This is a genomic window from Chiayiivirga flava (genome assembly GCF_014202825.1).
Taxonomy (GTDB): domain Bacteria; phylum Pseudomonadota; class Gammaproteobacteria; order Xanthomonadales; family Xanthomonadaceae; genus Chiayiivirga; species Chiayiivirga flava.
Genome location: NZ_JACHHP010000003.1, coordinates 1 through 57,671 on the forward strand (window position 1 = coordinate 1; position 57,671 = coordinate 57,671).

Annotated in this window: 45 protein-coding genes and 1 pseudogene; 24 read left to right on the forward strand and 22 right to left on the reverse strand. The window is 69.2% G+C overall.

The genetic code is table 11. The annotated features are described in order from the left end of the window. Nucleotides 1-179: 179 nt before the first annotated feature. Together HNQ52_RS08620 and typA are read right to left on the reverse strand one after the other, a co-directional pair. Nucleotides 180-2,834, reverse strand: coding sequence for a glycosyltransferase (locus tag HNQ52_RS08620; protein WP_221282014.1), 2,655 nt, complete (start codon nucleotides 2,832-2,834; stop codon nucleotides 180-182). A 54-nt stretch (nucleotides 2,835-2,888) separates the two neighbouring features. Next, nucleotides 2,889-4,718, reverse strand: coding sequence for a translational GTPase TypA (gene typA / locus HNQ52_RS08625; RefSeq protein WP_183960744.1), 1,830 nt, complete (start codon nucleotides 4,716-4,718; stop codon nucleotides 2,889-2,891). Nucleotides 4,719-5,021: 303 nt separating this feature from the next. Between typA and ahpC the strand changes: the two genes are divergently transcribed. The 3 genes from ahpC (at nucleotide 5,022) to HNQ52_RS08640 (ending at nucleotide 8,303) form a co-directional block, all read left to right on the forward strand. Next, on the forward strand, nucleotides 5,022-5,585 hold the full coding sequence (gene ahpC, locus HNQ52_RS08630) for an alkyl hydroperoxide reductase subunit C (protein WP_183960745.1): 564 nt from the start codon (nucleotides 5,022-5,024) through the stop codon (nucleotides 5,583-5,585). A gap of 432 nt (nucleotides 5,586-6,017) precedes the next feature. Continuing rightward, nucleotides 6,018-7,601 carry an alkyl hydroperoxide reductase subunit F gene (ahpF, locus tag HNQ52_RS08635; RefSeq protein WP_183960746.1) on the forward strand — a complete coding sequence of 528 codons (1,584 nt, stop codon included), beginning with the start codon at nucleotides 6,018-6,020 and terminating at the stop codon, nucleotides 7,599-7,601. A gap of 189 nt (nucleotides 7,602-7,790) precedes the next feature. Then, a complete protein-coding gene (locus tag HNQ52_RS08640) occupies nucleotides 7,791-8,303 on the forward strand; it encodes a peptidylprolyl isomerase (protein ID WP_183960747.1) in 513 nt (170 codons plus the stop codon). 287 nt (nucleotides 8,304-8,590) lie between these two features. Here HNQ52_RS08640 and HNQ52_RS08645 read toward each other — a convergent pair whose 3' ends face one another. Next, nucleotides 8,591-9,061 (reverse strand): M48 family metalloprotease, encoded by a 471-nt coding sequence (locus HNQ52_RS08645; RefSeq protein WP_183960748.1) that lies wholly within the window; start codon nucleotides 9,059-9,061, stop codon nucleotides 8,591-8,593. Nucleotides 9,062-9,269: 208 nt separating this feature from the next. On the opposite strand from HNQ52_RS08645, the gene HNQ52_RS08650 reads away from it, so the two are divergent. The 8 genes from HNQ52_RS08650 to HNQ52_RS08685 all read left to right on the forward strand — a co-directional run bounded on the left by HNQ52_RS08650 (nucleotide 9,270) and on the right by HNQ52_RS08685 (nucleotide 17,257). Then, complete coding sequence (locus HNQ52_RS08650; protein ID WP_183960749.1) at nucleotides 9,270-10,475, forward strand: pyridoxal phosphate-dependent aminotransferase; 1,206 nt, start codon at nucleotides 9,270-9,272, stop codon at nucleotides 10,473-10,475. 309 nt (nucleotides 10,476-10,784) lie between these two features. Next, nucleotides 10,785-11,771, forward strand: a complete 987-nt coding sequence (locus HNQ52_RS08655; RefSeq protein WP_183960750.1) for a malate dehydrogenase — start codon at nucleotides 10,785-10,787, stop codon at nucleotides 11,769-11,771. 541 nt (nucleotides 11,772-12,312) lie between these two features. Then, nucleotides 12,313-12,510 carry a 50S ribosomal protein L35 gene (gene rpmI, locus HNQ52_RS08660; protein WP_183960751.1) on the forward strand — a complete coding sequence of 66 codons (198 nt, stop codon included), beginning with the start codon at nucleotides 12,313-12,315 and terminating at the stop codon, nucleotides 12,508-12,510. 12 nt (nucleotides 12,511-12,522) lie between these two features. Beyond that, entirely contained in the window at nucleotides 12,523-12,882 is a 360-nt protein-coding gene (rplT, locus tag HNQ52_RS08665) for a 50S ribosomal protein L20 (RefSeq protein ID WP_183960752.1), read from the forward strand. Nucleotides 12,883-13,078: 196 nt separating this feature from the next. Next, on the forward strand, nucleotides 13,079-14,092 hold the full coding sequence (gene pheS / locus HNQ52_RS08670) for a phenylalanine--tRNA ligase subunit alpha (protein ID WP_183960753.1): 1,014 nt from the start codon (nucleotides 13,079-13,081) through the stop codon (nucleotides 14,090-14,092). A gap of 148 nt (nucleotides 14,093-14,240) precedes the next feature. After that, the gene (gene pheT, locus HNQ52_RS08675; protein WP_183960754.1) at nucleotides 14,241-16,619 is read left to right on the forward strand and encodes a phenylalanine--tRNA ligase subunit beta; all 2,379 of its coding nucleotides are present in this window, start codon (nucleotides 14,241-14,243) and stop codon (nucleotides 16,617-16,619) included. 1 nt (nucleotide 16,620) lies between these two features. Then, nucleotides 16,621-16,920 (forward strand): integration host factor subunit alpha, encoded by a 300-nt coding sequence (locus HNQ52_RS08680; RefSeq protein WP_183960755.1) that lies wholly within the window; start codon nucleotides 16,621-16,623, stop codon nucleotides 16,918-16,920. Next, the gene (locus HNQ52_RS08685; RefSeq protein ID WP_183960756.1) at nucleotides 16,901-17,257 is read left to right on the forward strand and encodes a MerR family transcriptional regulator; all 357 of its coding nucleotides are present in this window, start codon (nucleotides 16,901-16,903) and stop codon (nucleotides 17,255-17,257) included. The genes HNQ52_RS08680 and HNQ52_RS08685 overlap by 20 nt, the downstream gene beginning before the upstream one ends. A 155-nt stretch (nucleotides 17,258-17,412) precedes the next feature. On the opposite strand, the gene HNQ52_RS17645 is transcribed toward HNQ52_RS08685, so the two are convergent. Both HNQ52_RS17645 and HNQ52_RS17650 read right to left on the reverse strand, forming a co-directional pair. Then, nucleotides 17,413-19,515, reverse strand: coding sequence for a glycosyltransferase (locus HNQ52_RS17645; protein WP_425486491.1), 2,103 nt, complete (start codon nucleotides 19,513-19,515; stop codon nucleotides 17,413-17,415). Nucleotides 19,516-20,046: 531 nt separating this feature from the next. Next, a pseudogene (locus tag HNQ52_RS17650) lies at nucleotides 20,047-21,705 on the reverse strand (glycosyltransferase); the annotation flags it as partial. Between the two features lie 280 nt (nucleotides 21,706-21,985). Here HNQ52_RS17650 and mrcB point away from each other — a divergent pair. From mrcB to tsaB, 6 genes are all read left to right on the forward strand, one after another. Continuing rightward, nucleotides 21,986-24,301 carry a penicillin-binding protein 1B gene (gene mrcB, locus HNQ52_RS08695; RefSeq protein ID WP_183961194.1) on the forward strand — a complete coding sequence of 772 codons (2,316 nt, stop codon included), beginning with the start codon at nucleotides 21,986-21,988 and terminating at the stop codon, nucleotides 24,299-24,301. A 5-nt stretch (nucleotides 24,302-24,306) separates the two neighbouring features. Continuing rightward, nucleotides 24,307-24,852, forward strand: coding sequence for a tetratricopeptide repeat protein (locus tag HNQ52_RS08700; protein WP_183960758.1), 546 nt, complete (start codon nucleotides 24,307-24,309; stop codon nucleotides 24,850-24,852). 28 nt (nucleotides 24,853-24,880) lie between these two features. Then, nucleotides 24,881-26,821, forward strand: a complete 1,941-nt coding sequence (gene yoaA, locus HNQ52_RS08705; RefSeq protein WP_343059270.1) for a DNA repair helicase YoaA — start codon at nucleotides 24,881-24,883, stop codon at nucleotides 26,819-26,821. 62 nt (nucleotides 26,822-26,883) lie between these two features. After that, a complete protein-coding gene (locus HNQ52_RS08710) occupies nucleotides 26,884-27,924 on the forward strand; it encodes a GSU2403 family nucleotidyltransferase fold protein (RefSeq protein ID WP_183961169.1) in 1,041 nt (346 codons plus the stop codon). Between the two features lie 62 nt (nucleotides 27,925-27,986). Beyond that, nucleotides 27,987-28,760 (forward strand): class II aldolase/adducin family protein, encoded by a 774-nt coding sequence (locus HNQ52_RS08715; RefSeq protein WP_221282016.1) that lies wholly within the window; start codon nucleotides 27,987-27,989, stop codon nucleotides 28,758-28,760. 4 nt (nucleotides 28,761-28,764) lie between these two features. Beyond that, nucleotides 28,765-29,457 carry a tRNA (adenosine(37)-N6)-threonylcarbamoyltransferase complex dimerization subunit type 1 TsaB gene (gene tsaB / locus HNQ52_RS08720; protein WP_183960759.1) on the forward strand — a complete coding sequence of 231 codons (693 nt, stop codon included), beginning with the start codon at nucleotides 28,765-28,767 and terminating at the stop codon, nucleotides 29,455-29,457. 40 nt (nucleotides 29,458-29,497) lie between these two features. Here tsaB and HNQ52_RS08725 read toward each other — a convergent pair whose 3' ends face one another. The 10 genes from HNQ52_RS08725 to HNQ52_RS08770 all read right to left on the reverse strand — a co-directional run bounded on the left by HNQ52_RS08725 (nucleotide 29,498) and on the right by HNQ52_RS08770 (nucleotide 40,227). After that, nucleotides 29,498-31,564, reverse strand: a complete 2,067-nt coding sequence (locus tag HNQ52_RS08725; RefSeq protein ID WP_183960760.1) for a hypothetical protein — start codon at nucleotides 31,562-31,564, stop codon at nucleotides 29,498-29,500. 80 nt (nucleotides 31,565-31,644) lie between these two features. After that, on the reverse strand, nucleotides 31,645-32,532 hold the full coding sequence (locus tag HNQ52_RS08730; protein ID WP_183960761.1) for a polyprenyl synthetase family protein: 888 nt from the start codon (nucleotides 32,530-32,532) through the stop codon (nucleotides 31,645-31,647). Then, a complete protein-coding gene (locus tag HNQ52_RS08735; protein WP_183960762.1) occupies nucleotides 32,519-32,773 on the reverse strand; it encodes an exodeoxyribonuclease VII small subunit in 255 nt (84 codons plus the stop codon). The genes HNQ52_RS08730 and HNQ52_RS08735 overlap by 14 nt, the downstream gene beginning before the upstream one ends. Nucleotides 32,774-32,806: 33 nt before the next feature. Then, complete coding sequence (gene tilS / locus HNQ52_RS08740) at nucleotides 32,807-34,099, reverse strand: tRNA lysidine(34) synthetase TilS (RefSeq protein WP_183960763.1); 1,293 nt, start codon at nucleotides 34,097-34,099, stop codon at nucleotides 32,807-32,809. Next, complete coding sequence (locus HNQ52_RS08745) at nucleotides 34,096-34,812, reverse strand: arginyltransferase (RefSeq protein WP_183960764.1); 717 nt, start codon at nucleotides 34,810-34,812, stop codon at nucleotides 34,096-34,098. Before HNQ52_RS08745 ends, tilS begins: the two co-directional genes overlap by 4 nt. 217 nt (nucleotides 34,813-35,029) lie before the next feature. Beyond that, nucleotides 35,030-36,313, reverse strand: a complete 1,284-nt coding sequence (locus tag HNQ52_RS08750; RefSeq protein WP_183960765.1) for a sialidase family protein — start codon at nucleotides 36,311-36,313, stop codon at nucleotides 35,030-35,032. A gap of 98 nt (nucleotides 36,314-36,411) precedes the next feature. Continuing rightward, entirely contained in the window at nucleotides 36,412-37,098 is a 687-nt protein-coding gene (locus HNQ52_RS08755) for an extensin-like domain-containing protein (RefSeq protein ID WP_221282017.1), read from the reverse strand. A 41-nt stretch (nucleotides 37,099-37,139) separates the two neighbouring features. Then, the gene (locus HNQ52_RS08760) at nucleotides 37,140-37,430 is read right to left on the reverse strand and encodes a hypothetical protein (protein ID WP_183960766.1); all 291 of its coding nucleotides are present in this window, start codon (nucleotides 37,428-37,430) and stop codon (nucleotides 37,140-37,142) included. A gap of 39 nt (nucleotides 37,431-37,469) precedes the next feature. Further along, nucleotides 37,470-39,443, reverse strand: coding sequence for an AsmA family protein (locus HNQ52_RS08765; RefSeq protein ID WP_183960767.1), 1,974 nt, complete (start codon nucleotides 39,441-39,443; stop codon nucleotides 37,470-37,472). Between the two features lie 130 nt (nucleotides 39,444-39,573). Beyond that, nucleotides 39,574-40,227: an arylesterase gene (locus HNQ52_RS08770; protein WP_183960768.1), complete on the reverse strand. Its 654-nt coding sequence runs from the start codon at nucleotides 40,225-40,227 to the stop codon at nucleotides 39,574-39,576. A 62-nt stretch (nucleotides 40,228-40,289) separates the two neighbouring features. Between HNQ52_RS08770 and HNQ52_RS08775 the strand changes: the two genes are divergently transcribed. Beyond that, nucleotides 40,290-41,030 carry an ABC transporter ATP-binding protein gene (locus tag HNQ52_RS08775; RefSeq protein WP_183960769.1) on the forward strand — a complete coding sequence of 247 codons (741 nt, stop codon included), beginning with the start codon at nucleotides 40,290-40,292 and terminating at the stop codon, nucleotides 41,028-41,030. Beyond that, nucleotides 41,027-43,531: an ABC transporter permease gene (locus tag HNQ52_RS08780; protein WP_183960770.1), complete on the forward strand. Its 2,505-nt coding sequence runs from the start codon at nucleotides 41,027-41,029 to the stop codon at nucleotides 43,529-43,531. Before HNQ52_RS08775 ends, HNQ52_RS08780 begins: the two co-directional genes overlap by 4 nt. Before the next feature lie 9 nt (nucleotides 43,532-43,540). Here the strand turns inward: HNQ52_RS08780 and greB are convergent, their stop codons facing one another. Beyond that, the gene (gene greB / locus HNQ52_RS08785) at nucleotides 43,541-44,041 is read right to left on the reverse strand and encodes a transcription elongation factor GreB (RefSeq protein WP_183960771.1); all 501 of its coding nucleotides are present in this window, start codon (nucleotides 44,039-44,041) and stop codon (nucleotides 43,541-43,543) included. Nucleotides 44,042-44,191: 150 nt separating this feature from the next. Here greB and HNQ52_RS08790 point away from each other — a divergent pair, with 150 nt between their 5' ends. Then, entirely contained in the window at nucleotides 44,192-44,743 is a 552-nt protein-coding gene (locus HNQ52_RS08790; protein ID WP_183960772.1) for a LemA family protein, read from the forward strand. Further along, on the forward strand, nucleotides 44,740-46,473 hold the full coding sequence (locus HNQ52_RS08795; RefSeq protein WP_183960773.1) for a DUF2207 domain-containing protein: 1,734 nt from the start codon (nucleotides 44,740-44,742) through the stop codon (nucleotides 46,471-46,473). The genes HNQ52_RS08790 and HNQ52_RS08795 overlap by 4 nt, the downstream gene beginning before the upstream one ends. Nucleotides 46,474-46,620: 147 nt before the next feature. On the opposite strand, the gene HNQ52_RS08800 is transcribed toward HNQ52_RS08795, so the two are convergent. Further along, nucleotides 46,621-48,126 (reverse strand): helicase HerA-like domain-containing protein, encoded by a 1,506-nt coding sequence (locus tag HNQ52_RS08800; protein ID WP_183960774.1) that lies wholly within the window; start codon nucleotides 48,124-48,126, stop codon nucleotides 46,621-46,623. Between the two features lie 139 nt (nucleotides 48,127-48,265). On the opposite strand from HNQ52_RS08800, the gene HNQ52_RS08805 reads away from it, so the two are divergent. Further along, nucleotides 48,266-49,738 carry a transglycosylase SLT domain-containing protein gene (locus tag HNQ52_RS08805; protein ID WP_183960775.1) on the forward strand — a complete coding sequence of 491 codons (1,473 nt, stop codon included), beginning with the start codon at nucleotides 48,266-48,268 and terminating at the stop codon, nucleotides 49,736-49,738. A 27-nt stretch (nucleotides 49,739-49,765) separates the two neighbouring features. Here the strand turns inward: HNQ52_RS08805 and HNQ52_RS08810 are convergent, their stop codons facing one another. From HNQ52_RS08810 to cysS, 5 genes are all read right to left on the reverse strand, one after another. Then, nucleotides 49,766-50,239 carry a phosphatase PAP2 family protein gene (locus HNQ52_RS08810; RefSeq protein WP_246387769.1) on the reverse strand — a complete coding sequence of 158 codons (474 nt, stop codon included), beginning with the start codon at nucleotides 50,237-50,239 and terminating at the stop codon, nucleotides 49,766-49,768. Nucleotides 50,240-50,307: 68 nt separating this feature from the next. Continuing rightward, nucleotides 50,308-51,435 carry a glycosyltransferase family 4 protein gene (locus HNQ52_RS08815; RefSeq protein ID WP_183960777.1) on the reverse strand — a complete coding sequence of 376 codons (1,128 nt, stop codon included), beginning with the start codon at nucleotides 51,433-51,435 and terminating at the stop codon, nucleotides 50,308-50,310. Between the two features lie 127 nt (nucleotides 51,436-51,562). Then, nucleotides 51,563-53,326 (reverse strand): DUF885 family protein, encoded by a 1,764-nt coding sequence (locus HNQ52_RS08820; RefSeq protein ID WP_183960778.1) that lies wholly within the window; start codon nucleotides 53,324-53,326, stop codon nucleotides 51,563-51,565. 99 nt (nucleotides 53,327-53,425) lie between these two features. Continuing rightward, complete coding sequence (locus HNQ52_RS08825) at nucleotides 53,426-53,866, reverse strand: SufE family protein (protein ID WP_183960779.1); 441 nt, start codon at nucleotides 53,864-53,866, stop codon at nucleotides 53,426-53,428. Nucleotides 53,867-53,868: 2 nt separating this feature from the next. Further along, nucleotides 53,869-55,245 (reverse strand): cysteine--tRNA ligase, encoded by a 1,377-nt coding sequence (cysS, locus tag HNQ52_RS08830; RefSeq protein WP_183960780.1) that lies wholly within the window; start codon nucleotides 55,243-55,245, stop codon nucleotides 53,869-53,871. A 232-nt stretch (nucleotides 55,246-55,477) separates the two neighbouring features. Here cysS and HNQ52_RS08835 point away from each other — a divergent pair, with 232 nt between their 5' ends. After that, on the forward strand, nucleotides 55,478-56,035 hold the full coding sequence (locus HNQ52_RS08835) for a glycine zipper 2TM domain-containing protein (RefSeq protein WP_183960781.1): 558 nt from the start codon (nucleotides 55,478-55,480) through the stop codon (nucleotides 56,033-56,035). A gap of 479 nt (nucleotides 56,036-56,514) precedes the next feature. Further along, entirely contained in the window at nucleotides 56,515-57,519 is a 1,005-nt protein-coding gene (locus tag HNQ52_RS08840; RefSeq protein WP_183960782.1) for an N-acetylornithine carbamoyltransferase, read from the forward strand. Nucleotides 57,520-57,671 lie beyond the last annotated feature (152 nt).

Consider the following 57,671-nt stretch of genomic DNA (forward strand, 5'->3'; position numbering starts at 1 on the left):
ATGCTCACCGTCCTCAATGCGCGATGTCGCGATGAGATGCGGGCCACTGCAAGGGCATAGCACCAACGGGTCGGCGCAAGACAGTTGCTCATCCGGCTGCCGCCACCTTCTCCCGGTGGGAGAAGGAACACATGCTGCGACGCCCGGTCACCGTGCGGGTCACGGTCGGGCGGCCACGATCACGCGGCCGCAGGCGCATCCGCGGCATCGGGCAACGGCGCTTCGATCCCCGTCGTTTCCGCGTTTGCGGATGGCTCGCCGGGCACCTCCCGCTCGCGCGAGAACCGCGCAATCAAGGCGCAACCGAGTGCGGCCAGATAGGGCAGCGACTGCGCCACCAGGATCGCGCTCCACAACTGCCCCTCGATCTGGTCGCGCCCCGGCACCAGCATCATGCCCGCCACGCCGGCACCGAGCCCCGCGAGCAGCACGATTTCCTCGCGCACCGCCGACAGCGCATTCGGCGGCCGCTGCAGCCGCCGCTTCTTGGCCGTGCGCGCGAACGGATGCTCGCGCGCCACGAGCCCGCGCAGGATGCCGCGTGCGATCGCGTGGCTCAGCGCCATGCTCGCGAGCGATGCGCCGAACACGTCGCGCCAGCGGCATTTCACCATCGCCGCGTACAGCACCAGTCCGAACAGCACCTTCACCACGAAAAAGCCGATCACCGGGATCATGAAGAGCTGGTGCGGCAGGCTGAACCAGCCCGGCGCCGCCAGCATGCCGACCGTCCATGCGATCGCCAGCAGCGTGAAGACCAGGTGCAGCGCGTCGGCGAACCACGAGAACCAGCCGGTGAGGAAGTGGTAGCGCTGGCCCACCGTGTAGCGCGTGCCCGACAACAGGTCGCGCAGGTGGCGGCGCAGGATCTGCATCGCGCCGAAGGCCCAGCGGAAGCGCTGCGTCTTGTAGGCGGCGAAGTCGGCCGGCGTGACGCCGCGCCCGAAGGGCTCGTCCACGTACACGGTGCGGAAGCCTTCGCCCATCACGCGCAGGCCGAGTTCGGCGTCCTCGCAGATGCACCATTCGGCCCATTTCAGCCTGTCCAGCAGCGTGCGTCGGATCATCGTCATCGTGCCGTGCTGGATGATGGCGTCGCGCTCGTTGCGATGGTGCATGCCGATCTTGAAGAAGCCTTCGTATTCCCAGTTGCAGATGCTGCGGAACGCGTTCGAGGAAAAGTCCCGGTGCGCCTGCGGCGCCTGCACCACGCCGGTGTCGGCACGGTCGAAGTAGCCGACCAGGGCGCGCAGCCAGTCCGGCCGCACCACGTAGTCGCTGTCGACCACGGCCACCACGGCGGCCGCGGGGTCGGTCTGCTGCAGCGCGAAGTTCAACGCGCCGGCCTTGAAGCCGGGCCACGGATCGAGGTGGAAGAAACGGAAGCGCGCGCCGAGCCGTTCGCAGTGCGCCTGCAGCGGCTGCCACACCGCGGCGTTCTTGGTGTTGTTGTCGATCACCAGCACTTCGAAGTGCGGATAGTCGAGCGCGGCCAGGCTGTCGAGCGTCTGGATCACCATCTCCGGCGGCTCGTTGTGGCACGGTAGATGGATCGACACCATCGGCGGATCGGCGGGCAGATCCGCCAGCGGCACGAAACGCCGGCGCCAGTCGCGCTGCGCCAGCGCCTCGACGAATTCGAAACCGTTGATCCACAGGATGGCCACGATCGCCAGCTGCGCGGGCACCAGCAGCACCAGCGCAATCCAGTCGAGCGTGTCGAGATAGAACTCGAACGGCAGCGTGAAGCTCCACACCGTGATGCCGATGCCGGCCTGCATCAGGCCGGCGAACAGCAGCCGTCCCCAGAGCCGCAGCCGCCGCATGCGCCACATCACCCACAGCATCGGCAGGAAGGCGACGGCGGACGCGACGATCGCTTTCGACATCCAGCTGGGATCTTCCTCGACCGGCCCCGTCAGCGGAAACTTGGGCTGGCGCTCGGCGTCGAACATGCCCCAGTAGGCGCCGGCGCGGCCTTCGTCGGATTCCTTCCACGGCTGGTCGAAGGCTTCCATCACGTAGTAGTCGTAGCCGCGCTTTTCCGCCTCGAGCAGGAACTCGCGCATGAAACGCGCCGCACCTTCGAGCGATGCCAGCGCGTTCTGCTGTCGGTCGCCGTTGCTCGGCCAGCCGATCTCGCCGATGACGATGCGTTTTTTCGGAAACGCCTGCGCGATCATTTCGTACTTGCCGATGACGTCGTCGATCGCGAAGCGGCGCGGCACGCCTTCCCAGTACGGCAGCAGATGCACGGTGATGAAATCAACGTGGTCGGCGAGCTCCGGGTTCTTCAGCCAGACATACGGCGGCTCCGCGGTGGAGATCGGAATGTCGAGCTTCCTGCGCGCCTCGTCGAGGTACGGAATCAGTTCCTCGATCGACATGCGTCCGAGGATCAGCGTTTCGTTGCCGATGATGGCGCGGCGGATGTTGTGATACCGGGACGCGGCCGAATACAGCGCGTCCAGTTCGAGCCGGTTATTGTCGCGGCGCGCGTCCAGCCAGGCGCCGGCCGTGACTTCCAGTCCATATCGGGCGGCAGATTCCGGAATCGCATCGGAATACAGCGACGCGTAGCTGCGGACGCGGCCGGTGTAGCGGGACAACAGCGAGAGGTCGGAGTCGATCTGCTCCGCGGTCGGGTATTCCTGCCGCAGCGGGCTCTGGTCGCGCTGGTAGGCCGAAAACGCGAAGCCGCCGATTTCGCCGTCCCAGTCCGGCGGATTGGTCGGCTGGTGGATCCAGGACCAGATGCCGAAATTGATCGCCGCCACGAATGCCGCGATGAACAGTGCTCCCAGCCACCGCAGCGCGATGGCGATGCGGGGCAAGGCGTCAGGGCGCGTGCGTGAGCCGTCGGCCACCTGCGCGAGCGACTCCCGTGGTCAGGCGGCGCGCGAGGCGCGCTTGCGGTCGCTTTCGGTCAGATGCTTCTTGCGCAGGCGGATTTCCTTCGGCGTCACTTCGACCAGTTCGTCGTCGTCGATGAATTCCAGCGCCTGTTCCAGCGACATCCTGATCGGCGGCGTGAGCTGGACGTTGTCGTCCTTGCCGGCGGCGCGGATGTTGGTGAGCTGCTTGGCGCGCAGGGCGTTGACGGTGAGGTCGTTGTCCTTGCTGTGGATGCCCACGAGCTGGCCTTCGTAGATCTCGTCGCCTTCGCTCACCAGCAGGCGGCCGCGCTCCTGCAGGCTCACCAGCGAGTAGGCCGGGGCAGGGCCCATGCCGTTGGAGATCATCACGCCGTTCGGACGCTTGCCGATGGCGCCTTCGCTCTTCGGGCCGTAGTGGTCGAAGACGTGGAACAGCAGGCCGGTGCCGGCCGTGATGGTGCGGAACTCGGTCTGGAACCCGATCAGACCGCGCGCCGGGATCATGTAGTCCAGGCGCACGCGGCCCTTGCCGTCCGGCTCCATGTTGGTGAGCTGGCCGCGGCGCGTGCCCAGGCGCTCCATCACACCGCCCTGGAACTGTTCTTCCATGTCGACCACCAGCTGCTCGTACGGCTCCTGCAGCACGCCGTCGATTTCCTTGATGATCACTTCGGGGCGCGAGACGGCCAGTTCGTAGCCTTCGCGGCGCATGGTTTCGATCAGCACCGACAGGTGCAGCTCGCCGCGGCCGGACACCTTGAACTTGTCCGGGTCTTCGGTTTCCTCGACCTTGAGCGCGACGTTGTGCAGCGTCTCGCGCATCAGGCGGTCGCGGATCTGGCGCGAGGTCAGGAACTTGCCGCCGCTGCGGTCCTTGACCCCGGCGAACGGCGAGTTGTTGACCTGGAAGGTCATGCTGATGGTCGGTTCGTCGACGGTGAGCACCGGCAGCTGCTCGGGCGCGTCGACCGCGCAGACCGTGTCGGAAATGCCCAGACCTTCCACGCCCGAGATCGCGATGATGTCGCCGGCCTGCGCTTCGGGCACTTCCTTGCGCTCAAGGCCCATGAAGCCGAGCACCTGCAGCACCTTGGCGTTGCGCTTCTTGCCTTCGCGGTCGACCACCGACACCTGCTGGTTGGTCTTGACCTTGCCGCGCTGGATGCGGCCGATGCCGATCAGGCCGACGTAGTTGTTGTAGTCGAGCTGGCTGATGCGCATCTGGAACGGACCGTCCGGGTCCACCTGCGGCGGCGACACGTGCTTCATGATCGCCTCGTACAGCGGCGTCATGTCGCCCGAGCGCGCTTCCGGGTCGAGGCTGGCGTAGCCGTGCAGGGCCGAGGCGTACACGACGGGGAAATCGAGCTGCTCGTCGGTGGCGCCGAGGCGGTCGAAGAGATCGAAGGTCTGGTCCAGCACCCAGCCCGGACGCGCGCCCGGACGGTCGACCTTGTTGATCACGACGATGGGCTTGAAACCCATCTGGAACGCCTTCTGCGTGACGAAGCGCGTCTGCGGCATCGGGCCGTCCATCGCGTCGACGAGGATCAGCACGGTGTCGACCATCGACAGCACGCGTTCCACCTCGCCGCCGAAGTCGGCATGGCCCGGGGTGTCGACGATGTTGATGCGGTTGCCGTTCCAGGTGATGGCGGTGTTCTTCGACAGGATAGTGATGCCGCGTTCCTTTTCCTGGTCGTTGGAGTCCATCACGCGCTCGGCCAGCACGGTGCGCTCGCTGAAGGTGCCGGACTGCTTCAGCAGGCAGTCGACGAGCGTGGTCTTGCCGTGGTCGACGTGCGCCACGATGGCGATGTTGCGGAGGTTTTCGATGGACATGAGGGCACAGCCAAAAGGGCGGGTCCGGCATGGACGCGCCGTGGAGTCGGAAGTCTGATGAGGGTTGCGTCGGCAACAAACGCGACACGGGCGCCACGCGAAGACGCCGGCACCGGGTGTGTTGCAGCGCATTATAGCGTCACTTCACGCTAAGGTGCTGAACCGGCTGTTCAATTGTCCCGGATGGCGTCGGCACTGCGATAGATTTTGTCTATCACATCAATCGCAACAATCAACTTTTGGAATGGGCCGTCGCCCGCTAGCATGTGCCTCCATCGTCCCACCCACCCCAAGGAACCACCGATGTCCCTGATCAACACCCAGGTCAAACCCTTCAAGGCGACCGCCTTCCACAACGGCAAGTTCGTCGAGGTCTCCAACGAGACGCTGAAGGGCAAGTGGTCCGTGTTCGTGTTCTACCCGGCCGACTTCACCTTCGTCTGCCCGACCGAACTCGAGGACCTGGCCAACTCCTACGCGGAGTTCCAGAAGCTCGGCGTCGAGATCTACGGCGTGTCGACCGACACCCACTTCGCCCACAAGGCGTGGCACGACACCTCCGAAGCCATCAAGAAGGTGCAGTACCCGCTCGTCGGCGACCCGACCACCACGCTGGCGCGCAACTTCGAAGTGCTGATCGAAGAGGAAGGCCTCGCCCTGCGCGGCACCTTCGTGATTAACCCGGAAGGCCAGATCAAGCTTTACGAAATCCACGACAACGGCATCGGCCGCGATGCGTCGGAACTGCTGCGCAAGGTGAAGGCCGCGCAGTACGTGGCCTCGCATCCGGGTGAAGTGTGCCCGGCGAAGTGGAAGGAAGGCGAGAAGACGCTGAAGCCGTCGCTGGATCTGGTTGGCAAGATCTGACGATGGGCGCCGGTCGGTTCGCGCCGACCGGCCACCGTTCGCCGCACCCGCACCCCGCGAGTGCGGCGACACCCTGGAAGCCTCCGCTCCCTTCCCCCGTCGTCCCGGCGGAAGCCGGGACCCAGTGACGTTGCTCGGTTCTTCCCGGTTTCAACCACCTGCTCGTGCTCTTGCTTGAGGGTACGAGAACCGAAAAAACGATCGAAAGAAAAACCGAGCAGCGTCACTGGGTCCCGGCTTTCGCCGGGACGACGGTGATGGGGATGCGGAGGGTGTCGTGAGGCGAAACGCCTCGCACCGGTCCGCGAATCCTGTCCTGCGAGGTTTCGCAGCGCTGGAATGCAGCGCGCGCTTCGTAATCGTCGGCGCAACGGCCGATCACCAGTCACCAGGCAACCGATCCACCCCACATCCCGCCCAGGAGCCGCAGCCATGCTCGACGACAGCCTCAAATCCCAGCTCGGCGCCTACCTCGAGCGCCTGCAGCACCCCATCGAACTTATCGCCTCCCTCGACGACAGCGACGCCTCGCGCGACACGCTCGAACTGCTCAGCGACATCGTCCAGCTCTCCGACAAGGTCACGCTGATCGAACGCCGCGACGACGAGCACCGCAAGCCCTCGTTCGCCATCGCCCGCCCCGGCGGCGGCGTCGACCTGCGCTTCGCCGGCCTGCCGATGGGCCACGAATTCACCTCGCTGGTGCTGGCGTTGCTGCAGGTCGGCGGCCATCCGTCGAAGGAAGCGGCCGATCTGCTGGATCAGGTGCGCAACCTCGACGGCAAATTCCACTTCGAGACCTATTTCTCGCAGTCGTGCCAGAGCTGCCCGGACGTGGTGCAGGCGCTGAACCTCGCCGCCGTGCTCAACCCGCAGATCACGCACGTCGCCATCGACGGCGCCACGTTCCCGGACGAAGTCGAAGCGCGCAAGGTGATGTCCGTGCCGAGCGTCTTCCTCAACGGCGAACCCTTCAATCAGGGCCGCATGGACCTCGCGCAGATCGTCGCCAAGCTCGACACGGGCGCTGAAGCGCGCGCGGCCGAGAAGATCAGGACGAAAGCGCCGTTCGACGTGCTCGTCGTCGGCGGCGGCCCTGCCGGTGCATCGGCCGCGATCTACGCCGCACGCAAGGGCATCCGCACCGGTGTGGCGGCCGAACGCTTCGGCGGCCAGGTGCTGGACACGCTCGGCATCGAGAATTTCATCTCGGTGCAGCACACCGAAGGCCCGCGCCTTGTCGCGCAGCTCGAACAGCACGTGCGCGAGTACGACGTCGACATCATGAACCTGCAGCGCGCCGATGCGCTGAAGCAGGTCGGCGACCACGTCGAAGTCACGCTCGCCAGCGGCGCGACGCTCAAGTCGAAGTCCGTCATTCTCGCCACCGGCGCACGCTGGCGGCAGATGAACGTGCCCGGCGAGAACGAGTACCGCAACAAGGGCGTGGCCTACTGCCCGCACTGCGACGGCCCGCTGTTCAAGGGCAAGCGCGTGGCGGTGATCGGCGGCGGCAACTCGGGCGTCGAAGCGGCGATCGACCTCGCCGGCATCGTCTCGCACGTGACGCTGATCGAGTTCGATTCGAAGCTGCGTGCCGACGAAGTGCTGCAGCGCAAGCTGCGCAGCCTGCCGAACGTGCGCGTCATCCTGTCCGCGCTGTCGACCGAAGTGCTGGGTGACGGCGAGAAGGTGAAGGGTCTCGTCTACACCGATCGCACGAACGACACGTCGCACACGATCGAGCTTGAAGGCATCTTCGTGCAGATCGGCCTGCTGCCGAACACCGAGTGGCTGAAGGGCGCCGTGGCGCTGTCGCCGCGCGGCGAGATCGAAGTCGATGCCAAGGGCCAAACCTCGATGCCGGGCGTGTTCGCGGCCGGCGATGCGACGACCGTGCCGTACAAGCAGATCGTCATCGCGATGGGCGAGGGCTCGAAGGCGGCACTGAGCGCGTTCGACCACCTGATCCGCACCAGCGCGCCCGCGGAGCAGGGCGCCGCGCGCGCCGCCTGAGCCGCATCCAACGCTGCACCGCTCCAACTCCACTCCGACGTTCCACTCCCTCCGCGCGGCGCAAGCCGCGCGTTTTTTTTTTGACGCCCGGCGCGGCCGGTCGCGTCGCGCCGGGCGTGCCACTACACTGCGCGGCCCGCTGCATTCGATCCCCTTCGCGGCCCGTCCGCACGCTCACGAGGAACTGCCATGTCCAACCTCATCGCCACCTTCAAGACCAACCGCGGCGACATCCGCGTCAAGCTCGAAACCGAGAAGACGCCGATCACCACCGCCAACTTCGTCAACCTCGTGCAGCGCGGCTACTACAACGGCCTGACGTTCCACCGCGTGATCCCGGACTTCATGATCCAGGGCGGTTGCCCGCAGGGCACCGGCACGGGCGGCCCGGGCTACAAGTTCGAGGACGAGACCAACACCGGCATCCGCCACGAGCGCGGCGTGCTGTCGATGGCCAACGCCGGCCCGGCCACGAACGGCAGCCAGTTCTTCATCACGCACGTCGCCACGCCGTGGCTCGACGGCAAGCACACCGTGTTCGGCAAGGTGGTGGGCGAGGGTGACCAGGCGGTCGTCGATGCGATCAAGGGCAGCGACACGATCGAATCGATCACGCTCGAAGGCGATGCGCAGGCGGTGCTGGACAAGGCGTCGTCGCATGTTGCGAAGTGGAACCAGGTGCTGGATTCGCGCAAGGGCTGATGCCTGCACCTGCGGTACGTGCGAGGCTGCCAATCGCAGGTGCCAGAGCCCCCTCTCCCTCCGGGAGAGGGGTTGGGGTGAGGGTCCGGGACGCCTCGACGTGGGACGCTCCTCGAGCAATTCGAGCGTAGGAGGCGAAAATCGATGCGCGCAGCCTCATACGGGCCGCCCACTGCGGCAAGGTGCCGCCCGATCGCTCCGACCGAACCCTGATCCGGCGCTGCGCGCCACCTTCTCCCGCGGGGAGAAGGGCTAGCGGGTGGTTCGTTTCTTCACAGGTTCCGCACCTATCGACGCGACGACGAAGCAAGCGCATCGATCCGCGCATCCAGCCCCGCATCGTCATAGTCACCAACTTCGCGCAGCCGCACCAGCGTATCCCGCGCCACATCGCGAAACCCCGCAGCGACCACCACCCGCCGCGCCTCCGCATCCGCCGCGATCTCTCCGGCCACCGAATCCCACCCGAACCGCCGCCGCGCCTGCACGTGCGCCAGCGTGCGATGCGCGAGCTCGTGCCCGAGCACGAACGCCAGCGCATCCTCGCCCGCCAGCGCATCCAGCAACGGACGATGCACGCGCAGCAACCGCGCCCCGACCAGTTCGCAGCGCAACCCCGGCAGGTCCAGCACCACCACCCGCACCGCGCGACACTGCACCGCATCCAGCCGGCACAGCACCCGCTCGATGCGCCCGAGCAACGCCGCGTCGTCGACACGCGCCGGCGACGCCAGCAGCGCCCGCTCCTGCTGCAGCAACGCATCCGCCTCCCACCGCGTCAGTCCGTCCGGCCCCGGCGCGGCGCAGCCGGTGAGCCCCGTCCATGCGACCAAAGCCGCACAAAACCTCACGATTCGCCACGTCGCGGCCGGCTGCCGCCGGGTTGACCCCGTGCTAGAATTTCGGGCTCCCGCAGCGCACCACGCCGCGCTGCGCGCTCCGTCCGCCGCCGAAGGATCCGCACCGATGCCGCAACTCGCCAAGCGTATGGGCCGGGCCAAGCCCAGCGCCATCATGGCCGTCGCCGAAAAGGCGAAGAAGCTCAAAGCCGAAGGTCGCGACATCATCAGTTTCTCGATCGGCGTGCCGAATTTCCTGCCGGGCGAACATGTCTACGCCGCCGCGCGCGAGGCACTGTCGCACGACTCCGGCCAATACGGTTCCAACCGCGGTTCGGACGCGCTGCTCGATGCCTTCCTCAAGCACCTCGAAGGCAGCGGCCTGCCGGGCTACACGCGCCGCAACCTGTGCGTGGGCGTCGGCGCCAAGCACCTGCTCTACAACCTGGCCGAAGCCCTGCTCGACGCCGGCGACACCATCGCCTTCGCGACGCCGTACTGGACCACCTACGTCGACATCGCCGACATCCTCGAAGCCAAGACGCTGCTGCTGCCGTGCCCGCCGGAGCAGAACTACAAGCTCACCCCTGCACAGCTCGACGCGGCGCTGGCGCAGAAGCCGAAGGTGTTCCTGTTCAACAACCCGTCGAATCCGACCGGCATGGTCTATTCAAAGGCCGAGATCGAAGCCCTCGCCGCCGTGGTCGCGAAGCACCCGGACACGTGGGTGGTGCTCGACGACATCTACAACCGCCTCGTGTTCGGCGACATCGGCTACCACAATTTCCTGCACTCGCAGCCGCAGCTGCGCGAGCGCACCATCGTGGTGGATTCGCTGTCGAAGACCTACGGCATGCCGGGCTGGCGCGTCGGCCTGATCGCGGCGCCGGAGTCGGTGGCGCAGGCGGTGGTGACGCTGAATTCGAACCACATCACGAACATCCCGGAAGTGGTGTCCGCGGCCGCAACCGCGGCGCTGTCGGGCCCGCAGGACGTGACCACCGGCAAGGTCGCCGAGTTCGCCGCCAAGCGCGACCTCGTGCTCGATGCGCTGGCGAAGATCCCCGGCGTGGTGTGCCCGCGGCCGGAAGGTGCGTTCTACGCGTTCCCGGACATCAGCGTCGCGTTCGGCAAGACACACGCGGGCAGCGGCATCGCGATCGACAGCGATGTCGATGTGTGCAATGCGCTGCTCGAAGTGAAGGGTGTGGCCTGCGTGCCGGGCTCGGCCTTCGGCGAACCGCGCGCGCTGCGTATTTCCTACACCTGCTCGACGCCGCAGCTGACGGATGGCATGGCGCGGATCCAGCAGTTCTTTGCGGAGTTGGTGTGAGTCCGATCGCGCGTTGGCTGATCCCGCACCGAGTGTTCGTCTGCCGCTCTTGATCCATTCCGAAAACGAAGTCCGCGAACGACCTGACACCCGCCACCTCCCACCCGTCATTCCCGCGAATGCGGGAATCCAGTGCCCCTTCTCGGTTTTGCTCTTCCGACCAGCCGGTGCAAACCAAGCAAGGTCGCTGGATTCCCGCATTCGCGGGAATGACGTAGGAAAGGTTTCGGCATCCCCAAGCATCGCAATCCTGCCAGCGAAAGCGACGCTTCAACCAACCCACCTGTTCGACACATCCCGGAGATCCCCATGACCAAGCCCGTCCGCGTCGCCGTCACCGGTGCAGCCGGCCAGATCGGCTATTCCCTCCTGTTCCGCATCGCCTCGGGCGAGATGCTCGGCAAGGACACGCCGGTCATCCTGCAGCTGCTCGAACTGCCGATGGAGAAGGCCCAGGCCGCGCTGAAAGGCGTGATCATGGAACTCGAGGACTGCGCGTTCCCGCTGCTCGCCGGCGTCGTCGGCACCGACGATCCCGAAGTCGCGTTCAAGGACGCCGACATCGCGCTCCTCGTCGGCGCGCGTCCGCGCGGCCCGGGCATGGAGCGCAAGGACCTGCTGCTCGAAAACGCCAAGATCTTCACCGCCCAGGGCGCGGCGCTGAACAAGGTGGCCTCGCGTGACGTGAAGGTGCTCGTGGTCGGCAACCCGGCCAACACCAACGCCTACATCGCGATGAAGTCGGCGCCGGACCTGCCGGCGAAGAACTTCACCGCCATGCTGCGCCTCGACCACAATCGCGCGCTCTCGCAGCTCGCGGCCAAGGCCGGCGTGGCGGTGGGCGACATCGAGAAGCTGGTGGTGTGGGGCAACCACTCGCCGACGATGTACCCGGACTACCGCTTCGCAACGGTGAAGGGCGAATCGCTCAAGGACAAGATCGGCGACGACGCCTGGAACCGCGACACCTTCATCCCGAAGGTCGGCAAGCGCGGCGCGGCGATCATCGAAGCACGCGGCCTGTCCTCGGCGGCCTCGGCGGCGAACGCCGCCATCGACCACATCCGCGACTGGGTGCTCGGCACCGACGGCAAGTGGGTGACGATGGGCGTGCCGTCGGACGGCAGCTACGGCATCCCGAAGGACGTGATGTACGGCGTCGCCGTCACCTGCAAGAACGGCGAGTACACCCGCGTCGAAGGCCTCGACGTGGACGAGTACTCGCGTTCGATGATGGACAAGACGCTGGCCGAGCTCGAGGAAGAGCGCGCCGGCGTGGCGCATCTGCTGGGCTGATCCGCGCTGCGGCGGATCGCGCACTGCTCGTGCGCGCGTCCCGGCCGACTGGCACGGCCGCGACGCCACAAGGTGGCGGCGCCCGGAAGCCCCTCTCCCCGTGGGAGAGGGGTTGGGGAGAGGGTTCGGGACGCCCCGACGTCCGATCCCTCGTCGAGCTTCTCGAGCTTATTGCCTTGATAGGCCGAAGGTTTTCGTCGCAATGTGAGAACGGCAACGCGGCCTCGTATGTTCCAGGGGCCACGGAACGTTGTCTCCCCGAGGCTTCGCCGGACCCTCATCCGCCCTTCGGGCACCTTCTCCCACGGGGAGAAGGGCTAAAGCGGGGCGAGGCAGGGGCCAGGGCTGCAAACCCCCGAAAACCCCGCTATACTTCGCGGCCCGGTCGGATGGCCGGGGCGCTCCACGCTCCACCGGGTCGCGGGCCGCAAGGCCCGCAGACACCACACGCTGTTCCAAGCAGGAAGGAAAGCGCGGCTCCCGCCGCCGCTTGGACGAGTACATAAACATCGGCACAAAGCCGAACCTCAGGATCACCGTCATGCCCAAGATGAAGACCAACCGGGCGGCAGCCAAGCGCTTCCGCAAGACCGGCTCCGGCAATTTCAAGTGCGGCCACGCCTTCAAGAGCCACATCCTCACGAAGAAGGCCACCAAGCGCAAGCGCAACCTGCGCGGCCCGAATTTCGTCCGTGCGGAAGACGCAGGTCGCGTCGCCCGCATGCTGCCGTACGCCTAAGGAGACCGGGTCATGGCACGAGTCAAACGTGGTGTCACGGCGCGCCGCCGTCACAACAAGCTCATCTCCCGCGCGAAGGGTTACTACAATGCCCGCCGCAAGGTCTATCGCGTCGCCAAGCAGGCCGTCATCAAGGCCGGCCAGTACGCGTACATCGGCCGCAAGCAGCGCAAGCGCCAGTTCCGCGCGCTGTGGATCGTCCGCATCAACGCCGCGGCGCGCCAGTACGGCCTGTCGTACAGCCGCCTGATGAACGGCCTCAAGAAGGCCGGCATCACGCTCGACCGCAAGGTGCTGGCCGACATCGCCGTGCACGACATCGCGGGTTTTGGTGCCATCGCCGACAAGGCCAAGGGCGCACTCGCAGCCTGATTCACATCGGCTTGATGCACATCGTCGCGCGGTCGGCCTGAAACCGATCGCGCAGACTTAGGCTTCAATGCATGGGGAAGGGCGCCAGCTCTTCCCCATGTGCGTTTGCGGGGTCCGGTTTTTTCGAAGGCCGCATCCCGACGTGGTTCCGGGGACTGACTCCGGCCGGCGCCCGCCGGCCGTCTGGAAGGATCGAATGGACGCTTTGCACACCCTCGCCGATGCCGGCCTTGCCGACATCGCCGCCGCCGACACGCTGGACGGCCTCGACGCGATCCGCGTCCGCCTGCTCGGCAAGTCCGGCAGCATCACCGAACAGCTCAAGGCCCTGGGCAAGCTGCCGCCGGACGAGCGCAAGGCGCACGGCGAGCAGGTCAACCGCGTGCGCGACGCGTTGTCCTCCGCGATCGCGGCGCGCAAGGCCGAACTCGAACAGGCCGCGCTCGCGCAGCGCCTCGCGTCCGAGCGCATCGACATCACGCTGCCCGGCCGCAACCCGGAGCGCGGCAACCTGCATCCGGTCACGCGCACGCTCGAACGCATCACCGCGATCTTCGCGCGCCTCGGGTACCAGGTGGCCGATGGGCCGGAGATCGAGGACGACTGGCACAACTTCGAAGCGCTGAACTTCCCGCCGCACCATCCCGCGCGCGCGATGCACGACACGTTCTACACCGTGCCCGACGCGCAGGGCATCGCGCGCGTGCTGCGCACGCACACATCCCCGGTGCAGATCCGCGCGATGCAGGGCCGCACGCCGCCGATCCGCATCATCGCGCCGGGCAAGGTCTACCGCAGCGACAGCGATCAGACGCACACGCCGATGTTCCATCAGGTGGAAGGGCTGCTGGTCGACGAGACCTCGAGCTTCGCCGATCTCAAGGGCACGCTGAAGCAGTTCGTCGACGCGTTTTTCGAGCGCGATTTCGCCATGCGGTTCCGCCCGAGCTATTTCCCGTTCACCGAGCCGTCGGCGGAAGTCGACATCGCGTGGGATCGCGGCGACGGCAGCGAACCGGGCTGGCTCGAAGTGCTCGGCTGCGGCATGGTGCATCCGACCGTGCTGCGCAACTGCGGCATCGATCCGGAGCGCTACAGCGGGTTTGCGTTCGGCCTGGGCGTGGAGCGTTTCGCGATGCTGCGCTACGGCGTGTCGGACCTGCGCAGCTTTTTCGACAACGATGTGCGGTTTCTCAAGCAGTTTGCGTGACGTCGGGATTGGGGATTCGTGATTCGGGATTCGTCAGTGCCCGCAGGATGGCAGGCATGAGGAACCTCGGACGTGTCCCAAACTCGCCCGTGCGCGGCAAGCAGCTCCTACGAATCCCGAATCCCGAATCACGAATCCCGGTCTTCCCATGAAATTCCCCGAATCCTGGCTGCGCGAACACGTCACCGTCGATGCCGACCGCGCCACGCTCGCCGCCACGCTCACCGCCATCGGTCTGGAAGTGGAAGCCGTCAACACGATCGGCAGCCCGCTCGACGGCGTGATCGTCGCGCAGATCGTCGCCTGCGAAAAACACCCGGAAGCCGACCGCCTCAAACTTTGCCGCGTCGATGTCGGCAACGGCGAGACGGTGCAGATCGTCTGCGGCGCGCCCAACGCGCGCGAAGGCCTCAAGGCCCCGCTCGCTACCGTCGGCACCACGATGCCCGGCGGCCTGGAGATCAAGCCCGCGAAACTGCGCGGCGTCGAATCCTTCGGCATGTTGTGTTCGGCCAAGGAGCTGGAGATCGACCCCGACGCCAGCGGCCTGCTCGAACTGCCGGCCGACGCCCCCGTCGGCACGTCGATCGCGCAGTACCTGGGCCTGCCCGACGCCAGTTTCGAGCTCAAGCTCACGCCCAACCGCGCGGACTGCTTCAGCGTGCGCGGCGTGGCCTTCGACGTGGCGGCCGCGTTCGGCAGCACGGTCGCGCCGTTTCCCGTCGCGCCGGTGCAGGCCGCGATCGCCAGCGAGCGCGCGATCGAGCTCGATGCCGGCCGCGACGTGCCGCGCTTCTGCGGCCGCATCATCGAAGGCATCGATCCGGACGCAGCGACCCCGCTGTGGATGCGAGAACGCCTCAAGCGCGCGGGCCTGCGCCCGATTAGCGCGCTCGTTGACGTCACCAATTACGTGATGCTCGAACTCGGCCAGCCGCTGCACGCGTTCGACAACGACGCGCTGCAGGGCACGGTGCGCGTGCGCCGCGCGAAGGCCGGCGAAACCCTGAAGCTGCTCGACGAACGCGAGGTCACGCTCGATTCCGACTTCCTCGTGGTGGCCGACGACGAGGGCGCGCTCGCGCTCGGCGGCATCATGGGCGGCTGGGATTCGCGCGTGACCGGCAGGACGCGCAACGTGTTCCTCGAAGCCGCGCACTGGGCGCCGGACGTGATCGCCGGCCGCGCGCGCCGGCTCGGCATGCACACCGATGCCTCCCACCGCTTCGAGCGCGGCGTCGATCCGGAATTGCCGCGGGTGGCGGTGGAGCGCGCCAGCGCGCTGATCCTGGAGATCGCCGGCGGCCGTCCCGGGCCGCTCACCGAGGCCGCGTGGAAGGAGCATCTTCGTCCGCACGCGCCAGTGCTGCTGCGTCGCCAGCGCCTGGGCCGCATCCTCGGCATGGAGGTGCCGCCCGACGAGGTGGAGCGCATCCTGCTTGCACTCGGCATGACCGTGCTGGCGGACGTGGAAGGCTGGCGCGTCACACCGCCGTCACGCCGCTTCGACATCGCGATCGAGGAAGACCTGATCGAGGAAATCGCGCGCATCCGCGGCTACGACGCGGTGCCGCTGCATGCACCCTCCGGCCAGATCGCGCTCGCGCCGATGCCCGAGGCGCGGGTCGAGCTGGCGGACCTGCGCCGGCAGCTGTGCGCGCGCGGCTACTTCGAGGCGATCAATTACGCCTTCCTCGATGCCGGCACGCTCAGGACCTGGTCGCTCGATGCCGACGCAGTGGCGCTCGCCAACCCGCTGTCGGCGGACCTCGGCGTGATGCGCACGTCGCTGCTGCCGGGCCTGGTGTCCGCGCTGCAGCGCAACCGCGCGCGCCAGCAGGAGCGTGTACGCCTGTTCGAAACCGGGCGTGTGTTCGCGCGCACCGCCGACGGGCTGCGGGAAACCCTGCGGGTGGCCGGCGTCGCCTGCGGCACGGCCAAGGCCGAGCAGTGGAACGCCACCCGCCGCGGGCTCGATTTCCACGACGTGCAGGGCGACGTGGAATCGCTGCTCGGCCTGTCGGGCGCGAATGTGAATTTCCGTTACGTTGCCGCGAGCGAGCCTTGGCTGCACCCGGGCCGCTCGGCCGAGCTGTGGCGAGGCGACGTGCGTGTCGGCGTGCTCGGACATCTGCATCCTGCGCTCGCCCAAGCGCTTGATATCGATGGGGAAGTGCTGGCATTCGAGCTCGATGCGGAGGCGCTGGTCGAGCGCGTGCTGCCGCGCGCGGCCGATCTGTCGAAATACCCCTCCGTGCGCCGCGATCTGGCCGTGGTGGTGGCGCAGGACACGCCCTGGAGCGCGCTGGAGGCCAGTTTGCGTGCCGCGCTCGGACCCCTGCTGCGCGAGGTGCGGCTGTTCGATCAGTACCGTGGAACGGGCCTAGAACCGGGGTTCAAGAGCCTCGCTATGGGCTTGATTTTACAGGATGGTTACCGCACCCTTCACGACGCAGACACCGACGCGGCCGTGCAGGCCGCGCTGGTGGCGCTGCAGCACGATTGCAGCGCAAGAATCAGGGGATGACATGGCTTTGACCAAGGCAGACATGGCCGAGCGGCTGTTCGAGGACGTGGGCCTCAACAAGCGCGAGGCCAAGGAATTCGTCGACGCGTTCTTCGACACGCTGCGCGATGCACTGCAGCGCGGCCAGCAGGTGAAATTGTCCGGTTTCGGCAATTTCGACCTGCGCCAGAAGAATCAGCGCCCGGGAAGGAACCCGAAAACCGGCGAGGAGATCCCCATCTCCGCACGCACGGTCGTCACCTTCCGTCCCGGGCAGAAGCTGAAGGAACGCGTGGAAGCGTATGCTGGACCCGGGCAGTAACCGCGAACTCCCGCCCATCCCGGCGAAGCGCTACTTCACCATCGGTGAGGTCAGCGAGCTGTGCGACGTGAAGCCGCACGTGCTGCGTTACTGGGAGACCGAGTTTCCGAACCTGAAGCCGGTGAAGCGGCGCGGCAACCGGCGCTACTACCAGCGCCACGACGTGCTGACCATCCGCCAGATCCGTTCGCTGCTGTACGAGCAGGGCTTCACCATCACCGGTGCGCGCCAGCGGCTGGAGGGCGAGCAGGGCAAGGCCGAGGCGACCATTTCCTCGCAGATCGTCCGCCAGGTGCGGATGGAGCTCGAGGAAGTGCTGCAGCTGCTGCGGCGCTGAGGCGTGCTGCCGGCGCGGCAACGCGCCGGGCCGGTCGCGCCGACGTGCCTGCCGCCCCCCGAGCCATGCGTTCAGTGCGACGCGGGTCGTCGGCGTCCGGTGTCGTCAGGCCCGAGTGACGCGCGGGGGAGGCTGTCGCCGCTCCGGCGTTGCCGTCATGCCGTGCGAAACAGGCCCCGCACCGCGTCGCGCGCCGCCTCGAAGGAAAAGTGCCGTCGCACGTTGTCCAGTCCGTGGTCGGAGAGCGACGTCCAGAGCGCCTCGTCCTCGTACGCGCGCACGATCGCGTCGGCGAACTCGGCCGGTTCCTGCGCCACGAGCACGTCGCGCCCGGCCTCGGCATGCATGCCTTCCACCGCGATCGGCGTGGCGATCACCGGCTGGCCGTAGCTCATGCTCATGTTGACCTTGCCCTTCACGCCGGCGCCGTAGCGCAGCGGCGCGACGGCGAGCCGGATGTCGTCGAGCATCGGCTCCAGGTCCGCGACGAAGCCGTGGAACACGACGCCGTCGATGTCGCCGAGCGCGCGCACCGCGTCGGTGGCGCGGCTGCCGACGAGGTGGAAGCGCACGTCCGGCAGACGCGCCCGCACCCGCGGAAAGATCTCGTGCACGAACCAGGTCGCGGCGTCGATGTTCGGCGGATGCTGGAAGCCGCCGACGAACACCAGGTCGCGCCGCTGCGCGAAGTCGCGCCGACGGCCGAACACCTCGTGCACGTTCGACAGCACCTCCACGCGCGCGCCGGGCGCCTCGCGCGCCAGCAGCTCCCGTTCGACCGGGCTCACCACGAGGGTCGCGTCGCAGCTGCGGATCAGGGCGAGTTCCTTGTCGCGCGTCTGCGCCGCGGTGCGTGCGAGATCCTCGCGGCCGGAGAGCGCCGCCTCGCGCTGCTCGCGCAGGTAGTGCAGGTCCACGGTGTCGAACACCAGCGTCGCCTGCGGCGCGTGCAGCCGCACCAGTCCGACGTAACTCGACGCGATGTAGTGGCGGCTGATGAACACCAGGTCGAAGCGCTTGCCGTTGTCGGCAAACCAGCGCACCGGCTCGCTCAGCCACGGGTGCCACAGCACCTCGATGCCCAGCTGCTGCAGCGCCGCCGTGTACGTCTCCACCCAGGCCCGGTTGTCGGCGAAGAAGGTCACCGCGCAGCCGTCCGCGCGCAGTACCTTCATGAGGTTCACCAGGCGCAGCGAGCCCGAATCGTGGTCGGGCTGCGGCGTGGTCGCATCGATGACGAGAACGCGCCGTGTGGCGCGCTGTTCGCGCGCGATGGCGATGTCGGTGCCGGGCGGCACATGCGTCGCGAGCACCTCGCGCCAGCGTTCGACGAACTTTTGCTGGTTGATCGCCTGGAAGCGCTTGGTGCCGCTCCCGGCCACGTCGGTGCCCGAGGTGACGCCTTCGAAATGCACCACCACGCTCGCCGGCTGGTACAGCACGCGCAGGCCGGCGGCACGCACCTTCATCGCCAGATCGGTGTCTTCATAGTAGGCCGGTGCGTAGTGGCTGTCGAAGCCGCCGAAGCTGCGGAACAGCGAGGCGCGCAGCGCGATCGCGGCGCCGGAGCAGTAGTCGACGTCGCGCACGTAGTTGTAGCGTGCGTCGGCGGGGTCGTCGAAGCGGCCGTAGTTCCAGCCCGAGCCGTCCGAGAAGACGATGCCGCCGGCCTCCTGCAGCCGCCCGTCCGGGTAGACGAGTTTTGCACCGACGAGGCCGACGTTGTCGTGCCGTTCGAACGTATCGAGCAGGGCATCGAGCCAGCCCGGCTGCACCGCGGTGTCGTTGTTGAGGAACACGATGAACTCGCCGTTCGCGATCGCGGCGCCGGCGTTGCACGCGCCGATGAAACCGAGGTTCTGCGCGTTGCGGACGTAGCGCAGGCCGGGCACCTGCGGCAGGCGCTGCGCCGATTCGTCGCCGGAGCAGTCGTCGACGACGATGACCTCGAACGTGCTCGCATCGGTCATCGCGGCAAGCGCGGCGAGGCAGGTGCGCGTGTGGTGGAAGTGGTTGTACACCGGCACCACGATGCTCGCGCGCGGCGCCTCCGGCTGCGGCAGCGCGGGCAGCGGTGCGTCGTCGGGCTGCGTCTGCGGCAGCACCAGCGCAGTGGACGGTTGTGCCGGCTTGAACTCGTCGCCGATGCGCCGCAGCGTGCCACCCAGGCCGCGCAGTTTCAGACTGCGCTGGAAGCGGTGTCGCAGCGCGAGCGCGCGTTTGGCCTGGAACGCGGCGCGTGCCGGCAGCGCTTCGATGCGCCGGCGCGCCCAGCGCAGCGGTTTGGTCAGGCGCCAGGAACTGCTGCGCAGGATGTCGTCGAGCAGGTTGCGCGTGCGCGCGTGGGCGTCACGCTCGCGCGCGATCTCGGCATCCAGGCGGGTCTGCTCCGATACCACGAGTGCCTTGAGGCGCTCGGTTTCGGCCAGCAGCGTCTGGGCCCAGGCGCCGCGTGCGTCGACCTCGCCCTGCAGCCGCGCGGCGAGCGCGGTCAGCTCGTTGGTCTGCGTTTCCAGCGACTTCGCCCAGCGCGTCCGATCGCGTGCGATGCGTTCCTGCGTCGCGGCCCAGTCGGCGCGCTGTTCGAGTTCGCGCTGGCGTTGCGCCAGCAGCACGTGCGCGGCGCGCAGCTCCGCGGCACGACGGGCGAGCGCGGCCTCGGTCTGCAGCGGCGCGGCGCCGAGCATCGCGCGCAACGGCGGCGCGGCCGGCGCAGGTTGCGCGGGCAGCGCGTCCGCATAACGCGCCGCCATTGCCGGCAGCGTCGGCAGCGCGGGGCGCGCGGCTGCGCGCAGCGCCTGCAGCGGCGCGCGATCGTCGCGTAGCTGCGCGAGCAGTCGGGCGAGCGCCTGTGCCTCGGGCGCCACCAGCAGGCCGTCGCGGCCGTGCTCGATGCGTTCGGCGAAACTGCCGAGCCGCGTCGCGATCACCGGCACGCCCAGCTGCCACAGTTCGGACAGCGTGTAGCTGTAGGTTTCGGCCACCGTGGACGCGAGCAGCGCCGCATCCGGACGCAGCTGCGCAAGCAGCGCGGGCAGCGCGTCGCGCTCGTAGTTCATCGCCACGTGGACGCCGCGCCGGCCGAAGAAGCGCATCGCCGCGGCGCCACCGCCGAGCAGCACGAGTTCGACGCGCTCGGGCAGCTGCGGCAGCAGCTCGGCCAGCAGATGCTCGCCCTTGGCGCCGTTGATGCGGCCGACGACTACGATGCGCAGCGTGTCCCGATCGGCGTCGGTGTCGATCGCGGGCAGCGCCTGCGCGAACGGCGCGAAGCCGTGCTCGATGCGGTGCCAGGTGCGCTGCGCGAGTGCCGGTTCGATGCGCAGCAGATTGCGTTGCACCGTGTCCGAGGGCGCGATCAGCGCAACGTCGGCCCGTGCGAGAGCATCGAGGTAGGCCGCGCGCAGCGCGATCCAGGCCTCGGGCCGGGTCTCGGAAAACTCGAAGCCGCGCGTATCGCGCAACGCCTCGGCAATGGCCGTGGCGGAAAAATCGCGGGCAGCGTCGTCGAAATCGGCGTGCAGGCGCGGCCACAGCGGGTAGTAGTCGTGGCACACGACGGCCGTCGGCAGGCCGGTGCGCAGCGCGTCGAGGCTGTGGCCGATCAGCGAGGACACCAGCACGCCGCCGATGCCGAAGTCGCGCAGCACCGTGGCGAGGATGGCGCGATACTCCGCCGATTCGCCGGCCGTGGCGGCGATCGGCGCGGCCAGCGGCCAGCGCCGCAGCGGCGCGGCCTGCACGTCGGCATGCAGCGCGAGCGCTTCGCCGTGGCAGCGCCGCTCGGGGCTGCCCTGCGCCACGAGCACCACGTGGTGGCGCTGCGTGTCGGCGCGCGCGAGATCGGCGACGAAGCGCTGCGCACCGCCGCCCCAGCCGTGCAGCACGTGCAGCACCACGGCCCGCCCATCCAGGCCGTACAGCGGCAGCGGCTGCGCGCCGAGGGCCTGCAGGCGGGCCCGCAGCGCGTCCGCCAGTGCGCCGGCGGCGGTGCGCTGCGAGGTGCCGACGCACAGATGGTCGAGCATCGCGCCGCCGACGCCGACGGGCAATTCGCCGTCGCGACCGTCCCGCGACAGACGCGACAGCGCCGATGCACGCCACAGGCTCAATGCGCCTGACCAGCCGGCACACGGCAACACGGCGTGGTCCGACACCGCGCGGCAGCGGGCGTCGAGCGCAGCGGCATCGGCGTCGGACCCGAGATCGGCGCTGCCCAATGGCGAGAACACGCCACTGTCGCCGTCGACGTTCGCCGCGGCCAGCAGGCGCGGCCACCACGCGGCAGGCAGCTGCGTGTCGGCGTCCAGCAGCAGCGCGTCGCGGCCCGGTCGCGCCTGCGCCAGCGCATGCAGCGCCGCGCTCGCCGGGGCATCGCTTCGTTCCACGACGAGCGTGGGAAATCCCTCCGCATCGACCCGTTCGTCCGAACGCAGCACGACGACCATCTCGAAGGCATCGCGCAGCGGGCCGGTGGCTCGCGCGAGGCGCGCGGCCGTCCACGGCTCGCGCGACACCAGGCACAGCAGGGGCAGGAGCCGATCGGACGGATCAGGGACGGGATTCAATGCAATACCGGAAACAGCCAGCCCGAAGCGGGCCGCGGATTATCCCCTGTCCGATGCCGCGCCTGCCAGTTGGTGCCCGCGGGTTGCCCGCCGGGTTCAGCGCCATGCCACGCGGTGGCCTGTACACTGCCGCGCTGTTTCCCCGTACCGAACCCCTCTTTTGCCCCGTCGCAGCAAGACCCCGACCCCGCCGCCTTCGCGCTGGACGACGCGCTGGAAACCGATCTTCTGGCGCGTTCTGCCGCTGGCGCTCGCCGCCTTCGGTATCGTGCTGGGTTTCTTTGTGCCGTACCTGTGGGTGCTCGACGAGCGCGTGCAGGAGGAGTTCGGCCGCCTCACCTGGCAGGTGCCGACGCGGGTCTACGCGCGCCCCCTCGCGCTGTCGCCCGGCCTGCCGATGAGCGCCGAGGCGCTGGAGGACGAACTTGCCGCGGCGCGGTACGCCATCGACGGCGAGGCGCGCCAGGCCGGCACCTATGCGCGAGACGGCGGGCGCTTCGTCATCGCCACGCGCGGCATCATCGATCTGGACGGACGCACGCCGCCGCAGCGCATCGAGCTGACCGTCGGCGACGGCCGCGTGCGCACGCTGTCGGTGGCGGGGGCGCCTGTGAAGTCGGCACGCGTGGATCCGGCGCGCATCGCCACCCTGTACGGCGAGAAGCAGGAGGAACGCCGACTGGTGCGCCTGCAGGATGCGCCGCCGCTGCTGCTGACCACGCTGCAGGCGGTCGAAGACCGCGACTTCAAGCATCACATCGGCATCGATGTCGGCGGCATGCTGCGCGCGGCGTGGGTCAACCTGCGCGAAGCGGACGCACGCCAGGGCGCGAGCACGCTCACCCAGCAGCTGGTGCGCAACCTGTACCTCACCCGCGACAAGAGCTTTGCGCGCAAGTTTCGCGAAATCCTCTACGCGCTCGTGATCGAGGCGCGATTCGACAAGAGCACCATCCTGGAGGCCTATCTGAACCAGGCCTACATGGGCCAGCAGGGCGGGCAGGCGGTGCACGGCGTCGCGGCCGGTGCCGAGTTCTGGTTCGGACGCGACCTCGACCAGCTCGGCACCAGCGAGATCGCGCTGCTGGTCGGACTCATCAAGGGGCCGTCGGAATACGATCCGCGCAAGCATCCCGAACGCGCCACCCAGCGCCGCAACGTGGTGCTGCGCCAGATGGCGGACACCGGCCTCATCACCGACGCCGAACTCGAACTCGCGCGCGCCCGACCGCTCGGCGTGACGCCACGTGCCAGCCTTTCGCGCGATCGGTATCCGGCCTTCATGGACCTGGTGCGCGACCAGCTGCAGCGCGACTATCCCGCCGACGCACTGCGCGGTGCCGGCCTGTCCGTGCTCACGACGCTGGCGCCGTCGGTGCAGGGCCGCAGCGAGCATGCGGTGACGGCGCAGCTCAAGGCGCTGACGCAGGACAAGCGCCCGCCGCTCGAAGCCGGACTGGTGGTCACCGACACCGGCAACGGCGAGGTGCTGGCGATGGTGGGCGGACGCGACGTCGCCGCGCACGGGTTCAACCGTGCGCTGCAGGCGCAGCGGCCGGTCGGATCGCTGCTCAAGCCGTTCGTGTATCTGCTCGCCCTCGCGCAGCCGGGCCGGTATTCGCTGGCAAGTTCGGTGGACGATGCGCCGCTGACGCTGCGCGTGGCCGGCGGCAAGACCTGGAGCCCGGAAAATTCGGACAACGTCAGCCACGGTCGGGTCACCCTCGTCGATGCGCTGGCGCATTCGTACAACCAGGCCACGGTGCGGATCGGCATGGACATCGGTGTCGACCGCCTCGCGCGCCTGATCAAGGTGCTCGCGGAGATCGATGCCGCGCCGCATCCCTCGCTGTTGCTTGGCGCGGTGGACCTGAGCCCGCTGCAGATGGCGCAGGCCTTCCAGTTCCTCGCGTCCGGCGGCCAGGTGCAGCCGCTGCGCGCGGTGCGCGGTGTGCTCGACGCGCAGGGCAAGGCACTCAACCGCTACGACACCGCACTCGAACCGGCGCAGCCCGGCGATGCGATCGCCGCGCGCCTGGTGTCGCTCGCGCTGCAGGAGACAGTGCGCAGCGGCACCGCACGCGCGCTGCTGTCCGACGGCCTGGGCCACCTGGCCTCGGCCGGCAAGACCGGCACCAGCAACGACAGCCGCGACAGCTGGTACGCCGGCTACACCGGTTCGCATCTGGCCGTGGTCTGGGTGGGCAACGACGACAACCAGCCCACCGGCCTGTACGGCGCGACCGGCGCGATGAAGGTCTGGTCGGCGCTGTTCAAGGCCCTGCCGAGCGCGCCGCTGCGCGTGTCCGAGGACGGGCTGGAAGCGGCCTGGGTCGATGTCGGAAAATACGCCGTCACCGACGAGGACTGCCCGCAGGCCAGACGCTTCCTCTTCGTGCACGGCTACACTCCGGAACACTACGAACGTTGCCCGATGGCCCGCCTGCGCGGCTGGTTCGGGCGCGAAGGAGATTGACGATCATGACGATGCCCATCCCCGGCGTATCGCGCCATCTCGCCGCCGTGGCGGTTGCGCTGACGCTTGCACTGGCCGCCTGCTCTTCGCCATCGACGCCGCAGAAGGCGGCCACGAAGCCTGCGGCCCCGGCGGCACGCAACCTGCTCGCCGAAGTGCGCGCCGCCGGCGCGAACGGCGACGATTCGCTGGACGTGCAGCCGTTGCGCGATCCGGTGATCGAGGACCTGCGCGCCAGCGCCACGCGCGCCGAGGCCGCCGCCAGATTCGGCGAGGCCGACGGCTTCCTGCGCGAAGCGCTCGCGATCACGCCGGACGATCCGGAACTGCTGCAGTGGCGTGCGGAACTTGCGCTTGCGCAGGCGCAGTACGACGAGGCGGTGCAACTGGCGAGCCGCTCGTACGAGACCGGTCCGAAGCTCGGCGCGCTGTGCCGCCGCAACTGGACCGCGGTGAAGCTCGCGCGCGAGATGACCGGCCACGCCGCCGCGGCCACCGCGGCCGCGCAGCAGGCCGCGCGCTGCACCGTCGAACCGCCGGTCCGGATGTGAGGCGCAGCGTCGCGGCGACGCGTCGGCGGTGACGCTGCCGCAAACAACGTTGCCGCAGTCCACCGCCGCGGCGCTTGCCGACGACGGTCCGCTCGCGCGCAATATTGCAGGCTACGTCGCGCGCCCGGCGCAGCAGCGCATGGCGCAGGCCGTGGCCGACACCATCGAGGCCCGCGAACACCTCATCGCCGAGGCCGGCACCGGCACCGGCAAGACCTACGCCTACCTCGTGCCGGCGCTGCTCAGCGGCCAGCGTGTCATCGTCTCCACCGGCACGCGCGCGTTGCAGGACCAGCTCTACCACCGCGATCTTCCGCGCGTGCGCGAGGCGCTCGGCGTACGCATCAAGAGCGCGCTGCTGAAGGGGCGAAGCAACTACCTGTGCTGGTACCGGCTCGAACGCGCCCGGAACGAAGGCCGATTCGTGTCGCGCGAAGCGGTGGGCCACCTGCAGCGCATCCACGCCTGGGCCGGGCGCAGCAGGAGCGGGGATCTGGCCGAGATCGACTTCGTTGCCGAGGACTCGCCGTTGTGGCCGCAGGTCACCTCCAGCGTGGAGAACTGCCTCGGCGGCGAATGTCCGTTCTACGCCGAGTGCTTCGTCGTCAAGGCGCGGCAGGCGGCGCAGGAGGCCGATCTCGTCGTCGTCAACCACCACCTGCTGTTCGCCGACCAGGCGATCAAGCGCGAAGGCTTCGGCGAAATCCTGCCCGGCGCGCACGCCTTCGTGCTGGACGAAGCGCACCAGCTGCCGGAACTTGCCGCGCAGTTCTTCAGCACGTCGGTCTCGATGCGGCAGCTGCAGGAACTGGCACGCGATGCCGTTGCCGAATGCGGCGAGGTCAGCGGCGCGCTCGACGAAGTGCAGGAGCCGGCACGCGACCTCGAACAGCGGCTGCGCGAATTGCGCCTCGCGCTCGATCCTCTGCCGACGCGCGGTCCGCTGTGGCAGATCCGCCGCGACGCCGAGTGCGACGATGCACTCGCCGCCACCCAGGCCGCCTTGTCGGCGCTGCATTCGGTGCTCGATGCATTCGCCGAACGCAGCGTGGGCTTCAAGGCCTGCGCCGAACGCGCGCAAAGCCAGCGCGAGCGAATGGCGCAAGTGCTCGGCGACAGCGCCGGCGGCGAGGTGCGCTGGTACGAGATCACCCCGCGCGGCTTCGCGCTGCATCTCACGCCGCTCGACGTGGCGCAGCCGTTGCGCGAATTCCGCGAGCAGTCGCGCGCCGCGTGGATCTTCACCTCGGCAACGCTCGCCGTGGACGGTGGCTTCGACCATCTTGCCCGGCAGCTCGGGCTGGAATCGCCGCGCACCGTGCTCGAACCGAGCCCGTTCGACTTCTCGACGCAGGCACTTGCCTACCTGCCGCGCGGCATGCCCGAGCCGAACATGCGCGGCTACGTCGACGCGATCGTCGAGGCTGCGCTGCCGGTGCTCGATGCCTCGAACGGCCGCGCCTTCCTGCTGTTCACCTCGCACCGCGCGTTGCGCGAGGCGGCCGACAAACTCGCGGTGCGGCGCGATTTCCCGCTGTTCGTGCAGGGCACGCAACCGCGCCATCGCCTGCTCGAACAGTTCCGCGCGTCGGGCAACGGCGTGCTGCTCGGCGCCGCCAGTTTCTGGGAAGGCGTGGACGTGGCCGGCGAAGCATTGCAACTGGTCGTCATCGACAAACTCCCGTTCGCCGCGCCCGATGATCCCGTGCTCGAGGCACGCCTGGACGCCGTGCGCCGCCGCGGCGGCAACGCCTTCCGCGACTGGCAACTGCCCACCGCCGTGATCGGCCTGAAACAGGGCGCCGGCCGCCTCATCCGCACCCACGCCGACCGCGGCGTGCTCATGCTGTGCGACCCGCGCCTCATCGCAAAAAGCTACGGCCGCGTCTTCCTCGACAGCCTCCCGCCGCTGCCGCGCACGCGCGAGCTGGCCGACGTGCAGGCGTTCTTCGCACGCGCAGCGTCCTGATCGGAAGGTTGCTAAACAAGATTATTTTTGTTTAGCATGAACGCCCGGCCCGGGTGACCCGAATGCGCTACAGCGAACTGCCACTCTCCGCCCAGACCGCCTACGCGGAGCTCAGCGAGCAGACGCGCGCTTTCGAACTCGGCGCCGCTATCGGGGGGCTGACCGGCAGCTTCCAGAAGCTCGAGCGCAAAGGCAAGGCCTACTGGTACTTCGCGTTTCGCGACCTGGGACAGAAGGTACGCATGGCCTACGTCGGCCCCGACGACGAGCGTATTCGCGCGCTGATCCGCCGCTTCGACGAACAACGCCAGACACGCCCGCTGGCACCGCAGGCCAAGGCTGCCGTCGCGCTCGGTGCTGCGTCCGTCGCGCCGAAACACTTCCGCATCATCAAGCGGCTCGCGGACCACGGATTCTTCCGCGCCGGTGGCGTGCTGATCGGTACGCACGCGTTCCTGACGATGGGCAACCTGCTCGGCGTGCGCTGGCTGGATGCGGCGGCGACGCTGGACGTCGATTTCGCGCACGCCGGCAGGAACATTTCCATCGCGCTGCCGGCCGATCTGAAGATCGACGTGCACAACGCCCTGGAGTCGCTAGAAATGGGCTTGCTGCCCATCAGCGAATTCGACGGCGCCGCCGGTGCGCAGTATCGCAACCCCGCAGATCAGGAGCTGCGGATCGATTTCGTCACGAGTCGGACGCGTCGCGGCGGCGCGGTGCGCCTGCCCGATCTCAACCTCGTGCTGGAACCGTTGAAGTTCATGGAGTTTTCGCTCGAGGGCACGACGCAGGGCTGTGTCTTCGCCGCCGCCGGTGCCTGCACGGTCAACCTGCCCGCACCGGAGCGCTACGCGGTCCACAAGCTGATCGTCTACGGCGAACGTCCCGTGCGCGAGCGAGTCAAGGCGAACAAGGATCTGCTCCAGGCCGCTGCGCTGGCCGAGTTTTTTCTCCGCACGGACGCTGCCGCGGAATTCAACCATGCATGGCGCGACGCGATTGCACGTGGGCCCGGCTGGCGCAAGCGTGCGCTGCAGGGAAAGGAAGCGCTCTGCCGGATCGCGCCGGATCTTGCGAACGAACAACTCTGGCAGCTCTGAGGCCGTCCCGTGGCGCCGATTCGCGCGGGCCATGCAACAATCGCGCTACAGACTCTGCAGCGATGCCCATGTCCACGATGATCCGTCCCGATGTCCGCGACCGCGTCTCGCCCGAGGAGTGGCAGCTGCGCGTCGATCTCGCCGCGTGTTACCGGCTGATCGCGCTGCACGGCTGGTCGGACCTCGTGTTCACGCACATCTCGGCCAAATTGCCGGGCGACGACGAACGCTTCCTGATCAATCCGTACGGCGCGCTGTTCGAGGAAATCACCGCGAGTTCGCTGGTCACGGTAAACCTCGCCGGCGAGAAGGTCGACGACTCGCCGTTTCCGATCAATCCCGCGGGCTTCACCATCCACAGCGCGATCCACGCGGCGCGGCACGACGTGGGTTGCGTGCTGCACGTGCACACCGTCAACGGCATCGCGGTGTCGGCGCAGAAGAACGGGCTGATGCCGATCTCACAGCAATCGATCTTCGTGCTGTCGAGCCTGGGCTACCACGGCTACGAGGGTGTGGCGCTGCGCGACGACGAGAAGCCGCGCCTGGTCCAACACCTCGGCGGCAACACCTTCCTGATGCTGCGCAACCACGGCCTGCTGACCGTCGGCGCGGGCATCCCGGACGCGTTCCTCGCGATGTACCTGTTCGAAACCTGCTGCGCGATCCAGATCCGCGCCCAGAGCGGCGGCGGCGAACTGGTGCAGGTGCATCCGCAGATCGTCGCCACCGCGCAGCAACAGGCGGCGCAGGTGACGAAAAACCTCGGCGGGCAACTGGTGTGGCCGGGGTTGTTGCGCAAGCTCGACCGCATCGACGCGTCGTTCCGCGAGTGAGCACATGAAGATCCTCGCGCTGGAAACTGCGACCGAAGCGTGTTCGGTGGCGCTGTGGATCGACGGCGACGTGCGCGAACGCTTCGAGGTGGCACCGCGCCGCCACACCGAACTCGTGCTGCCGTGGACCGAGACCCTGCTGGCCGACGCCGGCATCGGCAGGACGCAGCTCGACGCCATCGCCTGCGGTCGCGGGCCCGGCGCGTTCACCGGCGTGCGGCTCGCGGTGGCGCTCACGCAGGGGCTGGCGCTGGCGCTCGACCGGCCGGTGCTCGCGATTTCCACGCTCGCCGCACTCGCGCTCGACGCGGACGCGGAGCACGGTGAGCACGTGCTCGCGGCGATCGACGCGCGCATGGGCGAAATCTATCTGGCCGGGTATGTGCGCGACGGCGACGCCGGCGTGCGCGAGGTGCTGGCCGAACGCCTGGTCGACCCCGCGGCCGTGACCTGCGCCGAGTTCGAGCGCTGCGTCGGCGTCGGCACCGGCTTCGCCGCCGGACACGGCATCCTCGCCGTCACGCTCGCCGGACAGCTGCAGCGCTGCGATGCCTCCGCGCTGCCGCACGCGGCGGCGGTCGCGCGCCTGGCCGCCGCCGCGTACGAGCGCGGCGACGCGATCGCCCCCGACGCGCTGGAGCCGGCTTACCTGCGCAACAAGGTTGCGTTGACGCTGGCGGAACAGGGCAAGGCCTGACTCCGCAATTGGCGCGTGGGTCCGTTGCGATCCGCAGCGGCTAGTTCGTGATGCGCAGGCGGTTGGCCGCGCCGACGAGATCGCGGTCCAGCGTGATCCACAGCTCGTTCGCGCCGGCGCGGCGCGAGGCGAAGTAGTCCGCATCGGGCACAAGCGTCGCGTTGCCGAGGCGCACGCTCGAGGGCGCGTTTGCCGCGGTCCAGTTGCGCACCACGATCAGCGGATTGTGCAGCGTGTTGCCGCCGCCGACGGCGATGTTGGCGTCGAGTGCATTGCCCGTGGCGACAAAGGCGAGTGCGCTGCGCACGTGGTCGTAACCTGCCGGCTGGTACGCGACCACACTTGCATCGGCGACGCCGGCCGGGCCGTTTGCCGCCACGCTGCCGACGGCGGCGGTGAGCGTCATCGCCTGCAGCGCCGCGTTGTCCGCGAGCAGCGCCTCCACCGGCGCGGCGCTGTGCGTGCCCAGGACCACATGCACCGAATAGCTCTTCTTCGGCCAGCCCGGCTGGGTGTTCTGCACGCCGATGATGTTGTTGGCCTGGTAGTTCTGCTGCCCGAGAAAGCCGTACTGCGTGCCCCAGGTGAGCCGCGTGTTGTTGGTGGTGCTGTCTCCGACGAGCGAGAACTCGATCGTCTGGTACGGCCATTCGTTGTTGTTCGGCATCACGTAGCCGTCCCCGGCCGGGCCCTGCGCCGAGGTCTTGCCCCAGAAGTCGCGCTGGTCGATATAGCCTGGAATGCGGCCGCCGCCCGCGTCCTGCTGGTCGAGCGTGCGCGTGGAGACCAGGCCCATCGTGGCGTCGCGGGCCGTGGTCCACAGTTTCACGAACGGAACGGTGTTCAGCGTGTTCCAGGTCCAGGCGCTGTCGAGGGTGACCGGCGCGCTCGTGGTCGTGAAGCGGTAGCGGTCGCCCCAGGCGACGCCCGCGATCGCGCCGTGGTCGTCGTCCTCCGCGCTTCCGTCGAACAGCAGCTCGCCGTACGGTGCGCGCGAATCGTCGTCGAGCGCATCCACCGGCACACCGGAAAGATCCCACGTCACCGACCACAGCGGATGATCGCGCCCGGTCGCGAGCATCCACTCGACGGTGACTGGCACCATATACTGCGTGTTGGGCGGATTGGCGCCGGTGCGCGAATAACGCGGATAGTTCTGCGTGAAACGGAAAATGGCGTGGTGGCGGCCCTCGAACACGCGCGTGAACGTGCCGGGGAAGTTCGCGCCGAGCGGCGAATCGTCGGTGTTGCCGGGCAGGCCATTGGTGTACTCGCGCCGGTGCGAGACCACGTAGCCGAAACCGCGCGCGCCGCCGTTGCCGCCCTGCGTGGTACGCGCCACGCGCGTGCTGCCGCCCACCTGGTAGCGGAATTCGCGCAGCGCGCCGCCACGCGAGCCGTTGAACGCCGGCTGGTCGTTGTGTGCGAGCACCGCCACGCGTGGCTGCAGGGTGGCGTCGCGCCAGGTAAAGCGGTCGCTCGCAATGCCGTCGACGATCACGTCGCGCTCGATCTGCAGCGGCGGTGCGCCGCCGCCTTCGAAGCCGTCGTCGAACACCGGTTCGGCGGTGCCGGAACCGGTGCCGTCCAGCAACGCCACGTCGTCGAAATACATCGCGGGCTGCACCGCCTCGGCATCGATCTGGATGTCGAGGCGATTGAAGCGGCCGATGTCGGCCAGCGGCGCTGCGTCCAGCGGCACGTCGACCTGCCGCCAGGCACCCGCCTGCGGTGCGCCGCCGGGAATGAAGGCGTTGAGCGACACAGCGCGGAGCACGTCCGGTTCGACCGTGGTGTCCTGCAGGAACAGCGTCAGCGCCTGTCCGCCGACGGCGCCGCCATGCACCCACAGGCGCAGGGTCGGGTAGTCGGCGATCGACAGCGTCTGCGCGCGGAAGAACGACACGGCGCCGTAGTCCGCGCCGACGAAGCGGATCGATCGCAGGCCGCCATGCACGGTGCCGGTGTCGCCGAAGTCGTGGACCGCACCGTCGCCGTAGGAATAGTCCTCGAAGCCGTTGCGCAAGGCGTCGTCGTAGACGACGAGATCGGCGGCACGCGCAGGCGCGGCACAGGCGAGCAGGAACGCGATCACGAGCAGGCGCATGGCAGGATCCCGGGTGGATGCTGCCGTGGGATACGCGAATCGGCGGCCGGGAGTGACACGCCGGCGCGCGGCGCGGCGGATCAGTGCGCGCGGGTGGTCGCGAACCGTGCCAGTGCGCGCAGTTGCGTCGTGTCCGCGGCCACGCCGTCGAGCGCCGCGTCCATGTCCGCCGCAAGCCGGTCGAGCAGGGTGCGCGATGCCTGCATGCCGAGGATCGCGGGATAGGTCGGCTTGTCGTGTGCGGCGTCCTTGCCGCGCGTCTTGCCGATGAGGGCCGGATCGCCTTCGACATCGAGGATGTCGTCGCGGATCTGGAACGCGAGGCCGAGCGCGTCGGCATACGCGTCCAGCGCCGAGCGCGCGTCGGTATCGGCGAACGCGGCCAGTGCGCCGAGGTGCACGGACGCACGGATCAGCGCGCCGGTCTTGGCCCGATGCATCGTACGCAGGCCGTCGGTATCCAGTCGGTGTCCGACCGCCGCAAGATCGAGCGCCTGCCCGCCGACCATGCCGGCCGCGCCGCTGGCGCGTGCCAGCGCGGCCAGCATCGCGACCCGCACGCCGGCTTCGAACGGTGCCTCGCACAGCAGTTCGAACGCGAGCGTCTGCAGCGCATCGCCGGCGAGGATGGCGGTGGCCTCGTCGAACGCCACGTGCACGGTCGGGCGGCCGCGACGCAGCGCATCGTCATCCATCGCGGGCAAATCGTCGTGCACCAGCGAATAGGCGTGGATCAGTTCCACGGCGGCCGCGGTGCCGTCGAGCGCGGCGGCGTCGATGCCGAAGGCGGTGCCGGTGGCATAGACCAGCAGCGGACGCATGCGTTTGCCGCCGCCGAGCGTGGCGTGGCGCATCGCTGCATGCAGCCGCTGCGGCGCGACGGTGTCTGCGGGAAGGATGCGATCGAGGGTGGTTTCGCAGCGATCGGCCCAGGTGCGCCAGAGCGCGCCCGGATCAGGGTGTGTCATCGAACGGCTCGGCGTTCCCCGCATCGAGCGGATCGCTCAGCAGCTTGACGCGCAGCTCGGCCTGTTCGAGCGCGGTCTGGCAGTGCCGATACAGCGACACCCCGCGTTCGTAGGCGGCGAGCGAGTCGTCGAGCGACAGGTCGCCCTTCTCCATGCGCTGCACGAGCTGTTCGAGTTCGTCGAGCGAATGTTCGAACTGGGCGACCGCATTGGGCGCGGCGGAATCCGGAGGGGTCGGCATGGGCGAAAAGTGTGCCGCCGCGGCGCGTGGCGGTCAATCGTCCGGTGTCCAGCGCAGCGTGATGCCGTGCGTGCGCGGCCAGGCGTGGGCGACGTCGGAGAGGATGCAGTCGCCGGCCGCGAGCAGCGTGCCGGCGGCGTCGAACAGCAGCGGCAGGCGTTCGCGCTGCCACGGCGGGATGCCGGTTTCCTGCAGGCACAGCCGCAGCGGACGCTGCAGGCCGTGCCGCAGGATGCGTTCGCCGCCGCGGCGCGGGCACACGTGGAACGGAGATGCGAAGGCGTGCGACGGCTCGAAGGCGAGGCGGCCGAAGCCGTCCGGCAGCTGCAGCGGCTCCGCACCGTTCCACGGAAGGCACCAGTCCTGCGCGGGTGCGGCGCGTTCCCGCAGCGCGTGCAGCGTGCCGCGGTAGCGCCGCAATTGCGCGCCGCGCCACGCCAGCACCGGGGTGGCGTCGGCGCGCGCGGCGAGCAGATCCTCGTCGACCCGACGCCAGACGCCCGGCGGCGGGCGCGGCAGGCGCAGGCGGTCCAGCCACAGGCCGAGCACGCGGCGGCGCAGTGCCGAGGGCAATTCGAGGAGACCGCCGAGGGCGAGCGTGTCCGGCGCCGTGCCGCACAGAAGGTCGCATTGCGCCGCAGCCAGCGCATCGAGCGCGTCGGCGTCTTCGCGCAGCCGTGTCGCCGAGGCCGCGATGCGCGCGTCGGCGTCCGGCCACGCGGCCCGCAGCGTCGGCAGTACATTATGGCGCAGCCGATTGCGTGCGAAGCGCGCATCGGCGTTGGAAGGATCGTCGATGCTGTCGATGCCGTGGGCGTGCGCATCGGCGACCAGGCGCTCGCGCGGCAGTTCCAGCAGCGGCCGCCACAGCCAGCCCGGGTCGAACCGGCGCCACGCCCGCATGCCGGCCACGCCTTCGTGGCCGGCGGCATGCAGCAGGCGCAGCAGCACGGTCTCGACCTGGTCGTCGCGGTGGTGCGCAAGCACGAGCACCGCGTCGGGCGTCATCGCGGCGCGGAAGGCGGCGTGTCGCGCCGCGCGCGCCGCCGCTTCAAGCCCCAGGCCGGCATCGTGCGCCACCTGCACGCGTTCCACGCGCAGCGGCACGTCGAGCCGGGCCGCAACACGCGTGCAGTGTGACGCCCAGTCGGCCGATGCCGGATGCAATCCGTGATCCACGTGCACCGCGCGCAGGCCGCGCGCGCGCGCCGCCGGCAACGCCGCGAGCGCGTGCAGCAGCACGCTCGAATCGAGCCCGCCGCTGAAGCCCACGACCAGTTCGGTGCCGGGCAATTGCGCAAGCCGTGCCGCGAGCGCGTCCGTCACTGCGTGCGCCACACGCCGTCGCGCAAGCGTTCCAGGGCATGGAAGCGCGCCTTGTAGTCCATCTTCGGATGGCCGGCGATCCAGTAGCCCAGATACACGTGCGGTAGCCGGTTCGACTGCGCCAGCGCGATCTGGCGCAGGATCGCGCACGTGCCGAGGCCGCGCGGGGCGTGTTCGGGCGCGTAGAACGTGTACACCGCCGAGAGTCCCACCGGCAGCACGTCCGTCACCGCCACGGCGAGCAGTTCGCCGTCGCGGCGCAGCTCCAGGAAACGCGTCGGGCTCCATTCGCAGGCCAGGAACCGGTCGAAATCGTCGGGCTCCGGGTCGTCCATGCCGCCGCCGGCGTGGCGTGCGGCGAGGTAGCGCCGATACAGCGCGAAATTCTCGTCCGTGGCGATGGCCGGCTGCACGCGCAGTTCGAGGTCGGCATTGCGGCGTTCGCAGCGGCGCTGGCTGCGGTCCGGCACGAAGCGCTCGACCGCGATGCGTGCCGAGATGCAGGCGCGGCAGCTCGGGCAGTTGGGCCGGTAGACGTGGCCGCCGGAGCGGCGGAAGCCGCGCTCCAGCGCGCGGCCGTAGAGCTGCGGCAGCGCCGGCGACACCGGATCGAGCACCAGGTTGCGCGCGGTGCGGTCGGCGTAATAGCCGCAGGCGTGCTCGAGCGTCTGGAAGACGCGGATCGGTTCGTTCGTGGCACTGGCCGAGGTCATGGGGTCCATGATCGCGCCAACCGCGCCGCGCCGGTAGTCGGGCCTGCCGGAACGCGTGCTGCGTTCGCATGGAGGCGGCGGTGCCGCGCATCGGGGTCTTTGTCGTCGATCGCAGCGCACGCCGGCATGGCGGCGCACCGCTGCCGAGGGACGCAGCCGATGGCGGGCGTGCGACGCGGCTGCGCCCGGGCGGGATGAATGAGCGCGTGTCGCGCTCTTACGGCAGATCGCGCGTCCGGGTCTCGCGCAGCCGCGCGCCGCGCAGACGCGGCGTGCCGTCGACCACGTCGGTCCACACCAGCGCGGCACCCCCGTCGAGCGTCGCAAGACGGGGCAGCCCGCTGGCTGCACCGGATGCCCGGAGCTGTGCCACGGGCAGGCGTGCGCGCTCGCGCAGATCGGCTGCATCGAACACCGCGAGCCACAGCGTCTGCCCGTGCTCCGCGCTCGCCAGCCACGCGAGCCAAAGTCGGTCGGCGTCGGCCGCAAGCGCGACGTGGCCGATGATCGCGCCGCCCTCGGCCACCGTGCGCGGCGCTGAAAAACGGCGGCCGGCGTCGTCCGAGCGCGCCAGGCGCACGGACGGCGCGCCGCCCGCTTCGGTGTACCAGGCGACGGCGAGGGTCGCGCCGCTCGCCGCGATGCCGGGTCCGTTCACCGGGCAGCCCGCGACGCGCCAGCCGTCGTCGTGCACCGTCTGCGGCGCGCTCCAGCCATCGCGCCCGAAGCGCACGACGCGGATGTCGCGGATCTCGTCGGCGGAGCGACCGCGATAGGCCAGGACCGGGCCCTCGCGCGTCATCGCGACGGCGGTGGGGCAGCAGTCGCAGGTCGATGCGTCGAGCCGCCATTGCCGGGTGGGTTCGATGCGCGCGGAATAGCTGCCCGCGCGCAACGTCATCGCGCCGCCCGCACCGTGTGCCGCGTGGCCGGCGTGCGCATCGGCACCGTCCGGCGTCGCCTTTTCGCGCGCGTCGAGCCAGGCGATGCCGAGCGAGCCCGGCGCGTGTTCCCACAATGCGACGAAGCCGTAATCGAGCTTTGCGCCCGCCGGCTCGACGCGTTGCGGGGCCGACCAGGTCGCCCCGCCGTCATCGGAGCGCACCAGCGCGATGCCGTAGTCGTACGGGCCGTCGCCGTTGCGGCGCAACCAGTGTGCCCAGACGCTGCCGTCGGCGAGCGCGAGCGTGTGCGGGGTGTCGGCCCAGTTGACGAAAAAATCGCTGCCGGCGGCGATGTCGCGTGGTTCCGACCAGTGCTGCGCGGCGAACCGCACAACGCGAAACCGGTGGCTGGTAGCGGCCTGCGGCGTGCGTTCGATCCAGCTCAGCAGCAGTGCGCCGTCCGGCGCTGTGGAAAGGTCGGGCTGGGCCGCGACCGCATCGCCAGCCGCCAGCGGCCAGGGTTCCACGACAAACGCCGCGTCGTCCGCGGACGCGGCCAGCGACACCAGCAGCGCGGCCGCCGCCGGCATGCAGCGGGAAAGGAGTCGAAGATGCATGGCAGCACGATACGCGGAGGGACACGCAGTGTAAGCGTTGTCACGCCTGCGGCTTCGCACGTGCGGTCGGATGCGCGTCCGCGCGTTGCCCGTTCGAATCAGCGGCAGGCGCGGAAGCCGCCGCGGTCGAAATGGAAATGATCGGAGTGCGCGGCGTTGTACTCCGGCCCCAGCACTGCGTCGAAATACTCGCACGCGCCGTCGCGCAGGGTGCGCAGGAACGCGGCGTGCGGACCGTCGCCCGGCCAGTCGGCGAGCACGCGGATGCGCTCGCCGTCGCGCAGCACGAAGCCGGCGATGTCGAGCGCGTCGGCGGTGGCGTGCTGGCTGCGGCGACCCGTCGCCCGGCCGTAGACGTTACGGCAGGCATAGCTGCCGAAATGCTCGATGCGCGACACCGCACTGCCCAGATGCGCGAGCGCGGCCGGCTGGAGCACGTGCCGTTCCCACAGCGCGAGCGAGACGGCCGCGCGGCAGGTCAGGGAAAAGGACGGACCGACCTCGACGCTGGTGTGCACGATCTCCACTACATTATCGAAGCCGCAACCGGCGCCGGTAATGCGGTCGGGCAGGGTACGAACCCGCATCGGTGCCTGCGCCAGCACGGCGCGGCACGCGACCGGGTCGCGATCGAGTGCGGCCAGACGCATCCGCGTGAAGCGGTCGGGCGCGGCGTCGATCCGCAGCGTGGCCCACGGATTCCAGCGGTACGGCAGCTCCGGCCAGCGTGCCTGCCGCTGCAGCAGGACATGCACGAGCAGAACCGCCAGCAGCAGAAGAAGCAATGCGCGGCGCGGCGGCGCGGGCGCTTCGGGCCGTTGCGCGGTCACAACTCGTCGACGATCTCCAGCGCGGCACCGGCATCGCGCGCGACCGCTTCGGCCAGTTCCCGCACACGTTGCGCCACCGTGTCGTTCGAGGTTTCGACCTCGATCGCGTGGAAGCCCGGGCCCATGTCGTCGGGCAGGCCGGCGGAACTCGAATCGTCGTCGTCCAGGTGCGGCATCAGGTCGGCGATCTCTTCGGCCGAATCGACGCCTTCGAGCGAGGAAATGGTGTTGATGAGCGCGCGCGCGTCGTCGGCGCTTCCGGTCAGTCGAAGATGCACGGTGGGCATGGCAGGCAGTCCTTGCGGCAGTGGAAAAGCGTTGCGGCGTCAGCCGGTGGGATTGGCGCCGGCCGATGCCGGACGCCCGCAGTCCGAATCCTCGCCCGGGCCGGTTTCGAGCAGCGCGAGCAGGATGGCCGGCGGCGCCACCGAATAGAGCAGTGCCGCCGCCGCGCCGCGCAGCGCGAGCGGCCCGGCCTTGGGGCGGACCGACGGATCGCGGAAGGTGCCGGCCACGCGCAGCGGCGAGCGCAGCGAGACCAGGCTCTTGTCCTTGGGCTGCGGGCGCAGCGTGAGATCGAACGTCTCCTCGCGCAGGCTCACGCTGCCCTCGGCGTACAGCACGGTGTCGGTGGTGTCGAACGCGAACTGCCGCGTCTGCATCACGCCATCGGCGACGGCGAAATCGGCGTAGGCGCAGCGCACCGGAATCACGCGATCCTTGCCCAGCAGGAACCGCAGCGCTTCCTGCAGATCCAGGCCGGCGAGCTCCAGCAGCAGGTTGCTGATGCGTCCGCGGCCCATCACCATGCCGATCTCGCCGTCGGACGTACCGAGCATCTGCGCGATCGAATTGCCGGTTCCCTTCAGCGTCACGCGCCCGCCGATGCGGCCGGTGCTGTCCTTGGCAAGTTCGGCATCGGGGAAGAGCTTCGGCAGTTCGAGGCGGCGCAGCGAGATGCGGGCATCGGTGACGATCGGGTCGCGGCTGGCGTCGAGCGTCACGAAACTTTCCACGCGACCGCCGGCCGCATGCAGCGTCAGCGGCTCGAGCGTGAGCAGACCGTCGGCCAAGGTGAGATGACCGCTGAGCGATTCGATCGGCAGCGGCGGCGCGGTCACGCGCGCGGCGTCGAGTGTCACGTCGGCATCCATCGCGCGCAGCTTTTCGAGCCGGTACGGCTGCTGCGGCAGCACCTTGTCCTGCGCCGCGAGCTGCGCGGTTTCCGCCGCCTGGTCGGGCGAGGCGCTCTCGCCGTCGCCCGCGGACGGCGGCAGGCCGAGGAAGCCGGCGAGATCGTCGAAGTCGAGCACGCGCGAGGTCAGCTTGGCGGTGAATAGCGGGCGCGGCGTTGCGGTCTCGACCACCACGTCGCCGGCCAGATCGCTGTCACCGACCGTGCCGTCGAAGCCGCGGTAGTACCAGGTGGTGCCGTCGCGCTGCAGACGTCCATCGAGCGCGTACGGCGGCGTCTGCGGCAGTGCGATGCCGAGCAACGGGTAGAGATCGGCAAGGTCTGCGCCGCGCAGCGCGAACTGCACGTCGAAGTCGTGGAACTGCAGCGGGCTGTAGAGCGCGCCGCTGGCCGTGGCGTGCGTGGTGCCGGCGTCGGCGGCGAGCGCCACGCGGTACGGTCGCTCCGCGTCCTGCAGCTGCAAAGGCGATTCGACGCGGCCTTCTAGCGTGAACGGCGCGTTGCGGTAGGTGCCGTCGCCGTCGAGCAGCAGTGGCGCGAGCGCATCGTCGCCCTCGGGCGTACCGCTGCGGACGGCGAGGCGAAGATTGGTTGCGAGAGCGGCTTCGCGTACGATCAGTTCGCCGTCTTCGATGGCGAGCGCACGCACGGTCGGCAGCTCGACGGGTTCATTCTTGCCAACCGCGCCATCGCCGAAATCCCAGTTCGCCTCCAGCGCGTCGTTGCGCTCCAGCAGCAGCCGCGGCGCGCGCAGGCGCACCGACGGCAGCACGATGTCACCGCGAAACAGCGGCCACAGGTCGATGCGGAACTCCAGCCGCTCGACCGATGCCATCGTCTCGTCCGACGACCACGGCGCGTTCGCCAACCGCAGGCCGTCGGCCCGGATCGTCGGCGTCCAGCCGAGGTCGACATCGAGATCGCCATCGATGCGGAACTCGCGCCCGGTCGCGGCTTCGACGCGCCGTTCGATCGGTCTCTTGAACCAGTTCCAGTCCCATAGCCACCACAGCAGCACGAGCAGCAATGCCACGACCACCAAGACCACGATCCCGCGATGCCGCGCGCGGGATGCAGGTCGATCGGTGGGATGGATCACGGGCATGCGCCGAGTATAGGCGCGCGTTTTCGACACGCGCCCGGCACCGGTTGCCGGTATTCATGCTGGGTGTTGCGAAGGCTTGGATTCTGCAAGCGCCGCATGCGGCGCGGCGTGCGCCTTGCAACGCGGCGGGTCAGTCCAGCAGCGGCGCGAGCACCGTCCACACGTGATCGAGCAGCTTGGGCTGCGACGCCGCTGTCGGGTGCAGATTGTCGGGCAGGAAGGCGTCGCGATCGGTGACCACCGGCGCCAGCAGAAACGGCAGCAGCGCGGTGTTCTGCTCGCGCGCGAGATCGGCGTAGATCGCATCGAACGCCTGCGCATACTCCGGGCCGTAGTTCGGCGGAATGCGGATGCCGATCAGCAGCACCTGTGCGCCGGACTGCTTCGCGGCGGTGACCATGCGCTCGAGATTGGCGCGGGTGTGTTCGAGCGGCAGCCCGCGCAGCCCGTCGTTGGCGCCGAGCTCGATCGCCACCAGCGCCGGCGTGTGTTCCTTCAGCGCCGCATCGATGCGCGCGGCGCCGCCGGCCGTGGTTTCGCCGCTGATGCTCGCGTTCACCACGCGCCAGTGCGGCCGTTCGCCGGTCAGACGCTTGTCGAGCAGCGCCACCCAGCCTTGCTCGGCCGCGAGGCCGTACGCGGCCGACAGCGAATCGCCCATCACCAGCAACGTCTTCCTCGCCTCGGGTGCGGATGCCTGCGCGACGGCGAGCGTCGAAACGAGCAGATACAGCGTCAGGACGAGGGCCGTCCGGGCCTTGCGCCAGCGGCCTGGAATCCGCATTGTCGAAACGCGTTCTGCGTCGTTGCCAGTCATCAGCCTTTCACTCCGAGGAATCCGATCCGATGGACAGTCTTGCCGAAGCGCCGTCGCCGGCGCGTGTCGTTTCCGCCGCGGCAGACAGTCCGGTCCTGCATGTAGCGTCGCTGGGCAAGCGGGTCAAGCTGCCGGGCGGGGAGTTGACGATACTCGACGGCGTGGGATTCAGCATCGGCCCCGGCGAGGCGGTGGCGATCGTCGGTGCGTCCGGCTCGGGCAAATCGACGCTGCTCTCGCTGCTGGCCGGACTGGACGTGGCCAGCGAGGGCGAGGTGCGGCTCGCCGGGCACTCGCTGGCCGCACTCGACGAGGACGGCCGCGCGCGGCTGCGCGGCGAACATGTGGGCTTCGTATTCCAGGCGTTCCAGCTGCTGCCCTCGCTGACCGCGCTGGAGAACGCGATGCTGCCGCTGGAACTGCGCGGGGTGCGCGAGGCGCAGCAGCGCGCGCGCGCGATTCTCGAGCGCGTCGGGCTCGGCGAGCGGCTCGGCCACTATCCGAAGCAGCTGTCGGGCGGCGAGCAGCAGCGCGTCGCGCTCGCGCGTGCATTCGTCACGCAGCCGGCGGTGCTGTTCGCCGACGAACCCACCGGCAATCTCGACACCGTGACCGGCAACGCCGTCATCGATCTGCTGTTCGAACTCAATGCCGTGGCGGGCACCACGTTGGTGCTGGTCACGCACGACCACGCACTCGCCGCGCGCTGCGGGCGTGTCCTGCGCATCGACGCCGGCCGCCTGGTGTCGGACACGGCGGCCACCGCATGACCGCGTGGCGCCTGGCCTGGCGCTTCCTGCGCCGCGATCTGGCCTCGGGCGAGGTGCGCGTGCTGCTCGCCGCGCTGGTGCTCGCCGTGACCGCGGTGACTGCGGTGGGTTTCATCACCGACCGCGCCGAACGCGCGCTTGCGCTTGAGGCCAACCGCCTGCTCGGCGGCGACGCGGTGATCAGCGCGGACGAGCCGATCGGCGCCGCGCCGCGCGAGCGCGCCAGCGCACTGGGCCTCGCGCAGACCGAAACCCTGACCTTTCCGAGCATGCTGCGTGCAGGCGACACGCTGAAGCTCAGCGACGTGCGCGCTCTCGGCGACGGCTACCCGCTGCGTGGCAGTTTCCGCATCACCGACGGCGCAGACGCACCCGAGCGCACCGCACCGTCCGGGCCCGCGCGCGGCACCGCGTGGCTCACGCGGTCGGGCGCGCAGGCGTTCGGCGTGGTGCCGGGCGACACGCTCCGGCTCGGCACCGCGCAGTTCCGCCTCGCGGCGCTCGTGATGCAGGAGCCCGACGCGGCGATGGACTATTTCAACGTGTCGCCGCGCGTGTTCATCGCGCTCGACGATGTCGCATCCACCGGCCTCGTGCAGGAGGGCAGCCGCGTCACCTATCGCCTCGTGGTGGCGGGCGACGCCGCCGCCGCACAACAGTGGACCGACGCAACACGCGACACGCTCGATCGCGGCCAGCGGCTCGAAACCATCGCCGACGCGCGGCCGGAGATCCGCCGTTCGCTAGAACGTGCCGACCGTTTTCTCGGCCTCGCCGCCCTCGTGTCCGTGGTGCTGACCGCGATCGCGGTCGCGATGGCCGCGCGCCGCCACAGCGCACGGCACCTGGATGCCTGCGCCGTGCTGCGCTGCCTCGGCGCAAGCCAGCGCACCATCCTCGCGATCCAGCTCGGCGAGTTGCTGCTGATCGGCATCGCCGGCTGCGCCTTGGGCGTCATCGGCGGACTGGCGCTGCAATCGTTCGTGGCCGGCTATCTCGCCGATGTCATCGGCATGGATATTCCCGGCGCAGGGCCGCTGCCCGCGCTGCAGGGCTTCGCGGTCGGCTTCACCGTCCTGCTCGCGTTCGCCGCGCCGCCGGTGCTGGCGTTGCGCCGCGTGCCTGCGCTGCGCGTGCTGCGCCGCGATCTGGGCGCGGTCGAGCCCAGTGCCGTGGCGGCCTCGCTCGCGGGCCTTGCCGGGCTCGCCGCGCTGCTGTGGTGGAAAGCCGGCTCGGTCGAACTCGGCCTCACCATGCTGGCCGGCATCGCCGGCACCTTCGTCGTGCTCGCGGGCATCGCGTTCGGCCTCGTGCTGCTGCTGCGCCGCGTGCGCACCCGCCTGCGCGGCCCGTGGCGCTACGGTCTTGCGAACGTCAGCCGGCGCGCGGCGGTGAGCGTGGCGCAGATCGCGGCGCTCGGCCTCGGGCTCATGGCGATCCTGCTGCTGACGCTGGTGCGCAGCGATCTGCTCGGGCGCTGGCAGGAGTCGATGCCGGCCGACGCGCCGAACCGCTTCATCATCAACGTGCAGCCCGAGCAGCTGGACGGCGCGCGCGAGGTGCTGGTGCGCAACGCCGTGGCCGATCCGGCGCTGTATCCGATGATCCGCGCGCGCCTGATCGAGGTGAACGGCGAGGCGGTGACCGGCGCGTCGTACGCCGAGCGCGGCGATCGCGCAAGACGCCTGGCCGAACGCGAATTCAATCTTTCGTCCGAGGCAACGCTGCGCGAGGCCGACAACACCCTCGTCGAAGGTGCGTGGTGGACGCCGGGCGACGGCGGCGGCGCGCGCGTGTCGGTCGAACAGTCGCTCGCCGAAAGCCTGGGCTGGAAACTCGGCGACCGGGTCGTCTGGGACATCGCCGGCAGCCGGTTCGAGGCCACGATCGCGAGTCTGCGCCGGGTCGACTGGGAAAGCTTCCGGCCCAATTTTTTCGTCGTCGCATCGCCGGGCGCGCTCGACGGCTACGCGGCGAGCTACATCACCGCGGTGCGCGTGCCGCGCGGCGACACGGCGATGACGCAGCAGCTGGTGCAGGCGTTTCCCAACGTCAGCGTCATCGACGTGGACGCGGTCATCGATCAGGTGCGCAGCACCGCCGAGCAGGTCACGGTGGCGGTCGAATACGTGTTCTATTTCACCCTCGCCGCGGGCCTGCTGGTGTTGCTCGCGGCGATCAGCGCAAGCCAGGACGAGCGCCTGCTCGAAGGCGGCGTGATGCGCGTGCTCGGCGCGCGCACGCTGCAGCTGCGGCTCGCGCACGCGTCCGAGTTCATCGCGATCGGACTGATCGCAGGCCTTGTAGCGGCGATCGCCGCCAGTGTGATCTCCGGGTCGATCGCGGTGTTCGTGTTCGAGCAGCCGTGGGCGCCGGACTGGCGCATTGCGCTGATCGGCGGCGGCATCGGTACGCTCGCGGTGACGGTGACCGGGCTGGTCGCGACGCGCCGTGTCGCGCGGATGCCGCCATCGCAGACGCTGCGCGCGCTGCAGGGCTGAGCCTGCGCGTCACTCGTAGCGGACCGACACCACGGTGTAGCGCCGCGTCGCCGCCGGCAGGACCACCTCGAACTCCGCGTCCACGCGCTTGCCGAGCAGGGCACGCGCGAGTGGCGAATCGACGCTGATGCAGCCGCTGCGTGCGTCGGTTTCGTCGGGTCCGACGATGCGGTAGGACGCACTCTCGCCGCTGTCGCTTTCTTCGAGTTCGACGAAGGCGCCGAAGTAGACTGCGTCGCGATCGCTCGGCACGGTGTCGATGACCTTCAGCGTCTCCAGCCGCTTGCTGAGATAGCGGACACGCCGATCGATCTCGCCGAGCTGCTTCTTGCGGTAGGTGTACTCGGCGTTTTCCGACCGGTCGCCCTCGGCGGCGGCGGCGGCGAGGGCCTTCACCACCTCCGGGCGTTGCTGCGTCCAGAGCCGGTTGAGCTCCTCGCGCAGGCGCTCGAACCCGGCGCGCGTGATGACGGCGGTGGAGGCGGGTGCGGGTGGGCGCCACCGGCTCATGCGCGCGGAGTGGGCGTGAAACGCTGCGGGATGGCGTGCATCGTGGGGCGGTGATCGGACGACGGGCGCGGCAGTGTACGCGCAACGGCGTCACGTTGGCCGGCGGACGACGTCGTCGTAGACTCGCGCATTGCGTGCCGGAGACCTCCGATGGTGTGGATCGCGCTTGCCGCACTCGTGCTGCTGCTCGCCGTGGGCGTGTGGATCTTCAATTCGCTGGTGCGCCTGCGCAACCAGGTGCGTGCGGCCTGGGCCGACATCGACGTGCAGTTGCTGCGGCGGCACGATCTCGTGCCGCGCCTGGTCGACGCGGCGCAGGCTTATGCCGCGCACGAGCGCGCGCTGTTCGACAGCGTGGCCGCGCTGCGCGCGCAGGCCATCGCGACCACCAGCCCCGCGCGCCTGGCCGAGCTCGAAGCGCAGCTCGAGCGCTCGCTGCTGCAGGTGTTTGCACTGCAGGAGGCGTATCCGGCGCTGAAGGCGAGCGAGAACTTCCTGCAGCTGCAGCGCGACCTGGTGGAGGTGGAAGACCATCTGCAGTACGCACGCCGCTTCTACAATGGCGCCGTGCGCGACTACAACGACGCGGTGCAGCGCGTGCCCGCCGTGTTCATCGCCCGGCCGCTCGGCTTCACCGATGCGGAGTTCTTCATGGCCGATGCGGCGGCACGCATCGCGCCCGTCGTGGAGGTGACGCCGTGACCGCGCATGTCCGCGCGCTGCTGTGGCTGACGCTGTTCGTTTGCGGTGGCGCGCCGGCACAGGAGCGCATCCTGTCGTTCGACAGCCATGTCCGCATGGCCGCCGACGGCAGTCTGGATGTCCGCGAAACCATCGCCGTCCGCGCCGAGGGCGACAACATCCGGCGCGGCATCTATCGGGATTTCCCGACGCGCTACAAGGATGCGAACGGGCAGCGCTTCGTCGTCGATTTCGAGGTGCTGTCGCTGCAGCGCAACGGCGTGCCCGAGCCGTATTTCACCCAGAACCGCAGCAACGGCGTGCGGGTGAACTTCGGCGACGACGATTTCCTGCCGGTGCCGGCCGAGCACGTGTACGAACTGCGCTACCGCACCACGCGCCAGATCGGCTTCTTCGACGACCACGACGAGCTGTACTGGAACGCCACCGGCCACGGCTGGGCGTTCCCGATCGAACGCGCCAGCGCGCGCATCGACCTGCCCGTCGCGACGGATGATCTGCGCACCGACGAATACACCGGCGCGGCCGGCAGCAGGGCCGGAGCCGCGCGCGTCGTGCGCAATGCCGACGGCGCCACGTGGACGCTGGAGCGCGCGCTGGCGCCGGGCGAGGGCATGACCGTGGTGCTCGGCTTCCCCAAGGGCATCGTCGCGCCGCCGAGCGAGGCCCAGCGCATGCGCTGGATGCTGCGCGATCTCGCCGGCCCCATCGTCATCGGCCTCGCATTCGTGCTGATGTTGCTCGGCTATATCGCCGTGTGGCTGAAGATCGGCCGCGATCCGCCGCGCGGCACCGTCGTCGCGTTGTACGACCCGCCGCCCGGGCACACGCCGGCCGGGTTGCGCTACCTGCGTCGCCAAGCGTACGACAACGTCTGCTTTTCGTCCGACATCGTCGCGCTCGCCGTGGCCGGCCACCTTCGCATCGAGCGCGAGGAGGGCGGTCTGCTGTCGAAGGACACGTGGACGCTCCAGCGTCGGCCCGATGCAGCGCCCGCGACGGCACTCTCGCCGCACAGGGCGCTGGCGGAGGGGCTGTTCCCCGGTCGCGGCGAAACCCTAGAGCTGAAGACCGAGAACGCCGCACGTCTTTCGGCGGCGAAGTCGAAGCACGCAAAGGCCCTGCGTGCGCAGTACGTGCCGAGCCATTTCCGCGGCAACTACGTCTGGTCGATCCTCGGCATACCGTACGCGTTCGCAGCATTTGTCGTGGCCGCAGTGCTCTCGCGCGGCAACGACCTCGGCATCGTGCTCGCCATCCTCGGCATGCTGCTGATGCTCGTGCTGGTGGTGGTGTTCGCATTCCTGCTGCGGCGGCGCACCCCGCAGGGTCGCGCGCTGCTGGACCGGATCGAGGGCCTGCGCCTCTACCTCGGTGTGGCCGAACGCGATGAACTGGCGCGGCTGGACGTGCCGGAACCGGCACTGGATGCCGACCGCTATCAGGCACTGCTGCCGTTCGCGCTCGCGCTCGATGTCGAAGCCGCCTGGACCAGACGCTTTACCGCTGCGGTCGGCGCCGCCGGCGTCGAGGCCGCGGCGCGCTCCGCGCATTGGGTCGGCGGCAGCGCCTTCGCGCGCGATGGATTTGCCGGCATCGGCCACGCCCTGTCCAGCGATTTCAGCAGTCAGGTCGCGTCGGCCGCATCGCCTCCCGGCAGCAGTTCGGGCGGCGGTGGCGGCGGGTTTTCCGGCGGTGGCGGCGGTGGCGGTGGCGGCGGCGGGCGCTGAGCCTGCCTTGACGGCCGCCGCTTGCGCGCGTGGCATCCGATCGCGGACGCTCGCGACGGGGGATTTCGCCGACACGCACCGCGATGCTGATCCGGCCGCTGCACGACGGGTCCGTCGGCATGCTGAGGTGCTCGTTGCGACGCGCGCTCAGCGCGTCTTGAAGATGCCGCCGAGCACGCCGCGCAGGATCCGGTTGCCGAGCTTCGAGCCGACCGTGCGCGCGGTCTGCTTGGCCATCGTCTCGACCATGCCCTGGCGCCGCTTCGTGCCCCACAGCCAGTCGCGCACCTTGCCGCCGATGCCGCCGTCGTCGTCGGGCGGCGGCTGTCCCGTGGTGCCCGGTGCGGCCTGCGGTGCCGCGGCTGCGTCGCGCGCGCGGCGCTCGAGCAGCTCGTGCGCCGATTCGCGATTCACTGGCGTGTCGTACTTGGCCCCCACCGGGCTGCGCGCGCGCACCGCGGCGCGCTCCTCGGCCGTAATCGCGCCCATGCGGCTGCGCGGCGGGCAGATCAGCGTGCGCTCCACCGGCATCGGCACGCCCTTTTCCTGCAGCGTAGACACCAGCGCCTCGCCGGTGCCGAGCTGCGAGATGGTCTGCGCCACGTCGAGCTGCGGATTGGCGACGAAGGTTTCGGCGGCCGTCTTCACCGCCTTCTGGTCGCGCGGGGTGAAGGCGCGCAGCGCGTGCTGCACGCGGTTGCCGAGCTGGCCGAGGATGTCGTCCGGCACGTCGTCCGGGAACTGCGAGCAGAAATACACGCCCACGCCCTTGGAGCGGATGATGCGCACCACCTGCTCCACGCGCTGGCGCAACGCCGGCGGCGCGTCGTCGAACAGCAGATGCGCCTCGTCGAAGCAGAACACGAGCTTCGGTTTCTCCAGATCGCCGACCTCGGGCAGGGTCTCGAACAGCTCCGACAGCAGCCACAGCAGGAAACTCGAATACAGGCGCGGCTTGAGAATCAGCTGCTCGGCGCTGAGGATGTTGACGATGCCGCGGCCGGACAGGTCGGTGCGCATCAGATCGGTAAGCTCCAGCGCCGGCTCGCCGAAGAACGCATCGCCGCCGTCCTGTTCCAGGCGCAGCAACGCGCGCTGGATCGCGCCGATGGACGGCGTGCTGATCAGGCCGTATTTCGTCGAGATGTCCTTGCGGTGCTCGCTCGCGAACAGCAGCAGCGCGCGCAGGTCGGCCAGATCGAGCAGCAGCCAGCCGTTGTCGTCGGCGAGCTTGAACACGATGTCGAGCACGCCGCACTGCGTGTCGTTGAGTTCGAGCATGCGCCCGAGCAGGGTCGGGCCGACCTCGGACACCGTGGCGCGCACCGGATGGCCGGCCTTGCCGTACAGATCCCAGAACAGCACCGGGCACGCCTCGTTGGCGTAATCGGCGATGCCGATCTGCGCCACGCGCTGTTCAATCTTCTCGTTGCGCGTGCCCGGCATCGCGAGGCCGGCGATATCGCCCTTCACATCGGCCAGGAACACCGGCACGCCGAGCCGCGAAAACCCTTCGGCCAGCACCATCAGCGACACCGACTTGCCCGTGCCGGTGGCGCCGGCCACCAGGCCGTGGCGGTTGCCGTATTTCGCGAGCAGATGCACCTGCGTACCGTCCGTCGCGGTCGACTTGCCGAGCAGGATGTCGTTCAAGCCGCGTTCCCCGGACTGGATGAAAAAAGTATTGCCCGCGTCCCGGCCGCTGGCAAGCGCGGCGTCTGCGGCTCGGCGTGCAGGTTGCCGTGCACGCGCGCCGTGGATAGTCTTGAGCGTTTGCTACGGAAGCATTCGCATGCGTTGGACTGTATTGCTGCTGACCGCCACCCTGGTCGCGTGCGCGACGCCGAACGGCGGCGCCGGAACCGTGGCCGCGCCGGCCAGCGAGGCCACGCTCAACGCGATCTACGCGCAGATCGATGCCGCCAGCCTGCGCTTCGACGCCGCGGTAGCGCTGTACGAGGCCGGCAGCAGCGCGGCCGCGGCGGCGGAGTTCAATGCCGCGCGGCAGGATCTGCGAGGCATCGCGACACGCTGCGGCGAGGCGCCGGGCTGCGACGTGCGACGGGTGATCGCGGCGCAGGATGCGCTGCTCGAACGCCAGGCGCGCTTCCTCACCGGCGCCACCGAAGACGCCGAACCGGTGGATGACGACGCCGTCGCGACGCCCGGCGAAGGCGATTCGCCGGTGACGCAGGCGCTGCCGCAGGCAGCGCGCACGGTGGCGATGCTCAACGGCCGCGATCTTGCCAAGGTGATCGAGGTCAACGAGCCGCTCAAGGCCGCGCTCGAGGAATGGCTCACGTGGATGCGGCCGAACCTGCTCGATGCCTGGGAGAACTACCAGTTCCTGCGCCACCAGATGTTCCCGGCCTACGAACAGGCCGGCCTGCCCGAGGCGCTGCTGTTCGGCATCCTCGCGAAGGAATCCGGCGGCAAGGTGCACGCGGTGTCGCGCGCGGGCGCGGCCGGGCCGCTGCAGTTCATGCCGCACACCGGTGCGCGCTTCGGCCTGAACCGGGGCGGCGCGTTCGATCTGCGCTTCGATCCGCGCGAATCGGCGCGCGCCAACGTCGAGTACCTCAACGAGCGCTTTGCCGATCTGAACAACAATCTGGCGCTGGCGCTGGCCGCCTACAACGGCGGCGAGGGCCGGCTGTCGCGTCTGTCGAACAAGGGCGCGAAGGATTTCTGGAGCCCGCAGGTGTTCAACGCGCTGCCGCCGGAAACGCGCGAATACGTGCCGATGGTGATGGCGGCGGCGTGGCTGTTCCTGCACCCGGAACGTTACAACCTGGATTTTCCCGTCTACGACGCACGTCCGGCGAAGCTCGCGCTCGCGGGGTCGATGTCGCTCAACGAAATCGCGGTGTGCATGGGCCAGGACGGCAATCCGCGCGGCTGGTTCCGGCATCTGCGCAACCTCAACCCGCGCTTCGATCCGACCGTTCGCCTGCCGCCGGGCACCTCGCTGGACGTCCCGGTCGGCGCGTTGCAGGCGTTCCGACGCCACTGCGAATCCGGGCCGATGCTGACGATGAGCCGCGAGCTGCACGAGGCGCGTCCGCCGGTGGCGCCCCCGGCGTCCTCGCGTGTGGCCGCGAGCGGCGGCGGAAGCTACGTGGTGCGCAAGGGCGATTCGCTGCATTCGATCGCGCGGGAGCGCGGTTGCCAGGTCGGCGCGCTGGCGAAATCCAATGGCGTGGCGGCGCCGAAATATCTCATCCGCCCCGGACAGCGCCTGCAGTTGTCGGGGTGCCGTCGCTGAGCGACTGCGCGAACGCGGGATCGGCCGTCAGAGCGCGGCCAGTCCCGCGGCGAGCCACAGCGAGAGGTTCGCGAGCAACACGGCGATGCCGGTGGCGGCGAGCACGTCGCTCGGATAGTGCAGGCCGAGCACCACGCGCGAGGCGGCCACGCTGGCGCAGAACGGGATCAGCAGCCACGCCAGCATCGGGTAGTACGCCAGCGCCACCACGGTGAACGACACCGCGTGCAGCGTGTGCCCGGACGGAAAGCTGAACTCGTCGAGCGGCCGCGCCAGTGCCCGGATGCGCTGGTCCGACGCGAACGGGCGCGGCCGCCGCGTCCAGCGCTTGAGATGACGGTAGAGCAGCAGCGCGACGGCGCCGGTCGCGGCCAGATGCGTGGACGCCTGCAACCCCTGCCAGCCGTCGGCCGCGACGATGCCGAGCATCAGCACGTACCAGAATACGCCGTCGCCGAGCCGGCTCACGGCGCCGAAATAGGCGCGAACCACACGCCGCATGCCCCAGCGGTTGAATGCAAGGCACAGGCGGATGTCCTGGCGCTGCAACAGCGATTCGTTCTGCGGGCTCATGCGGCGTTCCTCGGGCGAAGGTCGGCAAGCAGGGCGGCGAAATTGCCGCACACCGCGTCGTGGCGCAGCGGCAGCACGGCGGCGCGGGCCGCGATGCCGAAGCGCTGGCGCAGGTCCGGCCGGGTCGCGAGTTCGACCGCGGCCTGCACGAACCCGTCGGCGTCCTCGCGCGCCAGGCTGCGGCCGTGTGCGCGGTCGCGCAGATGTTCGCGCGCGGCGCCATAGTCGAAGGCGACCGTGGCCAAGCCGCTCGCCATCGCTTCGAGCGTGACGTTGCCGAAGGTCTCGGACAGGCTCGGAAACAGGAACAGGTCGGCGCTGGCGAACTGTTCCGCCAGCGCCTCGCCACGCTGCGTGCCGACGAAGACGAAATCCGGATTCTCGGCCTGCAGCGCGGCGCGCGACGGGCCGTCGCCGACCCACACGAAGCGCGCACGCGGCTGCTGCCGCTGCAGCGCGCGGAAGGCGCGCACGGCGAGCTCGAGATTCTTTTCCGGCGCGATGCGACCGACATGGATCGCCGCCACGTCCGCGGAAGCGAGACCCCACGAGGCACGCAGCGCCGCACGCCGTCGCGTCGGCGAGAACAGCTCGGTATCGACCGCGCGCGACAATAACTCGACGCGGGCGAAACGATTCGCACGCAGGAAGTCGCTCAGTTCGCGCGTCGGCACCAGCGTGGCGTCGGCAAGATTGTGGAAGCGGCGCAGCCAGGCGAAGGCAAGCGGCGACAGGAACGGCGCGCCGTAGCGCGCCACGTAGTCGTCGAAACGCGTGTGGAAGCCGGTCGCCACCGGGATGCCGAGTTCGCGCGCGCAGCGCACCGCCGACCAGCCGAGCGGGCCTTCGGTCGCGACGTACACCGCATCGGGGCGGTGGCCGCGCCACAACGCGGAAAGCCGCCGCTTCGCCGGCCAGCCGAAGCGCAGGCCCGGATAACGCGGCACCGCGGCGCCGGGCACGAGGACCTGGCGCGCGTCCGGCGCATCGGACAGTCCCTGCTGCGGCCGGATCACCTCCACCGCGTGACCCATGCGGCGCAGGCCCTGCTCCAGACCCTGCACGGTCAGCGCAACGCCGTTGACCTCGGGCGGATAGGTTTCGGTGACGAGGGCGATGCGCATCGACGCGGGCTCCGGCATGGAACGCATGCTCGCGTCCGCCGGTGGCGCGTCGATGACGCCCCCATGACCGCGCGGTGACAGCGCGGAACGCCCGCGCTGCCGCTGCCGACGTCCTGAAGCGCCGGACTCAGCGCGCCGCGGCGCCGTCCAGGTCGTAGAACCGCCACTGCGCCTTTAGCGCGCGCGGTGGCGGGGCGTCGAGCAGGCGGGCGCGCACCAGCTCCACCGGCATCGGTCCGCCCTTGAGGATGGCATCGTGGAAGGCGCGGTCGGTCATGCGTCCGCTGTCCACCAGCTCCTTGTGCAGGGCGTAGAACTGCAGGCCGCCGAGCATGTACGCGGCCTGGTAGAGCGGGCCATAATCGCCCTGCAGGCTGCGCCGCACTTCGGCGGCGGCATTTTCCGGCTCGTGTCCGACGCGGTCGACGAGCAGCTGCACCGCCTGTTGCGGCGTGAGTTCGCCGAGGTGGAAGCCGAGCGAAAACAGGATGCGCGCGGCACGGTGGCTGCGCCAGAACAGCATGCCGATGCGGTCTTCCGGCGTGGCCGCAAAGCCGCGATCCCACAGCAGGAATTCCCAGTACAGCGCCCAGCCTTCGCCCCAGAACGGCGTCCACGACAGTTGCTCGCGGTGCGGCTGGTAACGCGAATTGTAGAAATGCTGCAGGTGGTGGCCCGGGATCAGCTCGTGGTGCACGACGGCGCGCGAGAAGTGGCGGTTGTTGCCGCGCAGGGCGTTCATTTTCTTGTCGAACGGCATGCCGTCGGTGGGGTAGGCCACCCACACGTCGGTGCCGCCGAGGAAAAACGGCGCCTGCAGCTGCGCCTCGGGCGAGAGCATCGTCATGCGCCAGTCGGTCTTGGCGAGCTCGGGCACGGTGACGAGATCGTTCTTTTCGACGTATTCGATGGCCTCGTGCGCGAGTTCGAGCGCGAGCTTCGGTTGCTCGCCCGGCGCCACGTGGCGCAGCTTCACGGCTTCGAGCGCCTGCTTCCAATCGGCGTAGCCCATCTCCTTCGCGGCGATGCGCATCTGGTCCTCGCACCACGCGAGTTCGCGTTCGGCGAGCTTGACCAGCTCGTCGGGCGTGTAGTCGATGAGCTCGTCGGCGAGGTCGGCCATCAGCGCCTCGCGGCCGATGGGATCGCCGACGATGCTCTCCGGTCCGCTGCCGCCGGCGAAGCGGTCGCGCAGCGCCTTGGCGTAGTCGCCGAGCAGCGGATCGAGCGCTTCGTACGGCTGCCTGTTCCACCACGTGAAGAGCGGATCGTAGCCGGCGTGGAAGCCGTACCACTCCTTCAGCGACGCGCGTGTCGCGTCGAGGATGCCGGCCGCGCGGTTGGCGAGGATGGCGGTGGGCTTGCGCTTGTCGTCCTTCTCGATCGCATCGAGCGCGGCGACCTGGTCGGCAATGGCCTTGCGCGCGCGCTCGAGCGTCTGTGCGCTGCGTTGCGGGTCCGGGTATTCCAGCGCACGGCGTGCTTCGGCAAGATCGATCAGGCTCGAAACGCGTGGCAGCAGCGATTCGGCGTCCTTGTAGCGCTTGCGCTCGAATTCGAGGCCGCGCAGGTTGCGTGCGAGGTTGCGCGTGAGCAGTTGCCAGTCGATGCGGTCTTCGAGCGTCAGACTGTCGTAGTCGATCTCCGCGAGCCGAGCCTGCCAGCCGGTGTAGAGCGCTTCGAGCGCGGCTTCGCGGCGCGTGCCGAAACGGATGTCGTGCACGTGTTCGACGCTGTCGGCGTCCCGTAGGTAACGCTGCACAAACGGCGCGAGGCGCTGCGGCGAGGGTTGCATTTCGGACAGCGGCGGAACGAGCTCGGCGGCGTGGGCGGACGGCAGCACGAGGGCGCAGGCGAGGGCGAAGGGCAGGGCGTGGCGGAGGAATCGCATGGTGGGCTTCCGATCAGGACAGGCGCGCAGAATCGCGTCGAGCTTGTAAGCCCCTCTCCCACGGGGAGAGGGGTTTTGACGCCGCGGGCATGTGGAGGATCAGGCCGCAACCTCGCGCGCCGCATTGCGGATGAACTCCAGCACCGCCGTCAACCCGTTGCTGCGCGTCGGCGACAGATGTTTCGCCAGCCCGATCGCCGCGATGTAGTCCGCCGGCGCCGCCAGGATCTCCTGCGCGCTGCGCCCGCTGTACACACGCAGCGCGAGATAGATCAGCCCCGACACGATCGCCGAGTCGCTCGCCGCGCGGAAATCGAGTCGCGCCGCGTCGCCGTCGGCAACGATCCACACCATCGACTGGCACCCGTGCAGGCGGTGTTCTTCGGTGCGGAATGCGTCCGGCAGCGGCGGCAGCTTGCGGCCGAGGTCGATCAAGTACTGGTAACGCTCGGACCAGTCGCCGAAGAAACCGAACTCGTCGGCGATGGCCTGTTGCGCCTCGATGGCGCTTGCTTCGAGCGGGAATTGCGCTGCGTCCATGCTCATCCGCCGCGCCGCCAGCGCACGCCCTGCGGTGTGTCTTCGAGCAGGATGTTTTCGTCCGCAAGCTGCTTGCGGATGGCATCGGCGCGGGCGAAGTCGCGCGCCTTTTTCGCTGCATCGCGTTCGTCCACCAGCGTCTGGATGCGCGCATCGTCGCCTTCGACCGCGCCGCGTTCGAACCAGGCCGCGGGCGACTGCTGCAAGAGGCCCAGGCCGAGCCCCGCTCCGAGCAACTCGCGCTTGGCCGCGACCCGCGCGTCGCCTTCGGCCTTGCGCGCCGACGTGGCGATGCTGGCGAGCGCGGCCAACGCGTTCGGCGTGTTGAGGTCGTCGTCCAGTGCCATTTCGATGGCGTCCGGCACGTCGATCGGGGCAGCGCCGACATCGACATCGGCCAGATCGCGCAACGTGCCATACAACCGGTCGAGCGTGCGGATGCTCTGCTCCACCAGCGCATCGGACCAGTCCAGCGGCTGCCGGTAGTGCGCCGACAGCAGCGCGTAGCGCAGCGCCTCGGGCGGATGACGGGCCAGAAGGTCGTTGACGCGGCTGACATTGCCGAGCGACTTGCTCATCTTGGTGCCGGCGAAGTTCAGCATGCCGTTGTGCAGCCAGTAACGCGCGAACACCTTGCCGCCGTGTGCGCAGGTGCTCTGCGCGATCTCGTTTTCGTGGTGCGGGAACTGCAGGTCGACGCCGCCGGCGTGGATGTCGATGGTCTCCCCCAGATGCGCTTCGGCCATCGCCGAGCACTCGATGTGCCAGCCCGGCCGGCCGCGTCCCCACGGCGAGTCCCAGCCCGGCGTCTCGTCGTCGGACGGTTTCCACAGCACGAAATCGCCGGGATCGCGCTTGTACGGCGCCACCTCCACGCGGGCGCCGGCGAGCATGTCGTCCGGATCGCGGCGCGACAGCGCGCCGTACTGCGCGTACGTGCCGACGGCGAACAGCACGTGGCCTTCGGCGGCGTAGGCATGGCCGCGTTCGATCAGCTGCTCGATCATCGCGATGATGTGCGGGATGTGCGCGGTGGCCGCAGGCTCCACGTCCGGGCGCTTCACGCCGAGCGCGTCCATGTGTTCGCGATACGCCTGCGTGTACTTGTCGGTGATGGTGGCGATCGGCACGCCGAGCTCGCGCGCGGCGGCGTTGATCTTGTCGTCCACGTCGGTGATGTTGCGCGCGTAGGTCACTTTGCCGTAGCGGCGGCGCAGCAGGTCGGCGAGCACGCCGAACACTACCGGCGGGCGCGCATTGCCGATGTGCACGTAGTTGTAGACCGTGGGTCCGCAGATGTACATCGTGACGCGGTCGGGGTCGAGCGGGGAAAACGGTTCGAGGCTGCGGGTGAGGCTGTTGAAGAGTTTCAGGGTCATCGGGGAAGGATCGCCGGTGCGGTAGGGGCGGCACGGCCTCGCGCGCGAAGCGCGACACGGCCGTCTTAACGAAATTCTAAAGCGTGGATTCAGGCGTTGGGTGCTTGAATCGCCCCCTGTCGTCGCTGGACCGCACCCGGGCGCATCTCGGGTCAGGGGCCCGTTCCAGCAGGGCGCCGCGCATCGGCATCGATGCTGCGGCGCATCTGGCCGAATCGTTGCGGAGAATGCCATGAAAGCCACTGTCACGCTCAGCCTTGCCGCGGCGCTTGCCTTGGCGGGTCCCGCCGCTGCGCAGCTGCCGCCGTCGTCGGACGGCTATCCGGCGCGCGAAAGCGTCAACTTCGGGTATGCCGACGTGCTGCGCGCAGACCCCGTGTATGAAACCGTGCGTTTCCGCGAGCCGCGCGAGGAGTGCTACGACGAGCCGGTGGTGCGGCGCGAACGCGGCGGTGGCGATCCCACCGGCGGCACCGTGCTCGGCGCGATCATCGGCGGCGTGGTCGGCAACCAGGTCGGCAGCGGCAGCGGGCGCAAGGCGGCCACCGCCGCCGGCGCGATCATCGGGGGCACGGTTGGCCACCGCGTCGATTCCAACAACGGTGGCCCGGATCGCGAATACCGCGATGTCGAGCGCCGCTGCCGCATGGTGGACGTGGAGCGCGAGGAGCGCCGCATCAACGGCTACGATGTGGAGTACCGCTACAAGGGCGATGTCTACATGTCGCGCCTGGACTACGACCCCGGCAACAAGCTGCGGATCCGCGTGGCGATTTCGCCGGCGGATTGAGGGCGCGGGGCGCACACCCTGATCCAGTTCGAGGACAACAAACGCCGGCTCCGTGCCGGCGTTTGCACATTTGCGGTCTTCTCGCCCGGCAAGTCAGTCGCAAACGCTCCGATTCTCGTATCCCCCTACCGGAGAAATCCTTCTCCCGCGCAGCGGGGAAGGTGCCGGCAGGCGGAAGGGGGCACGCCACGCAAGCACGTCGCAGCGAAGCCGACGCCGTATTGCACCGCACCACAGGCCATGCCACACTCTCGCACATGTTGCTCGCGCCCGCCAACGCCGACGTCCTGACCTCCGCCCGCATGGCGTCCGGCATGACCTCGCGTGCGCGTCGACCGTTGCCCTGTGCATCCGCTGGGTAACGGCAGCCACTGCCATTTCGTCTGACGAAAAGCCCAGCCTCCGCGCTGGGCTTTTTTGTTTTCCGTGTTCGCGTTTTGCAGATCCCGCCACCGAATCCGACCCACGCCGGAGCCCCGATGAAGCATTTCCTCAACACACAGGACTGGTCGCACAGCGATCTCGACGCATTGCTGACCCAGGCCGCGCTGTTCAAGAAGAACAAGCTCGGCGACGAGCTGCAGGGAAAATCCATCGCGCTGGTGTTCTTCAACAGCTCGTTGCGCACGCGCTCGAGCTTCGAGCTCGGGGCTTTCCAGCTCGGCGGCCACGCCATCGTGCTGCAGCCGGGCAAGGACGCCTGGCCGATCGAATTCGACGTCGGCACGGTGATGGACGGCGAGGCCGAGGAACACATCGCGGAAGTGGCGCAGGTGCTCGGTCGCTATGTCGACATGATCGGTGTGCGCGCCTTCCCGAAATTCGTCGACTGGCAGACCGACCGCGAGGACCGCGTGTTGCAGGGCTTCGCGAAATACGCCGGCGTGCCGGTGATCAACCTCGAGACCATCACGCACCCGTGCCAGGAACTCGCGCACGCGATGGCACTGCAGGAACACTTCGGCACGCACGACCTGCGCGGCAAGAAGTACGTGCTGACCTGGACCTACCACCCGAAGGCGCTCAATACCGCCGTCGCCAACTCCGCGCTCACCATCGCCACGCGCCTGGGCATGGACGTGACGCTGCTGTGCCCGACGCCCGACTACGTGCTGGACGAACGCTACATGGGCTGGGCGCAGACCAACGTGGCGGAAAGCGGCGGCTCGCTGCGCGTGAGCCACGACATCGCAGACGCCTACACCGGCGCCGACATCGTCTACGCCAAGAGCTGGGGCGCGCTGCCGTATTTCGGCAACTGGGAACCGGAGAAACCCATCCGGGACCGGTACAGGCACTTCATCGTCGACTCGGAAAAGATGGCGATGACCAACAACGGCGTCTTCAGCCACTGCCTGCCGCTGCGCCGGAACATCAAGGCGACCGATGCGGTGATGGATTCGCCGGCGTGCATCGCGATCAACGAGGCCGAGAACCGCCTGCACGTGCAGAAGGCGGTGATGGCGGCGTTGATGGCCCAGTAACCCTGCACCATTCCTCCCCGTCGCCCCGGCGAACGCCGGGGCCCAGTGACGCTGCTTCTGCACTTGTAGCGACAGCCACGTCACTGGGTCCCGGCCTTCGCCGGGACGACGGGATCGAACACTCCGACTTCACGCTTCGAACGAAACCACCA

Coding starts and splice junctions, on each gene's coding strand:
- typA (WP_183960744.1), bottom strand. CDS start 4,718: ATGTCCATCGAAAACCTCCGCAACATCGCCATCGTGGCGCACGTCGAC.
- ahpC (WP_183960745.1), top strand. CDS start 5,022: ATGTCCCTGATCAACACCCAGGTCAAACCCTTCAAGGCGACCGCCTTC.
- ahpF (WP_183960746.1), top strand. CDS start 6,018: ATGCTCGACGACAGCCTCAAATCCCAGCTCGGCGCCTACCTCGAGCGC.
- HNQ52_RS08640 (WP_183960747.1), top strand. CDS start 7,791: ATGTCCAACCTCATCGCCACCTTCAAGACCAACCGCGGCGACATCCGC.
- HNQ52_RS08650 (WP_183960749.1), top strand. CDS start 9,270: ATGCCGCAACTCGCCAAGCGTATGGGCCGGGCCAAGCCCAGCGCCATC.
- HNQ52_RS08655 (WP_183960750.1), top strand. CDS start 10,785: ATGACCAAGCCCGTCCGCGTCGCCGTCACCGGTGCAGCCGGCCAGATC.
- rpmI (WP_183960751.1), top strand. CDS start 12,313: ATGCCCAAGATGAAGACCAACCGGGCGGCAGCCAAGCGCTTCCGCAAG.
- rplT (WP_183960752.1), top strand. CDS start 12,523: ATGGCACGAGTCAAACGTGGTGTCACGGCGCGCCGCCGTCACAACAAG.
- pheS (WP_183960753.1), top strand. CDS start 13,079: ATGGACGCTTTGCACACCCTCGCCGATGCCGGCCTTGCCGACATCGCC.
- pheT (WP_183960754.1), top strand. CDS start 14,241: ATGAAATTCCCCGAATCCTGGCTGCGCGAACACGTCACCGTCGATGCC.
- HNQ52_RS08680 (WP_183960755.1), top strand. CDS start 16,621: ATGGCTTTGACCAAGGCAGACATGGCCGAGCGGCTGTTCGAGGACGTG.
- HNQ52_RS08685 (WP_183960756.1), top strand. CDS start 16,901: ATGCTGGACCCGGGCAGTAACCGCGAACTCCCGCCCATCCCGGCGAAG.
- HNQ52_RS08700 (WP_183960758.1), top strand. CDS start 24,307: ATGACGATGCCCATCCCCGGCGTATCGCGCCATCTCGCCGCCGTGGCG.
- HNQ52_RS08710 (WP_183961169.1), top strand. CDS start 26,884: ATGCGCTACAGCGAACTGCCACTCTCCGCCCAGACCGCCTACGCGGAG.
- HNQ52_RS08715 (WP_221282016.1), top strand. CDS start 27,987: ATGCCCATGTCCACGATGATCCGTCCCGATGTCCGCGACCGCGTCTCG.
- tsaB (WP_183960759.1), top strand. CDS start 28,765: ATGAAGATCCTCGCGCTGGAAACTGCGACCGAAGCGTGTTCGGTGGCG.
- HNQ52_RS08725 (WP_183960760.1), bottom strand. CDS start 31,564: ATGCGCCTGCTCGTGATCGCGTTCCTGCTCGCCTGTGCCGCGCCTGCG.
- HNQ52_RS08730 (WP_183960761.1), bottom strand. CDS start 32,532: ATGACACACCCTGATCCGGGCGCGCTCTGGCGCACCTGGGCCGATCGC.
- HNQ52_RS08735 (WP_183960762.1), bottom strand. CDS start 32,773: ATGCCGACCCCTCCGGATTCCGCCGCGCCCAATGCGGTCGCCCAGTTC.
- HNQ52_RS08745 (WP_183960764.1), bottom strand. CDS start 34,812: ATGACCTCGGCCAGTGCCACGAACGAACCGATCCGCGTCTTCCAGACG.
- HNQ52_RS08750 (WP_183960765.1), bottom strand. CDS start 36,313: ATGCATCTTCGACTCCTTTCCCGCTGCATGCCGGCGGCGGCCGCGCTG.
- HNQ52_RS08760 (WP_183960766.1), bottom strand. CDS start 37,430: ATGCCCACCGTGCATCTTCGACTGACCGGAAGCGCCGACGACGCGCGC.
- HNQ52_RS08765 (WP_183960767.1), bottom strand. CDS start 39,443: ATGCCCGTGATCCATCCCACCGATCGACCTGCATCCCGCGCGCGGCAT.
- HNQ52_RS08770 (WP_183960768.1), bottom strand. CDS start 40,227: ATGCGGATTCCAGGCCGCTGGCGCAAGGCCCGGACGGCCCTCGTCCTG.
- HNQ52_RS08775 (WP_183960769.1), top strand. CDS start 40,290: ATGGACAGTCTTGCCGAAGCGCCGTCGCCGGCGCGTGTCGTTTCCGCC.
- HNQ52_RS08780 (WP_183960770.1), top strand. CDS start 41,027: ATGACCGCGTGGCGCCTGGCCTGGCGCTTCCTGCGCCGCGATCTGGCC.
- greB (WP_183960771.1), bottom strand. CDS start 44,041: ATGAGCCGGTGGCGCCCACCCGCACCCGCCTCCACCGCCGTCATCACG.
- HNQ52_RS08790 (WP_183960772.1), top strand. CDS start 44,192: ATGGTGTGGATCGCGCTTGCCGCACTCGTGCTGCTGCTCGCCGTGGGC.
- HNQ52_RS08805 (WP_183960775.1), top strand. CDS start 48,266: ATGCGTTGGACTGTATTGCTGCTGACCGCCACCCTGGTCGCGTGCGCG.
- HNQ52_RS08810 (WP_246387769.1), bottom strand. CDS start 50,239: ATGCGGCGTGTGGTTCGCGCCTATTTCGGCGCCGTGAGCCGGCTCGGC.
- HNQ52_RS08815 (WP_183960777.1), bottom strand. CDS start 51,435: ATGCGCATCGCCCTCGTCACCGAAACCTATCCGCCCGAGGTCAACGGC.
- HNQ52_RS08820 (WP_183960778.1), bottom strand. CDS start 53,326: ATGCGATTCCTCCGCCACGCCCTGCCCTTCGCCCTCGCCTGCGCCCTC.
- HNQ52_RS08825 (WP_183960779.1), bottom strand. CDS start 53,866: ATGGACGCAGCGCAATTCCCGCTCGAAGCAAGCGCCATCGAGGCGCAA.
- cysS (WP_183960780.1), bottom strand. CDS start 55,245: ATGACCCTGAAACTCTTCAACAGCCTCACCCGCAGCCTCGAACCGTTT.
- HNQ52_RS08835 (WP_183960781.1), top strand. CDS start 55,478: ATGAAAGCCACTGTCACGCTCAGCCTTGCCGCGGCGCTTGCCTTGGCG.
- HNQ52_RS08840 (WP_183960782.1), top strand. CDS start 56,515: ATGAAGCATTTCCTCAACACACAGGACTGGTCGCACAGCGATCTCGAC.